The sequence below is a fragment of the Arenibacter palladensis genome (assembly GCF_900129275.1).
In the GTDB taxonomy this organism is placed as follows: Bacteria; Bacteroidota; Bacteroidia; order Flavobacteriales; family Flavobacteriaceae; genus Arenibacter; species Arenibacter palladensis.
In genome coordinates this window covers 115,343-173,013 of the sequence record NZ_FQUX01000001.1, presented here as the reverse complement: position 1 = coordinate 173,013, position 57,671 = coordinate 115,343, and the positions used below count along the sequence as shown (strand labels likewise).

At 41.3% G+C, this 57,671-nt stretch carries 48 protein-coding genes and 1 tRNA gene (2 of these 49 running past the window's edge); 26 read left to right on the top strand and 23 right to left on the bottom strand.

The window, feature by feature from the left end:
* From BUA60_RS00585 to BUA60_RS00570, 4 genes are all read right to left on the bottom strand, one after another.
* Positions 1-651, bottom strand: partial view of a Tex family protein gene (locus BUA60_RS00585; RefSeq protein WP_072860783.1) — the start only. It extends 1,473 nt beyond the left edge of the window; the window shows 651 of its 2,124 coding nt (coding positions 1-651); it begins with the start codon at positions 649-651; the stop codon falls past the left edge of the window.
* A 51-nt stretch (positions 652-702) separates the two neighbouring features.
* Positions 703-2,787 (bottom strand): methionine--tRNA ligase, encoded by a 2,085-nt coding sequence (metG, locus tag BUA60_RS00580; RefSeq protein WP_072859823.1) that lies wholly within the window; start codon positions 2,785-2,787, stop codon positions 703-705.
* A gap of 135 nt (positions 2,788-2,922) precedes the next feature.
* Entirely contained in the window at positions 2,923-4,638 is a 1,716-nt protein-coding gene (locus BUA60_RS00575; protein ID WP_072859822.1) for a DUF1501 domain-containing protein, read from the bottom strand.
* 11 nt (positions 4,639-4,649) lie between these two features.
* Positions 4,650-6,158: a DUF1800 domain-containing protein gene (locus BUA60_RS00570; RefSeq protein ID WP_072859821.1), complete on the bottom strand. Its 1,509-nt coding sequence runs from the start codon at positions 6,156-6,158 to the stop codon at positions 4,650-4,652.
* 191 nt (positions 6,159-6,349) lie between these two features.
* Here BUA60_RS00570 and BUA60_RS00565 point away from each other — a divergent pair, with 191 nt between their 5' ends.
* Positions 6,350-6,709, top strand: a complete 360-nt coding sequence (locus tag BUA60_RS00565) for a YraN family protein (RefSeq protein WP_072859820.1) — start codon at positions 6,350-6,352, stop codon at positions 6,707-6,709.
* 51 nt (positions 6,710-6,760) lie between these two features.
* Complete coding sequence (locus BUA60_RS00560) at positions 6,761-7,420, top strand: aspartate kinase (protein WP_031442049.1); 660 nt, start codon at positions 6,761-6,763, stop codon at positions 7,418-7,420.
* A gap of 88 nt (positions 7,421-7,508) precedes the next feature.
* On the opposite strand, the gene BUA60_RS00555 is transcribed toward BUA60_RS00560, so the two are convergent.
* From BUA60_RS00555 to nirK, 5 genes are all read right to left on the bottom strand, one after another.
* Positions 7,509-8,840 (bottom strand): TlpA family protein disulfide reductase, encoded by a 1,332-nt coding sequence (locus BUA60_RS00555; RefSeq protein ID WP_072859819.1) that lies wholly within the window; start codon positions 8,838-8,840, stop codon positions 7,509-7,511.
* A 15-nt stretch (positions 8,841-8,855) separates the two neighbouring features.
* Positions 8,856-12,239: a transcription-repair coupling factor gene (mfd, locus tag BUA60_RS00550; RefSeq protein WP_394333310.1), complete on the bottom strand. Its 3,384-nt coding sequence runs from the start codon at positions 12,237-12,239 to the stop codon at positions 8,856-8,858.
* Between the two features lie 93 nt (positions 12,240-12,332).
* Positions 12,333-13,037, bottom strand: coding sequence for an SCO family protein (locus tag BUA60_RS00545; protein ID WP_084532437.1), 705 nt, complete (start codon positions 13,035-13,037; stop codon positions 12,333-12,335).
* Positions 13,038-13,041: 4 nt separating this feature from the next.
* Positions 13,042-13,839 carry a formylglycine-generating enzyme family protein gene (locus BUA60_RS00540; RefSeq protein WP_072859817.1) on the bottom strand — a complete coding sequence of 266 codons (798 nt, stop codon included), beginning with the start codon at positions 13,837-13,839 and terminating at the stop codon, positions 13,042-13,044.
* 23 nt (positions 13,840-13,862) lie between these two features.
* Positions 13,863-15,284 carry a copper-containing nitrite reductase gene (gene nirK / locus BUA60_RS00535; protein ID WP_394333314.1) on the bottom strand — a complete coding sequence of 474 codons (1,422 nt, stop codon included), beginning with the start codon at positions 15,282-15,284 and terminating at the stop codon, positions 13,863-13,865.
* 724 nt (positions 15,285-16,008) lie between these two features.
* Here nirK and BUA60_RS00530 point away from each other — a divergent pair.
* The 3 genes from BUA60_RS00530 (at position 16,009) to BUA60_RS00520 (ending at position 19,414) form a co-directional block, all read left to right on the top strand.
* Positions 16,009-16,773 carry an SDR family NAD(P)-dependent oxidoreductase gene (locus tag BUA60_RS00530; RefSeq protein ID WP_072859816.1) on the top strand — a complete coding sequence of 255 codons (765 nt, stop codon included), beginning with the start codon at positions 16,009-16,011 and terminating at the stop codon, positions 16,771-16,773.
* A gap of 63 nt (positions 16,774-16,836) precedes the next feature.
* Positions 16,837-17,718 (top strand): SMP-30/gluconolactonase/LRE family protein, encoded by an 882-nt coding sequence (locus tag BUA60_RS00525; RefSeq protein ID WP_072859815.1) that lies wholly within the window; start codon positions 16,837-16,839, stop codon positions 17,716-17,718.
* 70 nt (positions 17,719-17,788) lie between these two features.
* Entirely contained in the window at positions 17,789-19,414 is a 1,626-nt protein-coding gene (locus tag BUA60_RS00520; protein WP_072859814.1) for a sodium:solute symporter, read from the top strand.
* Between the two features lie 30 nt (positions 19,415-19,444).
* On the opposite strand, the gene BUA60_RS00515 is transcribed toward BUA60_RS00520, so the two are convergent.
* Positions 19,445-20,329 (bottom strand): dienelactone hydrolase family protein, encoded by an 885-nt coding sequence (locus tag BUA60_RS00515; protein ID WP_072859813.1) that lies wholly within the window; start codon positions 20,327-20,329, stop codon positions 19,445-19,447.
* 618 nt (positions 20,330-20,947) lie between these two features.
* On the opposite strand from BUA60_RS00515, the gene BUA60_RS00510 reads away from it, so the two are divergent.
* Both BUA60_RS00510 and BUA60_RS00505 read left to right on the top strand, forming a co-directional pair.
* Positions 20,948-22,669, top strand: a complete 1,722-nt coding sequence (locus BUA60_RS00510; protein WP_072859812.1) for a sensor histidine kinase — start codon at positions 20,948-20,950, stop codon at positions 22,667-22,669.
* Positions 22,662-23,087 (top strand): response regulator, encoded by a 426-nt coding sequence (locus tag BUA60_RS00505; RefSeq protein ID WP_072859811.1) that lies wholly within the window; start codon positions 22,662-22,664, stop codon positions 23,085-23,087. Before BUA60_RS00510 ends, BUA60_RS00505 begins: the two co-directional genes overlap by 8 nt.
* 123 nt (positions 23,088-23,210) lie before the next feature.
* On the opposite strand, the gene BUA60_RS00500 is transcribed toward BUA60_RS00505, so the two are convergent.
* From BUA60_RS00500 to BUA60_RS00490, 3 genes are read right to left on the bottom strand one after another with little or no spacing between them, the layout of a single operon-like run.
* Positions 23,211-24,101, bottom strand: coding sequence for a transglutaminase family protein (locus tag BUA60_RS00500; RefSeq protein ID WP_072859810.1), 891 nt, complete (start codon positions 24,099-24,101; stop codon positions 23,211-23,213).
* A gap of 1 nt (position 24,102) precedes the next feature.
* Positions 24,103-26,664: a circularly permuted type 2 ATP-grasp protein gene (locus tag BUA60_RS00495; protein WP_072859809.1), complete on the bottom strand. Its 2,562-nt coding sequence runs from the start codon at positions 26,662-26,664 to the stop codon at positions 24,103-24,105.
* 13 nt (positions 26,665-26,677) lie between these two features.
* Entirely contained in the window at positions 26,678-30,004 is a 3,327-nt protein-coding gene (locus BUA60_RS00490; protein ID WP_072859808.1) for a transglutaminase family protein, read from the bottom strand.
* Positions 30,005-30,307: 303 nt separating this feature from the next.
* Between BUA60_RS00490 and BUA60_RS00485 the strand changes: the two genes are divergently transcribed.
* Together BUA60_RS00485 and bla are read left to right on the top strand one after the other, a co-directional pair.
* Positions 30,308-30,553, top strand: coding sequence for a helix-turn-helix domain-containing protein (locus tag BUA60_RS00485; protein ID WP_072859807.1), 246 nt, complete (start codon positions 30,308-30,310; stop codon positions 30,551-30,553).
* A 193-nt stretch (positions 30,554-30,746) separates the two neighbouring features.
* The gene (bla, locus tag BUA60_RS00480; RefSeq protein WP_072859806.1) at positions 30,747-31,550 is read left to right on the top strand and encodes a subclass B1 metallo-beta-lactamase; all 804 of its coding nucleotides are present in this window, start codon (positions 30,747-30,749) and stop codon (positions 31,548-31,550) included.
* A 7-nt stretch (positions 31,551-31,557) separates the two neighbouring features.
* On the opposite strand, the gene BUA60_RS00475 is transcribed toward bla, so the two are convergent.
* Complete coding sequence (locus BUA60_RS00475; RefSeq protein WP_072859805.1) at positions 31,558-31,866, bottom strand: winged helix-turn-helix transcriptional regulator; 309 nt, start codon at positions 31,864-31,866, stop codon at positions 31,558-31,560.
* 120 nt (positions 31,867-31,986) lie between these two features.
* Here BUA60_RS00475 and BUA60_RS00470 point away from each other — a divergent pair, with 120 nt between their 5' ends.
* Positions 31,987-32,499, top strand: coding sequence for a VOC family protein (locus BUA60_RS00470; RefSeq protein ID WP_072859804.1), 513 nt, complete (start codon positions 31,987-31,989; stop codon positions 32,497-32,499).
* Positions 32,500-32,589: 90 nt separating this feature from the next.
* On the opposite strand, the gene BUA60_RS00465 is transcribed toward BUA60_RS00470, so the two are convergent.
* A tRNA-Leu gene (locus tag BUA60_RS00465) sits at positions 32,590-32,669 on the bottom strand.
* Between the two features lie 7 nt (positions 32,670-32,676).
* The gene (locus tag BUA60_RS00460) at positions 32,677-32,868 is read right to left on the bottom strand and encodes a GIY-YIG nuclease family protein (RefSeq protein ID WP_245802482.1); all 192 of its coding nucleotides are present in this window, start codon (positions 32,866-32,868) and stop codon (positions 32,677-32,679) included.
* Positions 32,869-33,209: 341 nt separating this feature from the next.
* On the opposite strand from BUA60_RS00460, the gene BUA60_RS00455 reads away from it, so the two are divergent.
* The 3 genes from BUA60_RS00455 to pth all read left to right on the top strand — a co-directional run bounded on the left by BUA60_RS00455 (position 33,210) and on the right by pth (position 35,538).
* Positions 33,210-34,151, top strand: coding sequence for a ribose-phosphate pyrophosphokinase (locus BUA60_RS00455; RefSeq protein WP_072859802.1), 942 nt, complete (start codon positions 33,210-33,212; stop codon positions 34,149-34,151).
* Between the two features lie 45 nt (positions 34,152-34,196).
* A complete protein-coding gene (locus BUA60_RS00450) occupies positions 34,197-34,829 on the top strand; it encodes a 50S ribosomal protein L25/general stress protein Ctc (protein WP_072859801.1) in 633 nt (210 codons plus the stop codon).
* A 79-nt stretch (positions 34,830-34,908) separates the two neighbouring features.
* Positions 34,909-35,538 carry an aminoacyl-tRNA hydrolase gene (gene pth, locus BUA60_RS00445; protein ID WP_072859800.1) on the top strand — a complete coding sequence of 210 codons (630 nt, stop codon included), beginning with the start codon at positions 34,909-34,911 and terminating at the stop codon, positions 35,536-35,538.
* A gap of 5 nt (positions 35,539-35,543) precedes the next feature.
* Here pth and BUA60_RS00440 read toward each other — a convergent pair whose 3' ends face one another.
* A complete protein-coding gene (locus BUA60_RS00440) occupies positions 35,544-36,227 on the bottom strand; it encodes a hypothetical protein (protein WP_072859799.1) in 684 nt (227 codons plus the stop codon).
* A gap of 4 nt (positions 36,228-36,231) precedes the next feature.
* Positions 36,232-40,005, bottom strand: a complete 3,774-nt coding sequence (locus BUA60_RS00435; RefSeq protein WP_072859798.1) for a zinc-dependent metalloprotease — start codon at positions 40,003-40,005, stop codon at positions 36,232-36,234.
* A gap of 53 nt (positions 40,006-40,058) precedes the next feature.
* Here BUA60_RS00435 and BUA60_RS00430 point away from each other — a divergent pair, with 53 nt between their 5' ends.
* Together BUA60_RS00430 and BUA60_RS00425 are read left to right on the top strand one after the other, a co-directional pair.
* Positions 40,059-40,985 (top strand): bifunctional riboflavin kinase/FAD synthetase, encoded by a 927-nt coding sequence (locus BUA60_RS00430; protein WP_072859797.1) that lies wholly within the window; start codon positions 40,059-40,061, stop codon positions 40,983-40,985.
* Positions 40,986-42,305, top strand: a complete 1,320-nt coding sequence (locus BUA60_RS00425) for an HTTM domain-containing protein (RefSeq protein ID WP_072859796.1) — start codon at positions 40,986-40,988, stop codon at positions 42,303-42,305.
* 25 nt (positions 42,306-42,330) lie between these two features.
* Here BUA60_RS00425 and BUA60_RS00420 read toward each other — a convergent pair whose 3' ends face one another.
* A complete protein-coding gene (locus BUA60_RS00420) occupies positions 42,331-42,711 on the bottom strand; it encodes a VOC family protein (protein WP_072859795.1) in 381 nt (126 codons plus the stop codon).
* Between the two features lie 89 nt (positions 42,712-42,800).
* On the opposite strand from BUA60_RS00420, the gene serS reads away from it, so the two are divergent.
* From serS to BUA60_RS00370, 10 genes are all read left to right on the top strand, one after another.
* The gene (serS, locus tag BUA60_RS00415) at positions 42,801-44,072 is read left to right on the top strand and encodes a serine--tRNA ligase (RefSeq protein ID WP_072859794.1); all 1,272 of its coding nucleotides are present in this window, start codon (positions 42,801-42,803) and stop codon (positions 44,070-44,072) included.
* Positions 44,073-44,472: 400 nt separating this feature from the next.
* A complete protein-coding gene (locus tag BUA60_RS00410; RefSeq protein ID WP_072859793.1) occupies positions 44,473-46,257 on the top strand; it encodes a tetratricopeptide repeat protein in 1,785 nt (594 codons plus the stop codon).
* 67 nt (positions 46,258-46,324) lie between these two features.
* Positions 46,325-46,636, top strand: coding sequence for a DUF4286 family protein (locus tag BUA60_RS00405; protein ID WP_072859792.1), 312 nt, complete (start codon positions 46,325-46,327; stop codon positions 46,634-46,636).
* A gap of 16 nt (positions 46,637-46,652) precedes the next feature.
* Positions 46,653-47,525: a 16S rRNA (adenine(1518)-N(6)/adenine(1519)-N(6))-dimethyltransferase RsmA gene (rsmA, locus tag BUA60_RS00400; RefSeq protein ID WP_072859791.1), complete on the top strand. Its 873-nt coding sequence runs from the start codon at positions 46,653-46,655 to the stop codon at positions 47,523-47,525.
* On the top strand, positions 47,512-48,864 hold the full coding sequence (gene mgtE / locus BUA60_RS00395; RefSeq protein ID WP_072859790.1) for a magnesium transporter: 1,353 nt from the start codon (positions 47,512-47,514) through the stop codon (positions 48,862-48,864). Before rsmA ends, mgtE begins: the two co-directional genes overlap by 14 nt.
* A gap of 205 nt (positions 48,865-49,069) precedes the next feature.
* Entirely contained in the window at positions 49,070-49,675 is a 606-nt protein-coding gene (locus BUA60_RS00390; protein WP_072859789.1) for a helix-turn-helix domain-containing protein, read from the top strand.
* A 204-nt stretch (positions 49,676-49,879) separates the two neighbouring features.
* The gene (locus BUA60_RS00385) at positions 49,880-50,818 is read left to right on the top strand and encodes a 2-hydroxyacid dehydrogenase (RefSeq protein ID WP_072859788.1); all 939 of its coding nucleotides are present in this window, start codon (positions 49,880-49,882) and stop codon (positions 50,816-50,818) included.
* A 104-nt stretch (positions 50,819-50,922) separates the two neighbouring features.
* Positions 50,923-51,309 carry a VOC family protein gene (locus BUA60_RS00380; protein ID WP_072859787.1) on the top strand — a complete coding sequence of 129 codons (387 nt, stop codon included), beginning with the start codon at positions 50,923-50,925 and terminating at the stop codon, positions 51,307-51,309.
* A gap of 53 nt (positions 51,310-51,362) precedes the next feature.
* Positions 51,363-51,863, top strand: a complete 501-nt coding sequence (locus BUA60_RS00375) for a TM2 domain-containing protein (RefSeq protein WP_072859786.1) — start codon at positions 51,363-51,365, stop codon at positions 51,861-51,863.
* Between the two features lie 128 nt (positions 51,864-51,991).
* Positions 51,992-52,483, top strand: coding sequence for a GNAT family N-acetyltransferase (locus BUA60_RS00370; protein WP_072859785.1), 492 nt, complete (start codon positions 51,992-51,994; stop codon positions 52,481-52,483).
* A 39-nt stretch (positions 52,484-52,522) separates the two neighbouring features.
* On the opposite strand, the gene BUA60_RS00365 is transcribed toward BUA60_RS00370, so the two are convergent.
* The 3 genes from BUA60_RS00365 to BUA60_RS00355 form a co-directional block, all read right to left on the bottom strand.
* Entirely contained in the window at positions 52,523-54,346 is a 1,824-nt protein-coding gene (locus BUA60_RS00365) for a GNAT family N-acyltransferase (RefSeq protein WP_072859784.1), read from the bottom strand.
* A gap of 86 nt (positions 54,347-54,432) precedes the next feature.
* Positions 54,433-55,683, bottom strand: a complete 1,251-nt coding sequence (locus BUA60_RS00360) for an aspartate kinase (protein ID WP_072859783.1) — start codon at positions 55,681-55,683, stop codon at positions 54,433-54,435.
* Complete coding sequence (locus BUA60_RS00355) at positions 55,680-56,159, bottom strand: GNAT family N-acetyltransferase (RefSeq protein ID WP_072859782.1); 480 nt, start codon at positions 56,157-56,159, stop codon at positions 55,680-55,682. The genes BUA60_RS00360 and BUA60_RS00355 overlap by 4 nt, the downstream gene beginning before the upstream one ends.
* 113 nt (positions 56,160-56,272) lie before the next feature.
* Between BUA60_RS00355 and fbp the strand changes: the two genes are divergently transcribed.
* A complete protein-coding gene (fbp, locus tag BUA60_RS00350; protein ID WP_072859781.1) occupies positions 56,273-57,280 on the top strand; it encodes a class 1 fructose-bisphosphatase in 1,008 nt (335 codons plus the stop codon).
* A gap of 46 nt (positions 57,281-57,326) precedes the next feature.
* On the opposite strand, the gene BUA60_RS00345 is transcribed toward fbp, so the two are convergent.
* Positions 57,327-57,671, bottom strand: partial view of a tellurite resistance TerB family protein gene (locus tag BUA60_RS00345; RefSeq protein ID WP_072860780.1) — the 3' portion only. The gene runs 78 nt beyond the window's last position; 345 of the gene's 423 nt are visible here — the last part of the coding sequence; its start codon lies beyond the right edge, outside the window — the gene reads right to left on this strand; the stop codon is at positions 57,327-57,329.

Genomic DNA, 57,671 nt, shown 5'->3' with positions numbered 1-57,671 from the left:
CGATGGACATCTATTTAGGGGTTCGCTCCATTCAAAATAGTCCCTAAATTTTTGGGCTTTCTCATCGTCCTTTTTGTTGGCAACGACCTTGGTGGAAATAAGGGCGAATTTTTCCAATTGGGTCCTGATCTGATTTCGGATATCACTGCGCTCATTGATCCATTCCGCAATTATATGTCGGGCTCCTTCCAAGGCATCATCTTCATTGGGAACCGCATCATTGATGTATTTTGATGCCTCAAAATCGATTTCATCGATCCGCTGGGCCAAAATAATTTTAGCCAAGGGCTCCAAGCCATTTTTCTTAGCTGTTTCCGCCTTGGTTTTACGCTTTTTTTTGAAGGGTAGATAAAGGTCCTCCAAGGTGGTGAGGTCCTCGGCATCATTTATTTTTTTGGCCAACTCAGGGCTTAGTTCCTCCTGCTCCTCTATTGCCTTAAGGATGGCCAATTTGCGTTTTTCCAAAGCTTCAAACTGCGATTTGTACTGTACTATGGCACCAATTTGTACTTCGTCCAAATTTCCTGTCCGTTCTTTTCGGTAACGGGAAATAAAGGGTACCGTGCAATCCTCATTTAATAGGGCAACCGTATTTTCAATGCCTTTTAATGGGAGTTGGGTGTTTTTGGAGATGTAGGATATAAGATTCATGGGGTATTTTGTTTTCATCTTGGAATGCCAATTTAAAGGCGGAGCCAAGACCTAATTTATAGTCTCACCATTGTCAACACCATCTTCATCGGGATTGATGAAAACCAATTTGCCATCTGCATTTTCCGTCATCAGGATCATGCCCTCACTGTCCACGCCACGTAAGGCCCTAGGGGCCAAATTGACCAACACGGTTACCTTTTTTCCAATGATGTCCTGCGGAGAAAAGCTTTCAGCGATTCCCGATACTATGGTTCTTATGTCCAGACCGGTATCCACCTTTAAAACCAGAAGTTTTTTAGCTTTCGGCATTTTCTCGGCTTCGATGATGGTACCTACGCGCATATCCAATTTAGTGAAATCGTCAAAGGTAATGGTGTCTTTTTGTGGGTCCACTTCTTTGTTCATGTTTTCATTTTCTTTTTTGGTAGCTTCCAGTTTGTCCAATTGCGCCTGAATAGTTTCGTCCTCTACTTTGCTGAAAAGTAACTCGGCTTGGTTTATCTGATGTTCTGCTGGGAGTAATGTTTCTTTTTCCGAAATGTCTTTCCATTCAAGGGAACCCTCCGTTGAACTTTGGGAGATATTGAGGATTTTTTTAAGCTTAGCGGCGGTAAAAGGCAGGAAAGGCTCGCTTAATACTGCCAAAGCCGAAGCTATTTGAAGGGCAACAAACATAATGGTCTTTACCCTTTCCTCATCCTGTTTAATTACTTTCCATGGCTCCTCATCCGCCAAATATTTATTTCCAAGTCGCGCCAAATTCATAACTTCCTGTCCGGCTTCACGGAAACGGTATCTTTCTATGGAGCTGGAAATGATCTCGGGATACTTTTTAAGCTCGGCCAGAGTTTCCTTATCTACCTGGCTATAGGCACCCGGAGAGGGCACATTACCATTGTAATACTTGTTGGTAAGCACTACGACACGGTTGATGAAGTTCCCATAAATGGCTACCAATTCATTGTTGTTCCTGGCCTGAAAGTCCTTCCAGGTAAAATCGTTGTCCTTGGTTTCGGGGGCATTCGCGGTCAGGGTATATCTAAGTACATCCTGCATATTGGGAAATTCCTCCAAATACTCATGCAGCCACACCGCCCAATTCTTGGAAGTGGACAGTTTGTTGCCTTCCAAGTTTAAGAATTCGTTCGCAGGCACATTTTCCGGTAATATAAAATCGCCATGTGCTTTAAGCATGCTTGGGAATATAATACAGTGGAATACAATATTATCCTTGCCGATAAAATGTACCATTTTAGTGTCCTTGGACTTCCAATAGGGTTCCCAGTCCTTACCTTCCCTTGCTGCCCATTCTTTGGTAGAGGAAATATAACCTATTGGGGCATCGAACCAAACATACAATACCTTGCCTTCCCCTCCTTCAACAGGGACCGGGATTCCCCAGTCTAGATCGCGGGTTACCGCCCTAGGCTTTAGTCCGTCATCGATCCAAGATTTACATTGTCCGTAAACATTGGGCTTCCAGTCATTTTTATGGCCTTCCAGTATCCAAGTTTTTAAGAAATCCTCGTAGCGGTCCAAGGGAAGAAACCAGTGCTTGGTTTCTTTTAGTGATGGTACTGCTCCGGAAATGGTAGATTTTGGGTTGATCAGGTCCGTGGCATTTAAAGTGGAGCCACAATTTTCACACTGATCCCCATAAGCTTCCTCATGGCCACATTTTGGGCAGGTACCGATTACAAAACGATCGGCCAAAAATTGCTTTGCCTCTTCGTCATATAATTGTTCTGTAGTTTCCTCAATAAAATCTCCTTGTTCATATAGTTTTACAAAGAAATCGGAGGCTGTTTTATGATGGACTTCTGCAGATGTCCTTGAATAGTTGTTGAAGGTAATTCCAAAATCCTGAAAGGATTGCTTAATAATACCGTGGTATTTATCTATTATGTTTTGGGGGCTTACACCTTCTTTTTTGGCTTTCATGGAAATGGCAACCCCGTGTTCGTCACTTCCGCATACGAAGGCCACATCATTTCCATTTAATCTCAAGTATCTGGCATAGATATCCGCGGGCACATAAACGCCTGCCAAATGGCCAATATGTATAGGGCCGTTGGTATATGGTAGGGCTGCTGTTATGGTATATCTTGCTGGCTGCTTAAGGTTCTGCGACATTATTTTTGGATTAGGGTGCAAAAATAAAGATTTTTACTTGCAGCTGGCGTATTCCTTCAAAAAATAAGCCTTCGTTACCCTGAAAAGAATTCAGAATTTACGAAGGCCTTCTCGCATAGTAAGTAGGGGGTGACTTTAAGCTACCATTATGGATTTACTCAGTTTTTTATCCTGAACCTGTATTCTATAAATATATTTTCCTGTCGCTAAATAAGTAGATAGTCTCTCCCTAACATTGATTTCAATGGAGCCCTCCAACATTATTTCATTATATACCGTTCCTAAATGCTGGCCCATGATGTTGAACAATTGGATGTCCACATGACCGCTAAAAGGCATTTCAAGGTAAATATGGGGTGTTGAATCTGTTGGATAAAAAGGTTTATGAACGATGGCATCCAGCAATTCGGGATTTGGATTTTCCCCAGTTGGATCTGTCGGCGTTGGAGGAGTGGGCTGCCCATCACTATAAACAATATCCGGGAAATCTACTCCGCTACAGTTAAAGCCAAGGTTTACAGGGGTGTATTTATATCCGTCCATGATATGTTGTTCCACTAGTGGGATATCTACACATAACCATTCGGCCAGTACAGTGGCATACAGGTTTCTAAAATCCATTGTATACTCTAGGTTACCTCTGCTATTGGGCTCATCCAATGAGGGATGGTCGCCTACAAAAGCACTGCCGTTTAATCCGGAACCAAAAAATAAGGTTGGGGCAGCTTTTCCGTGGTCGGTTCCATTGGATCCGTTTTCATAAATCCTTCTACCGAATTCGGAAAAAGTCATACTCAATACCTTGTCGTCCTGCTGGGTAAAGGCCAAATCATCATAAAAATTGTCAACGGCAATAGACAGCTGGGTCATTAGGCGTTCGTGTACCAGAGGTTGATTTCCATGGGTGTCAAAACCTCCCATACTTATCATATAGACCTTGGTGCCCAGGTTTCCTTTGATCAATCTGGCCAATAAAGCCAATTGTCTGGCAAAACCATTGTCTTGGTACTCCACCTGGTTTGCCCCACGCATATAGGCTTCATGTATAGTGCCTGCATATTCGTTGGTTACGTTGGATACACCTCTAAGAAATTTAATCTGATCGCTGTACATACAATTATCAAAAAGCGAATCTTCCACAGAATATTGTAGTCCCGTTTCCGCAATTTGTTCCAACTGATCTATATTGTTCGTTACAAAGGCGTAGTTGGTCTCCTCGCCTTCAAAAACCAAACTTCCGTAGTTTCCTACTTGGATAGCGGCAGGGCCCTCTGGTCGGCTACCTGGAAAATCCGATAAATAATCAGGATATAGATATTCAAAATGTCTACCCATCCATCCTGTTTTCCTTCCGCTGAAGCCTGTAGTACTTAGGTCGGTATTGGCAAAAATATCCGAACCGGTAAAATGGGACAGACTTTGGCCTTCGTAACCTACGCCATGAACGGCTTTAAACTGTCCTTCGCCCCACATGGGTTCCAAAGATTTCATATAGGTGGGTACCCCAAATTCATCCGTTAACCTTAATATTTTACTTTCTGGAAGATAAATATTGGGACGTGCATTGGCATAGATATCGTATTGCTCAATGGGGATAATGGTACTAAGACCGTCATTACCACCTGACAAGCGAATTAAAATTAAAATATTATCGGTTTCTGCCATGGCTATAGCCGAGGTCAGTGGGGATGGGGCCGATGCAGTTAGAAAGTTACTGCCCAGCATCATGGATCCGGAACCGGCAATACCTAAGGCTTGAAGAAAGGAACGTCGACTCCATGTCTTATGTTCCAAATCGTGACCATCATGGTCTTTGCCTTTATGGGGTGAATTATGATGAGTATCGCACATAACGGTCAGTTTTATTTAAGTTGATATTCGGGTTGTCTGGTAAGGTGTCTTAAGAGTAGATGAACCTGTGATGGAACTTCTTGGCTTACGCTTAAAATCCATAAGGATTGTCCGCCAGGAATATAATCAGGGCCATAATAATCTTCCGGAACATCTTCTATTTTAAATGCGGACATGGCATTGTCAAAATCCTGTTGGGTAAACAATCCCTTGGGTGTAATTTTGTCTACAATGGCCCGTACAACAATCTCGGGGTTACTGGTATTGCTGTTGGCCGGTCCAACGGCATCCATGGCAAAAGTCCTGAATTGTTCGGGGTTGTCTTGGTAAAAACCATCAACAATAGTTTCCATGGTAAGCCAACGTCCAATCATGAAATTGGTATTGATCCAATCCCTGTTTCGTTGCCATCCTGCAACATCAAAAGGGTCGAATAGATCCTGACCCAGCAGTCCACTATAATTTATGGCACTTCCAATGGTAGTATCGTTATAGGCAAAACCGGTTTCGTTAATGGTATTCAAGTATAAATCGAATGGACTCTTAATGATTACGCCTATAGCTTCATCATCAAAAAAGTGTTGACTTTTAAAAAGTTGGCTTAACACCGGTGCCAATTCAAAGTTATTGCTGATAAAGGTTGCGGTTAAGCCATCAATAATGGTCTTGGCATTGTTGGCCTCATCTGTAGCATCTGGGTGTACAAAAAATTCGTATAATTTTTTACAGATGAAATAGCCTATTTCATTGGCTCTTTCTTCAAAAAGAATGTCGATAACGTCATCATAGTCCCAATTTCCAGTTCTTCCAAATATTGTTTTATTCTCAGTGTTAAATTTGGTAGGATCAAAAACTACTTGCTCACAGCCGAGTTCTCCCCTTTCAACATATCCGGAAATGGCCTTGGCGGTTTCAATGATATCCTGTTCGGTATATCCATTTCCTTCGCCTAAGGTAAATAGCTCGTAAAGTTCACGGGCATAATTCTCATTGGGATTGTTACCATTGTTATAAACGCCGTCCAAATAGTAGAGCATGGCACTGGTAAGGCCAATTTCGCTAACAAAGGTCTTGAAATTGCCAATAGCGTTGCGCTGCAGGCAATTGATATAATGATATAGGAATGAATTACAATTATAAACGTCCAGCTCTGTTACAAAATGATTGCTCCAAAAAAAACTAAGACGGTCCCGGAGGTTATTTTCAAGTAAGGCGTTGGTGTAGGCCAACTTGAATTCTTCCTGTTGCGAACGCATCAAAGCTCCTCGTTGGTCGTCATCTTCAGGATAATTGCTATTGTTCCAATCTGCCCAGAGTGGAGCAGCTAAGAGGGGTTTATTTTGCGCTTCGGAAATAAGTGAATCAACCAAATTGCCGGCAGATTGGCCAGTTGCCTGATTAATTGTTTGGACGGAGGCGCTAAAACCCAATCTCCTATATAGATGTTGAGCCCTTTGTCCATCCAATGGGGTGGTGTGGGGGGCCAAACTAGAAGTATTACAGTTTATGAAAAATTCCATAATTTATTCCGCATTTGATAGGTTATAAGTAAGGGGTCATTGCATAACGCATATTCCAATAAGAAATTATAGCTCTTACGAAATTTTCGTTATAATGCATAACAAATTACGTGGTTTATAGAAATTTGGACGACAGTATGTTAGGTTTTTCGACAAAATGCACGTTTTTTGGTAAATAGAATCGAAACGGGATGGCAAAGCATAACGAATTTGGGAAAAAGGGAGAGCAATTGGCGGTGGACCATTTAACCGAAAATGGCTATAGGGTAGTTCATAGAAATTATAGGTATTTGAAAGCAGAGATCGATATAATTGCAAGAAAAGGAGATATTTTGGCCATTGTAGAAGTAAAATCGCGAAGTTCCGACTATATGCAACCTATTGCCGACACGGTTACCGATAAGAAAATAAAGCTCTTGGTCATGGCGGCCGATCATTATATTATAAGCAAGGATCTTGATGTGGAGACCAGGTTCGATATCATTACCATACGTAAAAATGGGACGAACTTTAGCATAGAACATTTGGAAAATGCATTCTATCACTTTTAATTATTTGTTTTATTTGTAACAATTTGTTATTTTTACCAAAAGTTTAAGAAAATGAAGACTATTTCATCGGTCGTGGAAGACTACATTAAAAAGAAACCTTTTTTGCAAAGTGCTTTAGCTCAGGGTATTATTAACTTAACATCGCTTTCTAGGATAGTAAAACCGGAAATAGAAAGTGAGTTGGGAAAGGATATTCGAAATGGTGCTATTGTCATGGCCTTAAAGCGTCTTTCCGATGATTTGGAGTTCCGTGCTACCCATAAAATTATTAAAGTATTAAAAAATATTGGGGAGATTACGGTAAGGTCATCATTGACCGATTTTACCTTTTTGGTATCCGAATCCATTTTGGAAAATCAGACTGTTTTGTTAAATGAGGTAAACAGGAACAAGGATGTTTTCTATACCTCGTCAAGAGGGGTCAACGAACTTAATATCGTTGTCAGTAATATATTGGACGAGGCAGTGGAGGAGCTGTTCAAGAACGAGAAGTGTACACAAAAGGCCGAAAACCTTTCCTCCATTACCGTAAAGTTACCCGCGGAAAATGTGTCCGTACCTGGTATCTATTATTTTATTTTTCAACGCTTGGCTTGGGAGGGTATCGTGCTGTACGAAGTAATATCTACCACCAATGAATTTACCATCATCGTAAATGATGAGCAGGTAGATGTAGCCTTTAAAACCATTAAGGACCTTAAAACATTGTAATTTACTAAGGTAGCAATTGGTTAATGGAACAATGTTTCAATGTGTAAATGTGATAATAGAAAAACGTATTGTCTCCAATTGCAGAGTGTTAATTATTCCCATTTAAAAATTTTATAACCTCTTGGTAATCATCCGGTCTGGCAACGATGCGCTTTTCGTTGTCCAAAATATAATAGGTGGGGGTTTGATGGATATCGTAAATATCTGCGTACGGACTTTCCCATTTCCCAAGTGCAATGCCGTGAATAAAGTCTGGTAGTTTGGCCGATTCCGTTTTCCAGGTTTTATCGTCATCTTCCAAGCCAATAGCCAAAACCTTGGTGTTGGAAATACTCTTTAGGTTTTTGTGAAATTCCGGAAGTTGCTGTAGGCAGTGGGAACAGGTACTGCTCCAAAATACGATTACATAATTCTTTGCCCCCGTTAGGGCACTAAGTTTTTTGGTGCTACTGCCTTCATTCCAAGTGATTTCCGGGGCTACGGCTCCCAATCGAAGTCTATTTTGGGTTTCGATCTTTTTTAAGAGTTCGGATTTATTGGTTTCTGTGGCCAGGGATCTTAGGTAATTACTATAAATAAAATCGGCCACTTTATGTAGATTATCGTCGGAGGCCTTTGTCCATAGGCTATTGAATAACTGCACCTTGTTGATGGCACTTACATTTTCCAATACGCGGGCCAATTCCTTGACATTTTCTATAATTACGGGCTCTTTGTCTTTATTGGGAATTTGATGTTGGGGCAGGGCCGTAAATACGTAATTAACTACTTTGTCCGTTAAAAAGTCAGTTCCCAGTAATACCTCATCGTTAAAGTCCAAGGCGTCAAAATAATGTTCCCTTTTATGCTTTACGTAGGTTTCAACATCCTCATAGCCCGAAGAAATATAGGGTCTGTTTGCCGAAATGAAATGTCCGCTGAGCATTCCTTGTGATTGGGTTTCGAATGATTTTTGCACCGCGGCCAACTTCTTGTTAAGGTTTAAAAGCAGGTTGCGGTCCTTCTTTTTTTCCGAATAAAATTGGGCAATTTGTTTCTCCAGCCCATGGATTTCATTAAAGTACCTTGCATACAGAAGATTTTCATTGGAGGATATAAAGGACAGGCCTTTTTGGGAATCGAAGGAAAGAACAATGTCTTCCTTTCCATTATAGATAAAATCAAAATAGAATTCCTCTTGGGGTACAGCATAAACCAATCTGTACATTCCCGTCTTGGCATTGGCAGGAATAATAAGGGAGAAAGTCCCGTTCTTAACAGCGGTGTCGGCTATATAATTCTGATGGTCCGGATTTAGTTTATAGGCAATCAACCATTTGTAATCATCGGCCGGGGATAAATTTCCTGAAACGCTGTGCTGGGCCTTCAAAAATAGGGAGAAACATAGGATTGATAGGAAAAATACATTTTTTAAATTCATCTATTTAAGGACGTTTTATTGGACTGTTATTCCAGTTTTAGGGATAAGTGAATTAAATGGTTGAATGGATTTATAGGCTTTATCAATAGAATTTATATGCTCAAATACCAACAGAAGTCGCAGTCCGTTACGGGTCTGCTTTTCCTTTAGTTTGGCAAGGTTGGGATGGGCTTGTACAAATTGCAACACGGCGGTAAAGGAACTGCTTTGGTAAAAATCAGATTGCTGGTCCGCTATAAAATAGCCGATCATCTTGCCCTTCTTCATCACTATTTTCTCCAGGCCAATACTATTTGCTATCCATTTGATGCGGACCGAGTTTAGTAAATCCTCGGCCTGGGTGGGGAGCTCCCCAAATCTGTCGACCAATTCCGTTTCAAATTTTTGTAATCCCTCTTCCTCGGAGACCTGGTTCAGTTCGGTATAGAGGTTTAAGCGTTCGGTTATATTGTTGATATAATCATCAGGGAACAACAATTCAAAATCGGAATCTATTTGCGTTTCCTTGACAAAGACTTTTGGTTTGCCGCCAACTTCTTCGTAAAGCTCCTTAAATTCGTTTTCCTTAAGTTCGTCTATGGCCTCTGCCAATATTTTCTGATAGGCATCAAAGCCAATTTCATTGATAAATCCACTCTGTTCGCCCCCTAGCAAATCGCCTGCACCCCTAATTTCCAGATCCTTCATGGCAATATTGAAACCGCTGCCCAGATCCGTAAATTGTTCCAAGGCCTGAATTCTTTTCCTGGCATCATTGGTCATAACATCATAGGGAGGGGTAATAAAGTAACAGAAAGCCTTTTTATTGCTTCGGCCTACACGTCCTCTCATTTGATGGAGGTCGCTTAGGCCAAAATTATTAGCATTGTTAATAAAAATGGTGTTGGCATTGGTAACGTCCAGACCGCTTTCTACAATGGTGGTGGAAATAAGTACATCGAACTCACCATTCATAAAGGCCAACATAAGGGTTTCCAATTTTTTGCCATCCATTTGCCCGTGGCCGATACCAATTTTGGCATCGGGCACCAGTCTTTGGATCATTCCAGCGACTTCTTTAATATTTTCAATTCTGTTATGGATAAAGAAGACCTGTCCGCCCCGTTGGATTTCGTAGGTGATGGCATCGCGAATGGTTTCTTCGCTGAAACGGATTACCTCGCTTTCTATGGGGTACCTATTGGGCGGAGCCGTGTTGATGACCGATAGGTCCCTAGCCGCCATTAAACTGAATTGAAGCGTTCTTGGGATGGGCGTAGCGGTAAGCGTTAGGACATCTACATTTTCTTTTATAGATTTTAATTTGTCCTTGACCGATACCCCAAATTTTTGTTCCTCATCAACGACCAATAAGCCCAGATCCTTGAACTTCACGTTCTTGTTTACCAACTGATGGGTGCCAATAATGATATCTACCTTACCCGCTGCCAGATTTTCCAAGGTCTCTTTTTTCTCCTTGGCGGTCCTAAAGCGGTTTACATAATCTACGGTTACTGGCATTTCCTTTAAACGCTCCGAAAAGGTCCGGTGGTGTTGAAAGGCCAAAATGGTAGTGGGTACCAATACGGCCACTTGTTTACCATTGTCCACGGCCTTAAAGGCAGCCCTAATGGCCACTTCCGTTTTACCAAAACCAACATCCCCACAAACGAGTCGGTCCATGGGCCTTTCACTTTCCATGTCTTTCTTGATGTCTTCTGTAGACTTGCTTTGGTCAGGAGTATCTTCATAGATAAAGGAAGCCTCCAATTCGTGTTGTAAATAGCTATCCGGTCCGTATTGAAACCCCTTTTCCAATCTTCGCTTGGCATAAAGTTGGATAAGGTCGAAGGCAATTTTTTTAACACGTGACTTGGCCTTGTCCTTGATTTTTTTCCATGCCCCGGAACCTAGTTTGTATATTTTTGGGGGAGCGCCGTCCTTTCCATTGAATTTCGAAATTTTGTGCAGGGAATGTATGCTGACATAAAGAATGTCCCTTTCCCCGTACATTAGCTTTATAGCTTCTTGTTTCTTGCCTTCAACGTCTATCTTTTGTAAGCCCCCAAATTTCCCGATTCCATGGTCTATGTGGGTAACATAGTCCCCAATTTCCAATTTGTTCAGATCCTTTAGGGTAATGGCCTGTTTTTTGGCGTAGCCATTTTTTAAGTGGAATTTTAAATAGCGCTCAAAGATTTGATGGTCCGTATAACAGGCAATCTTTAGATCATTGTCCAAAAAGCCTTGATATAGGGGAAGTACAACAGTTTTATAATGGACTTCCTTTCCCACTTCATCAAAAATATCGTGAAACCTTTTGGCCTGTTGGTCTGTGGCGCAAAAGAGATAATTGGTAAACCCGTTTTTGTAGTTATCGTTAAGGTTTTCTATTAATAAATCGAATTTTTTATTGAAGGATGGTTGTGGTTTTGTATTGAAAACTATGGTTTCCGGATCACTCGAAGTTTTAGTACTTCCATCGATCTCTACAAGGCCAAAATCGGCCAGTTGATGTTTTAATAATTCGGAATTGGTAAACAATTCCTGTGGTTTCGCATGCTTTATTTCCTTGGATAGTTTGGTAAATGCCTCTTCTGCTTTTTCAAAAAATGAATCCAACCTAGCGTAGAGCAAACTAAGGTTCTTGCTAAAGATCAGGGTATTTGGGGATATGTACTTTAGAAAGCTTTCCCGGTTTTCGTCCAGGAACTTGTTTTCCACGTTAGGGATGATGGTAATCTTTTTGACCTTTTGTGTAGACAATTGCGTTTCTACATCAAAGGTTCTGATGCTGTCTACCTCGTCCCCAAAGAATTCAATTCTATAAGGTTCATCGTGGGAAAAGGAAAATACGTCCATAATACCACCACGAACCGAGAATTCTCCTGGCTCCGTTACAAAATCGACCCTTTTAAATTTATATTCGAACAATACCTCATTTAAAAAGTCTAGGGAAAGGGTATCTTCCAGTTTAATTTTTAAGGTATTTTTCTCCAGTTCTTTTCTGGTCACCACCTTTTCAAAAAGCGCATCGGCATAGGTTACGATGATCGCCGGTTTTTTTCTGGAGTTGATACGGTTTAGTACTTCTGCACGCAAAAGCACATTGGCATTGTCCGTTTCCTCAATCTGGTAAGGCCTTCTGTAACTACCGGGGTAAAATAACACATCGTTGTCCCCTAACAGCTGCTCCAGGTCGTTTAAATAATAGGCGGCTTCCTCCTTATCGTTTAAAATAAACAAAAATGGAGCCTCGGATTTATGAAATATTTCTGCAATTACGAAGGACAGGGCAGACCCTGTTAGTCCTTTGATATTCGTTTTAGGTTTTGAGGTCGCAGAGGCGTTATCTTGGAAATCGGCAATAGTAGCCCTCAGTTTTCCCAGTTGGGGAGACTGTGCGAACAGTTGTAACATTGAAGATTTTGTCAACCGTAAATTTTTATGCAAATATAACCCTTGATTATCCTTTTTACAAAAGATGGTAGGGAATTAAAAAATGAATATGTTCTAATTCACCAATTCTATGATTTTGGATACGGTTTCCTTATTGTTAACTCCCAAGCCTTCTTGTTGATAGGCCAATTCCCCTTCTTGGTCAAAAACGCTTATAATGTTGGAATGGGAAAAATCCATAGGGGATATTTTTTTGTAGTTGACCGCCAGTACTGCTGAAAATTCGCGGGTGTCCGCTTCCGAACCTCTTAGAAATACCCATTTTTCCGAGTCCATCTGATTTTCCTTTGCAAATTCTTTTAAGCGCTGTGGCGTATCTGTTTCAGGGTCTATGCTAACAAAAACAAGGGTAACCTTTTCCTTTTTGTCCGCTGGGATTTGCTCTTCTATACCGCGCATGTCCGCAACCAATCTGGGGCATGCCGTTTGACAGGAGGTGTAGATCATGACCATGACCAATACATCTCCTTTTAGTGCCTTCAACTGTATTTCCTCATTGTTCTGATTGGTCCATTTGGATGGTAGGTTATAAATGGATAGCTCAGAAATTTCACCCTCCTCTTTGGTGTTCATTGCCAGAAGCTGCAGGTCCATTTTACAAACGCCACATTTACCAGATTGATCATAGGTCTTGTCGCCCTCGCAATGCATGGGACATTGGTATTTTTCTGCTGTTGTTTTGGTGGAATTGTTTGTATTGCACCCTATAAGATTTATGACCAAAAGGCATAACAATCCGGCGTTGAGAATTTTTTTCATTTCTTTAATAAGTTAGGTTATTATTGTTCGGCCCTTTGGTCTGCACACATCGGAATCCCAAATTTCTTATAGCATAATTAGCTTTTAGACTACCTCTGAAGGCATAGCGCATAAAGGCTGCGTAGTTCATTAAGTCCGATGCCCCAACAGCCGCACTTCCGCAAAATAGATTACTGTCCTTGTCTACATCCTTTCTGGATTCACCAGAAATTAAAACGGAATTAAAGTCCATCGTCCACTCCCATACCAGGCCGTGAAGGTCATAAATTCCCCAATAATTTTTAAAGGTGGAGCCTATGGAATTGTTAAATGTTTTTGGAGCTTCGTACCAATCCAGAATGAGCTGATTGTAGGATTCTTTTTTACGGGCGTCCGGACTATTTTTATCGGCCATAGCCGCGTATTCCCATTCATCTACGGTTGGCAACCTTTTTCCTTGGCATTCGCAATATTTCTTGGCGGCAAACCAAGAAATGTTGGTAACCGCGGCATCCTCGGCTAATTGCGTTCCAAAGGATTCATCACTTTCCCAATTCACCAAATAATTTCCATCTGCAAATAGTCGCTTGACCTTACTTTTTTTCCATTCAGGATATTCCTGAACGAATTCTAAATACTCCTTGTTGGTTACTGGATATACGTCCATAGTAAATTCATCAACGGTGACCGCCGTTGAATCAACGCCGTAAAGCGGAATATAAGTCCCTCCTTTTACGGTAACCATTTGCTCAGCTTGTGCAAAAATGCTACTGGCGGTAATAATACCAAAAAGAGTAAATGCTACTTTTAAGAAGGGACCCATAATTGTCTTTTTATTATTTAATTTTATTTGTTTCTTACGCTTTTGACCATAGACGGCGTTACATCTTTTTTGGTATTGCCCCAACTATTATAAACATAGGTAAGTACATTGGCCACCTCTTCATCTGACAAGGTCTGCGCCGTCATAACACTATTGTATTTTTGTCCGTTTACGGTTATTTCACCTGTTTTTCCATGTAAAACAATGTCTATAGCTCTATTAACATCGGCATTTAAGTAATCCGATTTGGCCAAAGGAGGAAATGCATTGGCAATTCCTTGCCCCTCTCCCTGGTGACAGGCAAAACAGGTCTGCATATAGGTTGCTTTTCCAAATTCCATCTTTTCTTCCAAGGATTTGGCGGGGATTTCAGATTCCACAACGCCATTTGTGGAGGGCATTTTTTGAATTCCACTACCTTCTGGCTGGTAAATACCATCTTCCAGTTCACCAGAATAAATGGTCTTGTTTTTCTCACCTTCCACTTTAAGCATTCCAAGAGCTCCCTTGTTAAAGGCCCTGAATATGGAATGGTCTACCAATATAAAAGTTCCTGGTACATCTACCTTAAATTCAACGATCGCTGCTCCTCCTGCCGGTATTAGGGTAGTTTGGACATTTTCATTGATCATATCCCCACCTTCTACATGTACTTTATCGAATATTTCACCAATAACATGAAAGGATGATACGAGGTTGGGTCCACCATTGCCCACGAACAAACGAATAGTTTCACCTACCTTGGCGGTAAGGGCATTGTCTCCGGTCAAGGCGCCCATTTTTCCATTAAAAACTACATAATCTGCCTTTTCGTCAACTGCTTTTTGCATGTCAAAAGGCTGTAGACCACGGTCACCATTGGCACCTTTGGTGTAAAAATCGCCTTGCATTATATAGTATTCCTTATCCACCAAGGGCAGGCCACCTTCGGGCTCAACCAATATCAATCCATACATTCCGTTGGCTATGTGCATACCTACTGGCGCAGTGGCACAGTGGTACACATAAAGTCCTGGATTTAGGGTTTTAAAGGAAAAAACCTTCTCATGGCCGGGAGCTACAAAGGAGGATTCTGCACCTCCCCCTGGACCGGTAACGGCATGCAGGTCAATATTATGTGGTAATTTATTGTCCGGGTGATTCTTTAGGTGAAATTCAACCTCATCCCCAACCCTTGTTCTAATAAAACTACCTGGCACAGAACCACCAAAGGTCCAGTACACGTATCGCACCCCATTGGTCATTTCTCCTTCCTGTTCCAGGATTTCCATATCCACCTTTAGTAATTTGGCCTTTCTATCCCCAACTGGGGTAGGTACATGGGGCGGAGCGGTTAGTTCTGCGATCATTTCACGATTTGCAGGGATATCTGCTGTGCTTTCGTAAACGATCTTTTCTTTTTTAGCACATGAGAGGATAAGGCTACCCATTCCTGCTACCAGCATTAGGAGAAGGAATACTTTTTTTGTCGATTTTGGATTCATAATATTTTGTTTTGGTTGCATATTGAAAAAATAAAGGACTTTTTTGTCTTTTATAGGGGCAAAAATAATTGCGATTGTCAAATAAAAACATGACAGTTATCATGTTTAAAATTAAGTGTTGAATTAGAGGGTTTTAGAAGCGTCAATTGCAAAAACTAAATCATAACGGGTGTAAAAATGCCTGTCCCAATTAGCATTGGGACATTGTTTTTGTTAGAACTTTTCCTATGAAATTTTTTAGGTCGATTGGTGGAGATACTTCAATGGCCAGTGAAAGCCAAGAGTACAAAATATTTTGCATATCAGAATGCGCATGACAGCGGACTGGGTTTAAAAAGCGGTTAACCTCTATAATCCATTTAAATGCAGACTTCCGATGTCCTAATTACAAATTCCTTAAAAAACGACCTATCTATTTCGGAAAAGTTCACGATATTGAAGCCTGCAAATTGAAATTCAGCGCATAGATCATAAAAAAATATCAATACGAAAATCTATGCTATGCCTTATAGGCCAAGCAGATTTCAATATTGGCGGATTCATAAAAACCAAAATAACCAATGGAAAAAGATGACAAGAAAAAGCTGTGTAGCAGCAATTGGTACGGTCGCACAGGTAAGGACGGTTTTCTTTATATGACCTGGATGAGGAACCAAGGGATTCCCATTAATACTATTGATTGATTATGGATTTTAAGGATAAAGTAGCCATTGTTACAGGAGCGGGGCAGGGTATCGGCCTGGAGATCTGTAAACAGTTGGTGGCCCGAGGGGGCCATGTAATTTTGAATGATTTGGATGCCGCATTAACGAAGGAAGCAGTGGCCGGCATGGATGGTGAAATTGGAAAATGTATTGGTCTTTCTGGGGATTCCAGTGATATGTCCGTAATACAACAAATGGTAGATACGGCAGTTGTAGAATTCGGAAAACTGGATGTGGTGGTAGCCAACGCCGGGATTACCCTCTTCGGGGAATTCCTAAGCTATCCGCCGGAATCATTCTTTGAGGTTATGAAAGTAAATTTGGGGGGGAGCTTCTTTTTGGCACAGGCAGCGGCCAAACAAATGAAAAAACAGGGTTTGGGCGGCTCCATACTTTTTATGTCGTCCGTAACCGGGCATCAGGCACATGAAAACTTAGCGGCCTACGGGATGAGCAAGGCCGCATTGGAAATGTTGGCCAAGAACTTGGTCATAGAGCTATCGCCCTATAAAATAAATGTCAATACCGTGGCTCCTGGGGCTACCTTGACTGAAAGGACCTTGAAGGATAAAGACTATTTCGGGACCTGGGAAAATATAACGCCTATGGGCAGACCTGCATCTGTCAATGATATTGCCCAAGCAGTTTTGTTCATGATCTCCGATAACGCCAAACACATAACGGGACAAAGTTTGGTGATCGATGGGGGTTGGACATCGGTGAGTCCGTCTCCTTATAAAAATTAATGGTCACTTTAAATATTCTTAATACTATAACAATCAATAAATTATTAATAGAATTTAGTAAATATGGGTCCAGAAGTAGTTAGTGGAATTAATTGCGAATTAGGGGAAGGTCCGTTATGGGACAACTCCAGAAAACAGATATGTTGGGTAGATATTTTAAATGGAAATATCCATGAATGGTCTCCCGGGAACGATATTTCCAATACCATTTCGGTAGGGCAAATGATAGGTGCTATGGCTTTTTCAGACAATGGGAATTACATTGCTGCCATGAAGGACGGATTTGGATACGTAAACCGTGAAACGGGGAAAGTCGATATGATAACGAATCCAGAATCGCATTTACCGGAAAACAGGTTTAATGATGGGAAATGTGATCCGGAAGGTCGGTTTTGGGCAGGGACCATGCCCATTGCAGAAGACAAATCCTCTGGTAGCCTTTATGTGCTGGATGCGTCATTAAATGTTGGGAAAAAGGAATCCAACATTAGTGTTTCCAATGGTTTGGCATGGAGTCTGGATCACAAAACAATGTACTTTATAGATTCCCCCACACGCAAAGTAGTGGGCTATGATTATAACAAGGAAAACGGGGGATTGTCCAATAAGAGAACGGTTGTCACTATTGCCGAGAAAGACGGCTTTCCGGATGGCATGACCATAGACAATGAGGGAATGTTATGGGTAGCGCATTGGGGAGGGTGGCAGGTAGCCCGTTATGATCCTGGAACGGGAAAAAAATTATCGGCCATTGCCATGCCTGTATCCCAAGTTACCTCCTGCGCCTTTGGGGGTGAAGCCATGCAAGATCTTTATATTACTTCGGCCAAGAAGGGTCTAAGTAAAGCTGAGCTCGAGAAACAACCCTTGGCAGGGTCCTTATTTGTAGTAAGGAATTGTGGTCATAAGGCACTTCCTTCCAATAAGTTTAAGACTATAAATTAATTCAGGTAACTACCACAATCTATTTTCAAAAATTGCGAATTAAAAAACCAACGAAACCAAATAAATTAGAATGAAAGGATTGGACGTACTGGATTGGGTGGTAATCAGCGCCTATTTTGTGATATTGCTGGGAGTTGCCTGGTGGGTAATAAAGCAAAAACAAAAGAATACCGAGGATTATTTCTTGGCCGGACGAAACATTGGATGGTTTATGGTAGGGGCGTCCATTTTTGCCTCCAACATTGGGTCCGAACATGTAGTGGGATTGGCCGGTAATGGTGCCGGGGATAAAATGCCATTGTTGATATATGAGCTCCATGCCTGGATAGTATTGATGTTGGGGTGGGTATTTCTGCCTTTTTATGCCAGAAGTGGGGTATTCACCATGCCTGAATTTTTGGAAAAGCGTTTCGATGCCCGTTCCAGATGGGTGCTCTCCATAGTTTCATTAATAGCATATATACTTACCAAGGTTTCTGTAACCATCTATGCGGGAGGGGTGGTGGTATCTGCCTTGTTGGGAATTCCTTTTTGGATCGGTGCAGTTGCAACCGTTGCGCTTACCGGACTGTACACTATTTTGGGTGGAATGCGGGCAGTGGTCTATACGGAGACCATACAGGCCATAGTCTTGGTACTTGGGGCCGGAATTTTAAGTTTTATGGGGCTTGAAGCCGTTGGTGGTTGGGGAGAGCTAAAGGTAACCATAGGAGTGGATTATTTTAATATGTGGCGACCCAATTCTGATCCAGATTATCCTTGGCTTCCATTATTTTTGACCAGTACCATTGTTGGAATCTGGTATTGGTGTACAGATCAGGTCATCGTACAACGGGTGCTTACTGCCAAAAGTATCAAGGCCGGTAGGCGCGGAAGTATCTTTGGGGCACTTCTTAAATTGATGCCCGTCTTTCTTTTTCTAATTCCAGGTGTAGTAGCCTTGGGGCTTAAAATGCAAGGGAAATTGGATTGGAACAGTCCGGATGAGGCCTTTCCGGTACTTATGAGCAACCTTCTGCCTTCTGGCCTACGCGGATTGGTAGCTGCAGGATTGCTGGCTGCCTTGATGAGCTCCCTGGCGTCCGTATTTAATTCCTGCTCCACCTTGTTTACCTTGGATATCTATAAAAAACTGAAACCCAATAAACCTGAAGAGGAATTGGTGAAAACTGGGAGGACCGCTACTTTTTTTGTAGTAGGTCTGGGCTTGCTGTGGATTCCCGTGATAACTAGGCTTTCTGATGGATTATATGAATACCTGCAGAACGTGCAGGCCTATATTTCCCCACCGATTACGGCGGTATTCCTGTTGGGGATTTTTTACAAGCGAATAAATGCCAACGGTGCCATTGCTACTTTGGTTGGCGGATTGATCATAGGGTTTTCCAAGCTTACCTTGGAAATTATGAAATCCAGTTTTTCCGAAGGAAGTTTTCTATTCAACCTTGCCGATGTAAACTGGTTGGTATTTGCAGCCTATTTCTTTGCCCTTTGTGTGGCCATAGCGGTTATTGTGAGCATGTTTTATCCTGCTCCTTCGGCAGCACAATTGTCCGGACTAACTTTTGGTACGGTTACGGCCAAACAGAAAGCGGACAACAAGTTGAGCTATACTATTTGGGATATAGTGGCTTCGGTCTTGGTGGTGCTCATTGTGCTGTATATCATGATATCATTTAGTACGCTTTCCTTGTAGCGATGATTGATACCTGTTTATAGCCCTAATTTAACCTAGTTTTTCCCTAAAAAAATCGATGGTACGTCCCCAGGCCAATTCGGCCGCTTCCCGGTCGTACCTCGGTGTGGTATCATTATGAAAACCGTGGTTTGCCTTAGGGTATATATAGGCCTTGAACTCCTTGCCATACTTTTTTAAGGCTTCTTCGTAGGCTGGCCACCCTTCATTGACTCTTGTATCCAGTTCCCCAAAATGGAGCATTAAGGGAGCATTTATTTTATCGATATCTTCTGTTGGCTGCCCCCCGTAAAAAGGAACGGAAGCCCCTAAATTGGGAATCTTTACCGCCATCATATTGGAAATCCAGCCGCCAAAACAAAATCCTACCACTCCAACTTTGCCGGAGCATTCCGGGTGGGCTTTCAAATATTCAAAGGCAGCAATAAAATCTTCCAACATCTCATCGCGGTTTCGTTTGCTTTGCAATTCACGGCCATCATCGTCATTGCCGGGATAACCCCCAAGAGGTGTCAAGGCATCTGGGGCCAAAGAGATGAATCCTGCAAGGCCTGCCCTGCGCCCAACATCTTCGATATGGGGATTTAATCCCCGGTTTTCGTGCACTACGATTATTCCTGGAAGCTTTGTCTTGGCGTCTGCCGGTCTAGACAACAAACCCTTTATGGAACCTCCGCCCTTTGGTGAATCATAATGAATATATTCCGATTTTAATTTTGGATCATTAGGTTTTATCTGGATTTTTTTTACGTAATCAGGAGAAATAAAGCTAAGGAGGGAAGCTACGGTAAGCCCCCCAACGGCATAGGTGGATAATTTATCCATAAACAACCTTCTACTTACCCTGTTGTGGGCATAGTCATCATAGAGGTCAAAAACCTCCTGTTTAATGTCTTCTTTTTTCAATGGTTTCATGGGCGTTGATTTATGGTTGAACTCGCTTTGTATTTATTAGATTTCATCAGGTCCGATTCAAAATAGTCGCACGTCACATATGGGGCGTATGCAAGGAGATTCTTTTGAAAAGGTTTTCCTGTTCTTCAAGGGCATTATTCAATGTTAATAATAGTAAAATGATGCTCTAGAATAGCAGTACTTACTAAAAGTATGAAATTAGTTTTAACTTTTATAGGGATTTATGAAGGTAGGCCAATTTTCCTATTTTCATAATGCAAAAAATTATTGGACTTAGGGGGGCAATTAATTAATATTAGCTTTTTGGTTTTAAAAAAATGAACTTGGGCATGTCAAGTTTAATCGAAGCTTAGAAGGCGATTTTTTTTATAAGAATAAAATTAAAAATGATTGGTGAGGTCTAATTTTACTTATATTTGATTTTCAGTTTATTGCCAAACTGGATCATTAAAACTTTCCCCCAAATAGCTTGATTGTGCATAGACCGGTGATTGTATCCCAACACTGGATTTAACTTTAATAGCCTTAAATTTGCTTAAACGATTACTATTAAAATTTGTCAAATACTACCTCCCAATTCTAATATTGAGTGTTTTGGCGGTTTTGTGGCTATATAAAATGGAGCACGAAAAGCTGATTTCCTTACAGCAAGAAGAACTCTCCAATAAAAAGCAACTCATCGTTGAACTTTTAAAACCCATGATAGCCAATCTCTATTATTGGGAACAATATGGTTTTAGCGAAAGCGATTTTGACCCTGACAAGAATGCCCATTTAGATGAGAAAATAGGGGATTTTGTGATTGGGATGGATAGTTATAATCAGTTCAGACTTATTGATTTGTCTGGAAAGGAGGTATATAGAATTAATAGACAGGATAATGGTAAAATAGTAAAGAGTCTAGCTCTCCAGGATAAGTCTAATAGGAATTATTATCAGGAGACTACAGACCTCAATAAAAGTCAGATTTATTTGTCCCCATTAAATCTAAATCAAGAAAACGGGATATTGGAATTCCCTTATAAGCCAATGATTCGTGGGGTTGCCCCTATATTTGATGCACAAGGAACCAAGTTGGGAACAGTAGTTATTAATTTTAGTGCAGAAAGGTTTCTGGAACTACTTAAAAAAGACAATCATTATTCCTTTATGCTATTGGACCGTTTTGGCAATTACCTTGTAAGTAAGGACAGTATAAAGGAGTTTTCACATTTAATCCCCAGCAGTCGAGATATAACGTTCCAAGAGGAATACCCTGAGTTGGTGGATACGCTGGGAAGGGCAGAAACTACATCGTTGTTGCATAAAGGGGATCTGTGGATTAAAACCGAATTGGATTTTAAAACCGAACTTGCCCAAACTCCCTTATTTCAACACAAATTTGCGGACATTAAGACCAACAATAAATGGGTGCTTATAAAACATCTGGATTCCGCTACTTTAAATGCCAGGCTCAAAAGTGAGATCTTTTCAATATTCCTTATCAATCTATTGGCAATAGCTGTTATTTTATGCCTGTCTTATCTGGAAGCAAAAAGTGATACCTCCAAAAGGAAGTATATGCTGGCGCTTGAAAAAATGAACAAGGAGTTGGAGAGCAAAAGCAACGAGCTGGAAAATAAGAACAACACCTTGGCGACCATACAGAATAAGTTAGAGCTGCGCAATGCCCAACTTTTGGAGTATAATAATATTGTTGCCCACAATTTAAGAGCTCCCACTACAAGTATTTCTGCTTTGGTGTCCATGTTAAAGGAAGCCAAGGATTATGAAGAGGCCAAAAGTTATTTTCCTAAATTGCAAAAAGTTACCCAAGCTATTAACACCCTGGTGGATGATCTTTTGATCTATGTTAGGATTCTCAACGATGATGACCAGGTTAAAATGGAAGACATAGCATTGGAACCTTTAATAGCGGCCACCTTGGATCTGTATGTTGAGACTTTGGACAAAGAGACCATAGAGGTGAAGACAGATTTTAGCGCATGGGAAGAAATAAAGTTTTCAAAGATCTATCTACAGAGTGTAATTCAGAATTTAATTTCCAATGCCATAAAGTACCGGGATCCCAATAGAAAGTCGGTGATAGCTGTCCGAACTTCATGGGAGAACGACAAGAAAGTTTTGGTAGTGGAAGACAATGGAGTGGGGGTGGATCTGAGTCGCTATGGCAGTGATATATTTAAATTATATAAAAGATTTCATCGTGGACTATCCGGAAAAGGTATGGGTTTGTTTCTGGTTAAAACGCAATTGGAATCGTTGAACGCCAATATTGAAGTAAGTAGTGAATTGGGAAAGGGAACCGCATTTAAAATAATATTTAGCAACTATGAATAACCTAAGTTTTCTTCTAATCGATGACGATGAGATTTTTCAGTTTATAATGAAGAATACCATTGCTGAAATAAGTCCGGATATTAAGATAAAGTTTTTTTCCGATGGTGAAAAGGGAATTGATTTCCTTAAACAGAATCTGGGTGCAGCCACCAATCTTCCGGATATTATCCTATTGGACGTGAACATGCCATTTATGGACGGATGGGAGTTTTTAAATGAATATAAGTCACTCCAGACCGAAATAAAAAAGGATATCAATATATACCTGCTAACATCATCCAATAATCCAAGTGATATAGCTATGGCAAAAGAAATTAGTGAGCTTTCGGGTTATTTGGTAAAACCAATATCGAAGGAGGGAATCAAAAACCTGATTGGTCATTTACCTACAAGTGAGTGGTATCATAATCAATATTAGATGGTAAAACCTGCTAGGAGTCTGTTCCAATATCGGTACATTTCCCGGAGAAAAAACTCCAAGATCATTGAGCACATTGGATAACTTAATGATATTGTTTAAACAGACGGCCCGCTTTGGGTATTACATAGCGGCTTGTATATCTACCGCTACTTTAAGCTTGCTCTTGCCGCTTCCGTACACTACACCTTTTAAAGGGGGTACGTCATAGTAGTCCCTGCCCCAACCTACCACAATATGTTGGTCCATGGGGATTAGATTATTGGTGGGGTCAAAATCTACCCATCCAAAACCGGGTATAAATATAGAGAACCAGGCATGGGAAGCATCTGCTCCTACCAATTTCTCTTTGCCCTTAGGGGGTACCGTTTCTATATAGCCGCTAACATACCTGGCGGGCAGTCCTACAGACCGGATGCAGGCAATGGCTATTTGGGCAAAGTCTTGGCAAACCCCTTTTTTTTCCTTCATTACTTCTGCAACTGGTGTGGAAATGCTGGTAAACCCTGATACAAACTGAAAATCGGTATAAATACGTTGCATCAATTCAAAGGCGGCATCAAAAACTGACCGATTTCTTTTAAAGGAGACCTCGGCATAATCCCGTATATTATTATCCGCACGTCCAATAAATATAGATTCCAGGATGTATTGTCTAGCATCCAATATGTCAGGGTCCGTACTTCTTAACGCCAAAAGGGTTTGGTCCAAGGTAATTCCCCTACATACCTCGGAAAAAAAAGAATCCTGGAACTGGGCATAATCCCGTACTATTTTACTTTTTGTTGTTACTTTTAATTCTATATGTTCTGTCTGTATCGAAAACCGCGTAATATAATTTCCAAAATAATCTATGCGTTCCGAAATTTCTGCCGGCTGTGGTGTTATCTGTATTTTATAATCCAATAATTGCTGGCCTTTGGATTCCCTTGGCCTCAGCGTAGCAATATTGTGACAATAAATTACCGGAGCATTGTATTCGTACTTGGTAGTATGTTTAACGTTAAAAATCATTTCAAAAAGGAAAGGATTGGGTGACCAATTGATTTTGTTTGTCCGTATGGTTAAAATAGGTGCTGCTTATGGATTGCGATGTTCTGTATAATAGTTCTGAGAGATTTTCCAACAACTCATCCAGGTCCTCCCTGAAATAATCGGTTTCGGATTTAGTTTTTACCAAATTGGAAGACTCTGCCAATCGCAATTTGGAGAAAGCGTCGAAAACATATTTTTGATAATTGCTTAAGTTGTTATCCTTTCGGGAATGCGGTAAACGTGCAATGTCTTTTTGGATCCTGTTCAACATAAATGTCAAGGACCTTGGGTATTCCAAGTCCAATACTACAAGGTCCAATAAGTGCTCCAATTGAATGTGGGACCTGTAGCTGTATCTGTAAATATTAAGGCTTTCGTGACTGGTCAACAAATATTCCAAGAGATCGTACTCTACCTGTTCCTCGTATTTAATGGTAAGCAGGGATCGACATTTGGTTATGGTCAACATGCTTTGTTCCAATTGGAGGCCAATAAAATATAGTAGTAATCCCTGTTGTACTAAAATACTCTCCTCTATAAGGCCCATAAACGCTATTAAACGGGTGATAAGTTGGTTGAGTACTTTTAAGATTTTGTTTATGGAACGATCCTGACCTTCTTCAAAGGATTGCCAAATTTTTTGAATATTTTCGAAAACCCGCCACATATCCGAAGACCACAAATTCCGTATGGAATAATAGGAATTGCCGAACATGGCAAGGTTATGCGCTAGACTTCCGGGTCTGTCCTTATCCAATATTACGGATAACATTTCCTGCATTGGGTCTTCCATAGCCATTTTTCCGTCTGGGCTTTTTTCGGCGAAGCCAGGATAGGTGCCCGTTAAGTGGGTAACTGCTTTAAAGAGGACCTGAAGTTTAACAGAATCTGGTTTTTCATTTTTGTTCTGCACCAAGGCCATTTGCCGCATAACCATGCGTAAAAAACGGGCGTTGACCAAAGTTCGGCCTACATAACGCCCTGCCCAATACAAGTTCTCGGCGGTAAGACTTGGCAGATCGTTTAAACCGGATGCGGCCAAGGAACTCCTTTTTTGCCAGTGCCTGGTTATGTCTTCCTTTACCGGGCCGTCTTCCAAAACCCAAAAATCCTTACTTGTGCCACCCCTTTGGTTGGATACCCTAATGGTTTCCCTGTCCGGAGCTACACGTACCAGCCCACCGGGCATCACACTGTAGTCGTTGTTCGATGCTATGCAAAAGGTACGGGTTACCAGGTTTCGGGATTCAATAGTTCCATCAACTAGATTTGGAGCCGTAGAAAAGCTTATTTTCTCCTGTGCCACAAATCGATAAGGCGTTAGTTCAATTTCCCTTTTTAGGTCATTTAACTGCTGCGTGGTCATAAACTCAGCAAAATGGATACTTTCCCTGTTGGTCCTGTCTATTCTTTTGATCACCAATTGGGATAAGTTATTCAATACAAATTTTCTTTCCTGCTCCTGTCCGCACCACCAGGATGCTATTTGTGGTAGGATCAAATCCTCGTTTAGAAGGTATCTGGCTATAGCCGGCATAAAAGGAATTAGGCCTGGGTTTTCTATTACCCCGCTACCCACTGGGTTTATAATGGAAACATTTTTTCTGCGCACTACATCCAATAATCCTGCAACGCCCAATTGGGAATCCTCCCTTAGTTCCAGGGGATCTGTAAATGCGTCGTCTACCCTACGTAAAATAACGTCTATCTGTTTAAGTCCTTTTAAGGATTTCATCCATACAAAACCGTCCCTTACCACCAGGTCGTTCCCTTGTACCAATGGGTAGCCCAGGAAGGAGGAGAGATAGGCATGCTCAAAATAGGTTTCATTGTGCGATCCCGGGGTCAATATGGCAATATTGGGATTATCTTTTTTTATAGGGGACGCATCAACGAGCATCTGGTTAAATTCCTTAAAGAAACCGGAAAGTCGCTTTACGTTCATTTTGGCATAGATTTCTGGGAGAATTCTATTGGTAGTAGACCGATTCTCCAAAGCGTACCCCATTCCGGAAGGTGCTTCTGCACGGTCGTTCACTACCCATAGTCTACCGTCCGTTCCACGCGAAAGATCTGCCGCATAAATGGAAAGAAATTTTTCCGTGCTGTATTCAATGCCGCTACATTGTCTTAAAAATCCACGATGCCCGTGAATTACTTCGTGTGGCACAATGCCGTTTTTTATGAGATTGCCTTCGCCGTAAATATCCTTTAAGACCAAATTTAAAAGCTGTGCACGTTGTTTTAAACCGTTCTCTACCGTTTTCCATTCGGCCTGGCGGAGTAAAAAGGGTACAACGTTCAGGTTCCATGGGCGGTGCATTCCCTGCGGGTCATTGTAGACATTGTAGGTAACGCCGTTTTCTGAAAGTAGCCAATCTATATCCCTTTGGCGGGCCATTAATCCGTCGTAACCCAATTTATCAAATTCCGTGAGAAGTTTGTTCCAATAAGGTTTTACACCATTTTGTGGTGTAAACATTTCATCATTCTTATATTCGGTAATATAATTACTTAACCAGCTGGTACTTGTTATTGGCATAATAATTTATGAATTACTTCTTCCGCAAATCCAGCACATGTGGATATTCGGGATTTATAGGTATTTCTTTGTATACAAATGTATTGGAAGCAGGCTTAGGTTCTACCATCCTACCACTAAAATTTGTTGTAGGGCCCATTTCCATCGGTGTTGCTTCACCCTGTGAGTGCCCAAAATCCCAAAATCGGTTAATTCTCCTTGATTCTGCCTCATAACTATTTACTGGGTAGGTATCATAAGAACGTCCGCCTGGATGAGCTACGAAATAGGTGCATCCACCAATGGATTTTTTGTTCCACATATCTACAATATCAAAGACCAGAGGCACATCTACCCCAATGGTGGGGTGAAGCGCAGACCAAGGTTCCCATGCTTTATAGCGGACCCCCGCTACATATTCGCCTTTAATACCAGTAGGGCTCAATATTATTTTTACACCGTTACAGGTTAGGCTGTAACGCTCTTCCGTAAAGTTTTTCACTTTTATCTGTACCCTTTCCAAGGAGGAATCTACGTATCGTGCCGTTCCCCTGCCTGACATTTCTTCGCCCAATACGTTCCAGGGTTCTATGGCCATGCGGAGTTCTATCTGCATGGAATTGATCTCTATCATACCGTATAAGGGAAACCTGAATTCAAAAAATGGGTCGAACCAATCCAATTTAAAGGGGTAACCGGCATCATTTAATTGTGAAACGATATCCCTAAGATCTTCTTTTACATAATGTTCCAACAAGAATTTATCATGTAATTCCGTACCCCAACGCACCAGATTATGTTTGTAAGGCTTTTTCCAAAACCAAGAGACCAAAGTACGTACCAGTAGCATTTGCATGAGGCTCATCTGTGCGTGTGGTGGCATGTCAAAAGCTCTCAACTCCAAGATTCCCAATCTACCCGAGGAGGAATCAGGGGAATATAATTTATCTATACAGAACTCGGCACGGTGGGTATTTCCTGTAATATCGGTCAATAAATGGCGGAATAATCGGTCCGTTAACCAAAAAGGCACCTCTTTATCTTCTGGAATTTGGGAAAAGGCAATTTCCAATTCGTAGAGATTTTCCAATCGCGCCTCATCTACACGTGGTGCCTGACTGGTAGGGCCTATGAACGCTCCAGAGAACAAATAGGAAAGCCCTGGGTGGTGCTGCCAAAATGTAAGTAGGCTACGCAAGAGTTGCGGATTTCGAAGTAAGGGACTATCCGCGGGAGTGATTCCTCCCAAAGTAACATGGTTGCCTCCTCCTGTGCCCGTATGCTTGCCATCGAGCATAAATTTTTCTGTCCCTAAACGAGATTTTTTTGCTTCTTCATATAACTTCAAGGTATTGTCTGTAAGCTCTTGCCAATTTTTGGCGGGATGAACATTTACCTCAATAACGCCTGGATCCGGAGTAATTTTCAGAACTTCCAAACGGTTGTCCCTAGGAGGCTCATATCCCTCCAATATTACCGGAATTTCCAGTTCCTTGGCAGTTGCCTCAATACTTGCAATTAAATCCAAAAAGTCCTCCGCACTATTCAGAGGGGGTAGGAAAAGGAATAATTTATCGTCCCGTACCTCGGCGCAGAGGGCTGTACGGACAAAAGGTTGTTTTTTGGTGGATGATCTTGACGTTTTGGAATTGATACGCTCCTGAAGGTCTTTTCCATAAGCTTTTAATCCTGGCCTATCTTCGAACAGTTCGGGTTCCGCAGTAGGTTCTGATGGTACTTCCGGTTCTTTGGGCAAGGATTCCAGGGGAAGTCGTAGTCCAATCGGGGAATTTCCAGGGGTTAGAAATAGATGTTTGCCCCTAAACTCCCAGGTATTTGTAATCCAGTGGTCATTACTTTTAGCCAAAGGCAATATATGGCCTACGGTTTTGCCAATACCCTGTTCCAACACTTCCCCCAACTTTCGCCTTAATGCGGTGTCCTCTTTTTTGTAATCTTTTGGCTCCACATCTACCGGCAATTTGCCTTCTTCCCACAAAAAGTAGAAAGCATCTTCAAATGCCGGAATTATACTTTCATCGGGACAGTCCAAATACTTGGTCAATGTCTTTAGGAAAGTGTCCGTAATATCTTTTGGGATGGTATAGGTCTTTGTAAAGGAGGCCAGCCATTTGGGTTCTTTCCATATGGATTCCCCATCTTTTCGCCAATGAATACCAATAAGCCAACGTGGCAATGGTTCCCCCGGATACCATTTGCCCTGGGCATGGTGCAACATTCCACCTTTGCCAAAGGCATCCAATAGCCTGAGTGAAAGGGAACTCGCCAATTCCCGTTTGTGTTCCCCATCTGCTGCGGTATTCCATTCTTCCGCTTCCATATCATCTATGGAAACAAAGGTAGGTTCCCCACCCATAGTTAATCTTACATCATTTAGCTGAAGTTCCTCTTCTACGGCAAAGCCTAAATTATAAATGGCTTTCCATTGATCTTCGGTATAAGGTTTGGTTACTCGGGGCGACTCAAAAATCCGGGTTACGGAGTTGTCGAACTCAAATTCCGTTTCACAGGGGTCCGTTAATCCGTATACCGGTGCGGCACTTTCAAAGGAAGGTGTACAGGCCAAGGGGATATGGCCTTCCCCTGCCAAAAGCCCTGAGGTGGCATCCAACCCTATCCAGCCCGCGCCGGGCAAATATACTTCTGCCCAAGCATGGAGGTCGGTAAAGTCCTCTTCTGGGCCGGAAGGACCGTCCAAGGATTTTTCATCCGACTTTAACTGTACCAAATATCCCGATACAAAACGGGCCGCCAATCCCAAATGTCGTAACGTCTGAACCAAAAGCCAAGCAAAATCCCTACAAGAACCCAACTTCCTGTCCAGGGTTTCTTCACAGGTCTGTACACCCGGCTCCATACGGATGGTGTAGTTGAGGTAGGTGTACAATTTTTGATTGAGGCCAATTAGAAAATCAATGCTCCGCATCGGAGTTAAGTCCAGCTTTTCCAACCATTCCTGTAGCAACGGACCCTTTTCCGTTACTTCCAAATAGGGGAGAAGCTCTTTCTTTAAATCTTCAGAATAGGTGAACGGAAAATTCTCAACGGCTTCCTCTACAAAAAAATCAAAGGGGTTAATGGTCTTTAAATCCGCAATAATTTCTACCTCTACCGAGAGTTCTGCTGTTTTTTCCGGAAAAACAATGCGGGCCAAGTAATTGCCAAAAGGGTCTTGCTGCCAATTGAAAAAATGATTTTCAGGCTTAATTTTTATGGAATATGCCTCTATGGGCGTTCGGCTATGTGGTGCGGGCCTTAACCTAAAAATATGTGGTGAAAGGTTTACCCTTCTGTCATACTTGTAAACGGTTTTATGGGAAATTGCTACTTTTAATGCCATGGACAATCAAATTTTCAATATGCCCTAAGATAAGCACTAAAATCAGGAATCCCTCTTGTTAAATGCATATAGGTCAAAATTTTATCCATAAAAAATTAATCGACATTCCTTTTTGCTAGATTGATAATCTAGAAAGGATTTTTGAACGATTTGTTCTCTGGGATTGTTGTTGGTCTCCTTGGTGTTAAAAGGAACCTATGGGGAAAGAAAAGGTATTTGGGATAAAGGCTATGGCCAATGGCCTATAAGGCTTTAAATTTAATGGCGTAAATCCATTTATGATCCTGCTGCTGATTTTAAAGTATGTCCAAACTTTGTGAATATCGTGAAAAACTAAATCTTATTCAAGATGAACTGGCTGAGAAAGCGGGCTTATCAATGAGAACCATTCTGGGTATTTTGTCAGGAGTAAAACCAAGAGGGTACACATTAAGGGTACTATCTTATGCTTTAGGGATAACTCAAAACGGTATGGAGTTGTGGCAAAAAATTATCCCTGAATATTTTGGGGAAACAGGCAACGAAATTGTGCGAAGGAATTTAGAATAACCTAAAGTTGTACCCTAAAAACAGTGTGCTTTCTAACAACGGTCTGGATATAACACCTGCCATTGGGTTGGCCTATTCGGGGAAATCATTTATTCCGATTTGTAAAATATCATATAATTTAAAAACTTCCATTTAGAATAATAACACTGTATCCTATATTTGCGCTATTCCATTATTCCAATATATCTCCGTTATGTCCAAATTCATAATAATTCTCTTTTTCTTTTTAGGCTTAATGCTTGTTTCATGTAATGGCGCTCCAAACAAGCAAAAACAAACCGATCAGAAACTTATCGATCAAACCGAAGAAGCTTCCAAAACGGAGAGCGTAATAGTTTATAAATCAGACAATTTAATAGTTCATCAGCTATCGGACCACATATACCAACATGTTTCATTCTTAAATACCAATGATTTTGGCAGGGTGGCCTGCAATGGGATGCTGGTTGTAAACGAAAATGAAGCGATAGTTTTTGACACCCCAACGGATGATGAAAGTTCTCAAGAATTGATAAACTATGTGTCCAAAAAGCTTAATAGTGAAATAAAAGCGGTGGTGCCAACACATTTTCACGGAGATTGTGTTGGAGGGTTGGAAACCTTCCTTAAATACAACATTTCAACATATGCATCCAATAAAACCATGGAATTGTTGGGGGCCAATGACAAAGAATTCTCAAAGCCCTTGAACGGTTTTGCCGATAGCCTTACTTTAAATGTTGGGAGCAAAAAGGCATATGTAGAATATTTTGGGGAGGGCCATACCAAGGATAATGTAATAGCTTACTTCCCCCAGGACAATACCGTTTTTGGAGGATGCCTTATTAAGGAAGTAGGTGCTGCCAAAGGCAATTTGGAGGATGCCAATGTAATGGTCTGGTCCAATACGGTGAGAAAAATAAAACAAAAATATCCTACCGCCAAGACGGTAATACCTGGGCACGGAATAGCGGGGGGTACCGAACTATTGGATTATACCGTAAGACTATTCGAATAAAAAGGTCTTAGTCCTTATAAAAAGTAGCGCCCCATTCGTCCATATTCCTTAAAATGTTCTCTAGGGATTTCCCCTTATTGGTCAAGCTGTACTCCACTTTTGGGGGTACCACGGGAAAAACTTCCCGTGTAATTAGTCCGTCCAGCTCCAATTCCCTGACGGTCTGAGTAAACATTTTATTGGAAATACCGGAGATCTTCTTTTGTAAAACTCCTGACCTCAAAGGTCCCTCAAGGAGATGGAACAGTATTAAAGGCTTCCACTTGGTGCCAATTAGGTTCAGGGTATAGTGCAAGGGGCAATTATTTTTGATCATTCTGGTAATGTAAACTATTTATAATCAGTAAAATACTCTTTTTGGTAACTATATAACTTTTTGGTAAGTTATTGCCATTTGGGCAAATATAGATTATTTTTGCGGTCTAAAATAGAATAGATGAAAACTAATAAAACTTATCCAAAATCATTTTCCCACATAGGAATTACTGTTCCCAATATTGTGGAAGCCGTAAAATTTTATTCCGAGGTTATGGGCTGGTATATTATTATGGAACCCTCCACAGTAAAGAAGGAGAGGGAAACGGCCATTGGGCAAATGTGTATCGATGTTTTTGGCGAGGATTGGGAGGAGTTTGAAATTGCCCATATGGCTACCTCTGATGGCATTGGGATAGAATTGTTTACTTTTCCGCATGGGGTAAAGGAAGCGCCGGAGTTTAATCCGTTCAATACCGGCCTATTCCACTTTTGTATACAGGATCCCAATATAGAGGAGCTTGTGGCCAAGATAGTGACCCATGGTGGTAAGCAAAGAATGCCCATAAGGGAATATTATCCCGAGGACAAGCCTTATAAAATGTGTTATGTAGAGGATCCTTTCGGGATTGTATTTGAAGTCTATACGCATAGCTATGAACTCACCTATTCTTCAGGGGCTTATGCCAAATAGGGGAAAATAATTGATCCCTGGTCTCTTGGTAAAGATGTTGTGTAAAATGAAAAAACCCTGTAAATCTTATGATTTACAGGGTTTTTGTTGTACTCGAGGTGGGAATCGAACCCACACTCCGAAGAACTGGATTTTGAATCCAGCGCGTCTACCAGTTCCGCCACTCGAGCAAGGTAATTATTTCTTAGTTTTCAATTTTCTCAGTTGTTCTTTTCCAACACCTGATTTCCAATACTTCTCTCTTTTTCTGCCTTCTATCCAATTTTCCCGAGATTCCGTGAAAATCAATTCAAAAGGTAAATACGGTTTGGTAGTCTTTTCTCTGCCGTTATTATGCCTTGCTATCCTTTCCTCTAAATCCGTGGTCATCCCCACGTAAATATAGTTAGAAGTCAAACTAGATATGGCATAAATCCAAACCATCTTCAATATTTCATTTCCAGCGCGCCTGCCTGTCGGCAGACAGGTCTACCAGTTCCGCCCTGCCTACCGCAGGCAGGCACTCGAGCAAGGTAATTATTTCTTAGGTTTCAATTTTCTCAGTTGTTCTTTTAACCCCTGATACATTTGAGACTGCAAAACTAAAAAATATTTTCTTTATATCACCAAAAAAATAACAACATTTATACTTTAGCAACCCAAATTAATTTCTAAATTTGCACCTCCTTATAAAAAGGAGTTCCAATAAACTAATAAACAATACATTAACAATGCCATATCAAGTACCGGAGCCTAAAATTTTTACCTGTACACAAAGTACCAAGCTATCCGAAAAAATAGCGGAACACTTTGGTTCCAATTTAGGCAATGTTATTTTTTCTAGATATAGTGATGGGGAGTTTCAGCCATCCTTTGAGGAATCTATACGTGGAATGCGTGTGTTTATTATTGGTTCTACAAATCCTGGTCCTGAAAACCTGATGGAAATGTTGTTGATGTTGGATGCTGCCAAAAGGGCATCTGCAAGGCATATAACCGCAGTAATGCCTTATTTTGGTTGGGCCAGACAGGATAGAAAAGACAAGCCTAGGGTTCCCATAGCGGCCAAATTGGTAGCCAAAATGTTGGAGGCGGCAGGTGCTACCCGTATCATTACCATGGACCTGCATGCCGATCAAATACAGGGCTTTTTTGAAAAGCCGGTAGACCATTTATTTGCGTCCACTTTGTTCTTGCCTTATTTGAACAGCCTCAACCTTAGTGACCTTACCATAGCCTCACCGGATATGGGCGGATCCAAAAGGGCCTATGCCTATTCCAAGGCGCTTGGCTGTGATGTTGTTATTTGTTACAAGCAAAGGGCACAGGCCAATGTAATTTCGCATATGGAACTTATTGGAGATGTAGAGGGAAAAAATGTGGTTTTGGTGGATGATATGGTCGATACGGCCGGAACCTTGACCAAAGCGGCAGATTTAATGATGGCCAGGGGAGCAGTAAGTGTAAGGGCAATTACCACACATGCACTTCTTTCAGGGGATGCGTACGAGAAAATTGAAAAATCGAAATTGTCAGAACTTATTGTAACCGATTCCATACCGTTAAAAAGGGAAAGTGAAAAAATAAGGGTAATAAGTTGTGCCGAGTTGTTTGCCGATGTAATGCACAGGGTACATCACAATACTTCCATTAGTTCCAAGTTTCTGATGTAGAAGTATATTATGAGTAAGTAATTTAATTAATATTTAATAAATATAATGAAGTCAATTACAATTAAAGGATCAGAAAGAGAAAGCGTAGGCAAAAAAGCAACAAAGGCCTTACGTAATGCTGGAAAGGTTCCTTGCGTTATTTACGGAGGGGATAAACCATTACACTTTGCAGCAGACGAACTATCGTTCAAGGATTTAGTGTACACTCCAAACGCACACACTGTTGTGGTTGATTTGGAAGGTGGTAAAAAGTACGATGCGGTAATGCAGGATATTCAATTTCACCCTGTAACCGATAACATTTTACATGTAGACTTTTATCAGTTGTTCAAGGATAAGGAAGTTACTATGGACATTCCTGTAAGATTGTTGGGTAACTCTCCAGGGGTTAGAAATGGTGGTAGATTATTGTTCAGAAAAAGAAAACTTGCCATTAAGGCGTTACCAGACAATTTGCCGGATTTCTTTGATGTTGATATCTCTAAATTGAGAATCGGAGGAAATATTTCCGTAGCTACATTGTTGAAAGACGAATTTACCATTCTTCACCCAGAAAACACCGTGGTTGTTCAGGTTAAAGCTGCACGTAATGCGGTCTTGACAGATGAAGAGGATGAAGAAGGAGAAGAAGGAGCAGAAGCTGCTGCAGAAGCACCAGCTGAAGGTGGTGAAGCATAGTTTTTAACTAAAATAAATGTAAAAGCATCCCGTATCTGCGGGATGCTTTTGTATTTTTACGAACTTCAAAAATAGTGATATGTTCCAGTTTTTAGAATCATTTTTTAAATTGAACGGGACGTTATTGGATGAAAAAGACGCCATGAAGAAATTTTTAGTTGTTGGACTTGGAAATATAGGGGAGGAATATGCGGAGACCCGTCATAACATTGGGTTTAAAATTTTGGACTCCTTGGCCAGGGAGGAAGATTTTATCTTTGAAACAGCAAAGCTGGGCGATGTGGGTACCTTTAAGGTTAAAGGAAGGAGCATAATTTGTCTTAAACCATCTACCTATATGAACAGAAGTGGAAAAGCTGTAAAATATTGGATGGACAAGGAAAATATTCCCCTTGAAAATGTGCTTATTATTACAGATGATATTAATCTTTCCTTCGGAACCATTCGTTTAAAGACCAAAGGCAGTGATGGGGGCCATAATGGATTGAAGGATATTCAGCAGTACCTCCTTACTACCAATTACAATAGGTTGAGGTTTGGTGTTGGATCGGATTTTGGAAAAGGAAAACAGATAGATTATGTCTTGGGCGAATGGAACCAAGAGGAAAAGGATGCCTTGGTGGAACGATATGAAAGAATCAATGCACTCATCCGTTCATTTGTGCTTTCAGGCGTAAACAGGACAATGAACGAATACAACGGAACCTAGAACTCTTATCGTACTTTAAACTCTGAAATGCTATTTGTAGCGGTATTTCCTTCCCTGTCCATTGTAACTATTCTCCAGTAATAAATTGTGTTGGCTTCTACACTTACCTTTAGATCGGATTTTCCCGATGTTAGTGTGCTTATCAGGGTAGTTGGTGGGGTTTCTGTTGAAAAATAGACCTCGTATCCTTCCAGATCATTATCCACATCTGCACCTTCCCATTCCAATAGAACCTCATTATTAATATCCCTGGCTATGTTCGATCCTGTTTTGGGAGCTATAACCTCCGCAGGAAAAGGTGCATGGGTGGTTTCCACACCAGCATTAAAAAATCGCCATGTTTCGCTACGTGCCGTTTCCGAAACTTCAGTGTTTTTGGAAACTACCAGCCATGAATAAGGGGCTCCCCTTTCAATATTCAAATTTGCCGAGGGGCCACTTACCACAATGGTTTGGGTGGTGTTGGTATTCAAGTTGGTAGCCCTTAATTCATAGGATTCCGTATGGTCCGATGCTTGCCATCTAAATTGCACCGTAGAATTATTGGTTCCAGTTACATTTATGCCGGTCGTACATTCCGAGTTTTTTTCCGGAAAGACAAGCTGTGCGGACAAGGGTGGTTTGGGAGAGTCTTTCCCTCCGCATCCCACTAGGGCCAAAAAACATAAAATTATGGTGATTGGTTTCATCCGTTTATTTTTTTACAAGCTTAACATTACTATTTACACCTTCTCCCTTAAGCTTAAGGATATAGATACCCGAAGGCAAGCCAGTAAAATTAATATTAATTTCATTGCTATCTAGGGTATAGTCCTTTTTGCGGATCAATTGGCCTGCATAATTAAAAATCTGTGCATTTACGGTTTCCGGTCCATTATTAAGGAAAATATTGACCTCCTCCTCAAATGGGTTGGGGAATACCAGGGGTTCGTCCATAAGGAACAATTGATCTTCATAAATGCCTTGACATTGCAAATTGGTTGTTACCTTGATTTGGTTGATACCTTGTTTAAGTTCCAGAGTAATGCTGGAAGATTTGGTTTGCGTAACAATGCCATTTAGTTCAACATTGTACCAATCGCTCCCTTCAAGGTTCAATATGGCCTGACTCCCCGAGGCGGTTAGCTTGGAAGTAACGGTTAAGGGCGGAGGTTCTGTAATGATGGCTTGAAAACAATAGGGTTCGTATGCCTTGTCATCTTCTGTTCCAATAATGCATATTTCATAAGTCCCGGCCGCAAGGCCTTCTTTAAAAAAGAAATTGGTGAAATTATTGCTCTCATTTATTCCATTGCCGATAAGCGTAAGGTCGTAGTCCATATTGATATCGGCAACAATACGTATAGAACCATTATTTTGATTGCTACAGGATTCACTATTGATTTCCACTTCAAAATTATCTGCAGGTAAAATATAAACGGCACATCCGTTTAAATCCACCGTGGCCCCCATAGGGGTGTTTAGGCATAGATCATCGCCATCATCAAAAACACCATCTTTATCCTCGTCTGCCCTAAAGGTGCCTTCTACACAAATGTCCATAGAAAAAGCATTTAAGGACCCTCCATCCGAGGCCGCAATGTCCTTGACCTCCAGTATCCAGTCCCCATAGGTAGATTCTCCATTAAAAGCAGCCAAAGAGCCCAAGGGCCTTACAGTGCCCTGAATGGCCGGAGTTGTTCCACAAATAAATGCTTCCGCACTATCATCAAATGTAGCCAGTATATCCTGATTTCCTCCACAGGAATTGGATACGAGAATTACCCGAGTGCCGGCGGGGGATATAAGGGTTACTTCCAAATCGGCAAGAAAGGAATGGGTAAGGTCCAAATTAACATTTATATCTGCTACGGGCAGGTCGTTCAAAAGGGTAATGGTAGATGTTATTGTGGGTGCCCCTGTTGTTGATATTGTAATGGGCAAATCCTTGGCCGATTCCAAAGCACAGTTTAGTTCCAAGGTGGTAAAGCTAAAGGCCGGACCAAAGGTTCCCTCTCCACAGCTATTCTTGGGTTTAACATGCCAATAATAAGTGGTTTCCTCTGCCAGGTCGGTGGCCAAATAGTAGTTGAAAATAACAGTGGCCGAATCAATAATATTGGTGAAGGCCGCGTCATCGGCAATCTCAACATCATAGGAGGTGTAGGAGGAATTGGATTCCCATTCCAATTGTGATGCTATACGAGCACTTGTAGAGCCATTGGTGGGCAATTGTAGGACTACATCCGCAAAGGTAGTTTCTAATATTTTCACATCTATTACAACTTCCTTAGTTACGTTTTCTGAAGTCGCCACTATACTTATGGGGTAATTGCCGGGAGTTACCAAATCCGTATTGGAAAAGGTAATATTTACTAGGGTATCGTTCACCATAGTGGAGGTAGGGGAAAAATCGACTGTCAATCCCGGGGGCATACCGGTGGCGGAAAAGGTGGCCTCCCCGGAAAAACCATTATATGTTTGGTAGTTGAAGGGCACAATTAAATCATTTCCTTGGCAAACTTCGTGTTGCAATTGGGCAAAGTTCAACACTATATCGGATGATGTTATGGTAAAATCGGCAGCGTTTACCGCCAAAAAGATGTTGTCGTGGGCACTGACCATTATTCGGCCTGTAGGAGTTGCAAATCCAGGGATCAATATGTCCTGTTGCCCGTCATTGGGCACGCTGTCAGCTAATTTTATGGGAAAGGAAGCGCCTCCATTGGCGGAAAAATAGATGTCAACTTTTTGTGCGTTTACCGGACCCTGATTTGTTTTCGCTACATCCCAGGTAACCTCTTGTCGCGTGCCTGCAGTATAAATCTCATTGATGGCCTGGGAAGTTATTACGAAGGGTCCGGCATTGTCTATGACCATAACCTTCACCAGGTCCGAGGCAACTTGTCCGCCCCCAAGGGAATTGTCCCTGACGGTAAGTGCAAAGTCCAGTTCCCGTTCTACAGAGGAAACGGTTTCCCAAGTGGTATTTACGTTGGGGTTGGTTTGGGTAAGGTTGCCCGATACAATACTGCTCAACCTTGGAAAATATCTTGTTGGAGTTACCGTTGGTTTTAAGGATCTAAAATTGGCGCCACTGAGATTTGTGGGCCCAAAGGTGTTATGGGTAACTATGCCGTCATTTATTTGTTCCCAATTGTAGGTAAGTATATCATCTATGTCCGCATCGGTCGCATTGCCCCTTAACCTAAAGGCGGTAGATTTTGGGATGGTAAAGTTGCCGGTGGGCACTATTTCGGGTGGAGTGTTCAGCAAGGAGATTTCCTGGGCACAACTTGTTGTTTTTATATATTCCGATATCTGAAATATACTGTAGTAATGAAAATAGTCATCCCCGTTTAGGGCAACATTGTTATTTCCGGAAATACCTGCATATCCCATGATTGTGCTTCCGCTTCCTGGTTCGGCCTGTACCAGAGTGCCTTCCGATTCAAAGGACCAGGTGTGGTTGGCGCCAAACTGATGCCCCATTTCATGCGCCACAAAATCCAGGTCGAAAATGTCCCCTTGAGGTATCAGGGCAGAGGAATAGGCACTCCCTTTTCTGGAATCTATACATACCGAGGCAATAAATCCGGCATTGCCCCCATTTTGGTCCTTTTGAAACAAATGGCCTACATCGTAGTTTTCAGCGCCAATAACCGTAGTTAAGGTATTTTGTACTTCAGAATTAAGATTTGTTCCATAGGGATCGGTATCCTTGTCCGTGTAGATGACCTCATCGGTATTGGCAACAATTTCCAGACTGATTCCCAAATCGGTTTCGAAAATTTCATTTACCCGTGTAATGGTAGCATTAATGGCCGCTAGGGCATCCGGTACTGTTCCGCCGTGGAACTCGGTATATTCCCCTGTAGCTGAGATGGCTACACGGAATTTTCTTAACACCTGGCCATCTACCAACTTTAAGGCAGTAGGCCCTTTGTCCTTTTCTATAAGGGAGGTGGTCTCGCAAATGAAATTAGTGTTCATCATATAGGCATCTTTCCTATTGTACACTATATATTCATTTTCGGAATCCGAAACCTTTTGCATGTAGGTAGCGTTTTTGCTTTCGCCATATACAATCATGCTTTGTACCCCGTTTTGGGAAACACTAAATCTTACCCTATCCTTTACGTTATTTAAACCTCTACCGACATATGACTTTATTTGGGGGTATTTCTTGGAAAGTTCCGGGGAAAGGACGGAGGCTTCTTGGACGACGAATGGAATCAGGTCCCCGTTTTCGTCCGGAAAACTCACTATTTTTGAGGCCTTATTGCGCTGTGCAGCCTTAAGCTCGTTGTTAAAAATGTCCTTCTTTAGGGAAAAAGTAACGCCGTTCCTTATTTCCAACTTTGCTGTCTGCCTCTGTAATTGGCGGCTCCCGGAATCGGTTTTATCCCAATATTTGGTTTGACCAAAACCGCAATAGCAAAGAAAAAATATGGATATTGAAAAAACAAGACGTAATTTTACAACCATCAAGCGGGGTTTAGTACAAACTCAAAGATAAGTTTTTTTATTATTCCATTTTTGTGATAACAGTTCAAAGCATCTCCAATTACGATAAAGCGCACCCTACTGCCATTACCATTGGCACTTTTGATGGTGTGCATATTGGTCACCGTAAAATATTGGAACGTCTCATAAACAATGCCAAAGTATTGGAGTTGAAATCTACGGTGCTTACTTTTTTCCCCCATCCTAGAATGGTACTTCAAAAAGATGTTTCTATAAAGCTTTTGAATACCATTGACGAAAAAATTAAAATCATGGAGGAATTGGGTATCGATTATCTAATCGTACATCCATTTACCAAAGAATTTTCACGCTTATCCGCAACACAGTTCGTTAGGGATATTTTGGTAAACGATTTAAAGACCAAAAAAATCATTATTGGTTACGATCATAGGTTTGGGAGAAATAGGAATGCCAATATTAATGATTTGATGGCTTTTGGGAATGCCTTGGATTTTGAGGTGGAGGAAATATCGGCCCAGGAAGTGGATGATGTTTCCGTTAGTTCAACAAAAATCAGGAAGGCCTTGGAAGACGGGGATATGAAAACGGCCAATATGTATTTGGGGTATAATTATATGCTAACAGGGAGCATTGTTAAAGGAAAAGGATTGGGAAGGAAATTAAACTTTCCAACTGCTAATTTGTCCATTCCCGAAGAGTACAAGCTAATACCCAAGAACGGGGTCTATGTAGTGAGCAGTGTATTAAACGGCAAAACTGTTTTTGGAATGATGAACATAGGCTTTAATCCTACCGTGGAGGGCAAGACCAAAAGTATAGAAATTAATTTCTTCGATTTTGAACAGGACCTTTACGGGAAAGAAATTCAGGTCGATATTATTGATCGGATACGGGATGAAAAAAAGTTCAATTCCCTGGAAGCTTTACAGGCACAACTGAAAAAAGATCGGGAGACTTCCCTTTCCATAATCTCTAAATAAATGCTGGATCGGTTTCTTTTTAAGCAAATCGATAATAGTCCGCTCCTAATTTTCAGGGTATTTTTTGGCATTCTTGTTAGCCTTGAATGCTATGGCGCCATTGCCACGGGTTGGGTCAAAAAAAATCTGATAGACCCGGAGTTTACGTTTAATTTTATTGGTTTCGACTGGCTGCAACCATTGCCGGGTATAGGCATGTATTTGTATTTTATTGCCATGGGATCCTTAGGGGTTTTTATTGCCCTGGGTTATAGATACCGATTGAGCGCTGCGGCCTTTGCCCTGCTCTGGACGGGTGTTTACCTTATGCAAAAAACAGCCTACAACAATCACTATTACCTGCTTATTCTGATTGCATTGATTATGGCCTTTATGCCGGCAAACAGGGATTATTCGCTGGATGCCAAAAGAAACCCGTCGATAAGGACCAATCACATGTCCGCCTATTTGAGATGGGTAATTATCTTACAATTATTTATAGTTTATACCTATGCCTCCGTGGCCAAGATGTACGGGGACTGGTTGGATTTTAGTATTATAGAAATTCTTTTTAAGAATAAAAAATCCTATCCCATCATTGGTGGGCTGCTTCAGGTACCTATGGTTCATAGTATAGTAGGTGTTTCGGGTATTCTGTTCGATTTGTTTATCGTGCCCGCCCTCTTGTGGAAACCTACAAGAAAATGGGCTTTTTTTGCTTCCATATTCTTTCATTTGTTCAATTCCATAGTCTTTCAAATCGGAATTTTTCCTTATTTGGCATTAGCGTTTACGGTATTCTTTTTTGAGCCTGAATCTATTCGAAAATTGTTTTTTAAAAAGAAGGAACCTTACCAAGGGGATGCCGTTGTTGTGCCGCCCAAAAGAGAATTGGTTTTGGGAATTTTGTCGCTTTATTTTTTGATCCAACTGGCCCTGCCTGTCCGCCATTATTTTATAAAGGACGATGTATTATGGACAGAAGAGGGACATAGGTTGAGTTGGAGAATGATGTTGAGGAGTAGGACCGGAATTACTACTTTTAGAATAGTGAACCATACCAACGGGAATTCGTATCTGGTAAATTTGGACGATTATTTAACAAGGGGACAGAAAAGTAAAATTAAATCCTATCCGGATTTTATGTGGCAGTTTGCCCAACGCCTTAAACGGGAATACGATGAAAAGGGGGAGGACATCTCGGTTTATGTAAATTCTAGGGTGAGCGTCAACGGAAAACCGTACCAAGAATTTATTGATCCAAAAATAGACCTTGGCAGCGCGTCCTGGAATTATTTTGGGCACAACGATTGGATCTTGCCCTCACCATCAAAAAATTAGTATAATAGTATTGCCTTCTGGTTTGTTAAAACGGTTTGGTCCTATGGCACAGTTGCAGGGGCATTCCCCATGGATCACGGAGCATTACCAAATGGCTGCCGTCTTCCTTTGTTATTTCCTCTACAAAACTGGCTCCTTTACCCAGTAACCTAATCTTGTCTTTTTCAGCGTTTTGGGAAACAAATGCCATATGAAAGCTAAGTGGGTGCTTTGTCTTGAAATTGGTGATTTCCTCTTCAGGTCTATGGTAAAGTTCTAGGATTACCCGTCCCGTTGAATCTTCCAAAAAGGTCATGAAAGGAGCTTGCGATTGTTCAGAAACTACTTTTAACCCCACATTGGCAACATACCAATCCTTAATGTCCTCTACGTTTTTTACGTTCAAGGCGATGTGTTCAAAAACCATGAAATTTAATTTTGCTAACTATATCCGGGCTAAATTTATACCGAAAATCCGAAGATTAGGTTAAATTTGCACGATAAAAATCAAAAAAAATGTTGCAGTTACAGGCTATCCGTGAGGATAAGGAACAAATTGTTGAAGCTTTAAAAAAGCGTAATATTGAAGCCCTTCCAATTATTGAAAGTGTCCTTCAATTGGATGAAAAACGACGGTCCCTGCAGGCACGCCTGGATAATACACTTGCCGAATCCAACAGTATTTCAAAGGAAATAGGCCAGCTTTATAAAAGTGGTAAGGCTGCGGAAGCCAACTTTTTAAAAGAAAGAACCGGTAGTTTGAAAGAGGAGTCCAAGGAATTGAACGAGGCCTTGACGGCAACTGCAACCGAACTACAAAATTTACTGTACCAAATTCCAAATGTTCCACATACATCAGTACCTGCTGGTAGCACTGAGGAGGATAATGAAGAGGTGTTCAGGGAAGGGGATATCCCAACCCTAAAAGAGGGGGCGCTTCCACATTGGGAATTGGCAAGGAAATATGACATTATAGATTTTGAATTGGGAGTAAAGATAGCTGGCGCCGGATTTCCGGTGTACAAGGGAAAAGGTGCTCGATTGCAAAGAGCCCTTATTTCTTACTTTTTGGATAGGAATGCAGCTGCTGGATATAATGAAATTCAAGTGCCCCATTTGGTAAATGAGGCATCAGGTTATGGTACGGGCCAGTTGCCCGATAAAGAAGGACAAATGTATCACATAGGTGAGGACGATCTTTATTTGATCCCTACGGCCGAGGTACCGGTAACCAATATTTTTAGGGATGTTATTATAAGCGAATCCGATTTTCCCATTACGCATACCGCTTATACTCCTTGTTTTAGGAGGGAAGCCGGGAGTTACGGTGCGCATGTGCGCGGACTTAACCGCTTGCATCAATTTGACAAGGTAGAAATAGTGCGGGTGGAGCATCCCACTAAATCATATGAAGCTTTGGACGGTATGGTAGAGCATGTGAAAAATATACTTAGGGAACTTAAATTGCCCTACAGGATTTTACGACTTTGTGGAGGGGATTTGGGCTTTACTTCTGCCCTTACCTATGATTTTGAGGTCTTTTCAACGGCCCAGGATCGTTGGTTGGAAATTAGTTCGGTCTCCAATTTTGAAACCTTTCAGGCAAACCGATTAAAACTGCGCTATAAGGACGAAAATGGTAAAAGTCAATTGGCACATACCTTAAATGGCAGCTCATTGGCCTTGCCCAGGGTATTGGCCGGAATATTGGAAAATTATCAGACAGAGGATGGAATCCAAATTCCTGAAGTCCTTATCCCTTATACCGGGTTTGATAAGATCAGCTAAAACTAGCCGGGCTAAAATTTGTATTTAAAGCCTAGGAGATAGTGGTCATCACTGCTGTTAAAGGTGAGTTTCATATGTTCTTTTTGATGGGGGGGTAGTGAAAATATAGCAGCTGCCAACCCTTATTATGGCCCCTGCCAAAACATCCCAACCATCTTGTTTATCGGCTTGTGTTTTGGAATAACCGGTGAGACCGGCAGGAGCATTTTTTTAAATTAGGAGACAATGGATTGTTGTAGGGAAATTTCGTCCCCTGCATTTAATGGTTTCATTCCAAAAAGAATAAACAAGGTTACAGCTTAAACCTAAGCTGAAATTAAAGTTTGGCCTACTTATAATTCTTTATATTGGCCTTAACATCCACTTTGTACATTCTACGTATCTTTGAAAAAAAGAATCTTTGCGACTACTTATTTCCATACTTATATTCTCTTGTTCCCAACTACTGGTTTCCCAGGAAGACTTTTTGGCGAAACAATATTTTGAGGATGGTGCTTTTGATAAGGCCGTGGTATTCTATGAAAAGTTGGTCGCCAAAAATCCAATGCGGACAGATTATGGCGAAGGCTTAGTGGCCTGCTACCAACAATTGGAACAGTATGATAAGGCCGAGGAATTTTTGCTGAACGCGGTGAACGAACAAAATATTTATCCTACCATGCTCATTGAGCTGGGGTACAATTATACCTTGCAGGACCAACCGGAAAAGGCGACCGATTATTACAATGCAGCCCTTCAAAAAATTAATGAGAATCCCAATTATGGCTATGGCCTTGGTTACAGGTTTCAGAAATATGCTTTATTGGATTATGCCTTAAAGGCGTATTCCATAGCTATGGAGCGTAATCCCCAATTGGATTATAATTTTCAAAAAGCCAGAATCTACGGGGAGCAGGGGAATATAGAGCAGATGTACGAATCCTATTTAAAATTAATAAGTGAAGGCAAGGCTTCACAGGCAAATGTACTGCGCAATATCAACGATTTTATAAGTGCGGAGGCCGAAAATCCAAATAACATAAAATTCAAAAAGGTGTTGCTTCAGAATGCACAAAGAAGCCCGGATATCCTATGGAACGAATTGCTGAGTTGGCTTTTTGTTCAACAAAAACAATTTAGGAGCGCCTTTAACCAAGAAAAGGCCATTTACAAAAGGGGCGGGGAGACTTCGTTGCAGCGTTTACAGGGATTGGGAAAACTGGCCATGGAGGAGCAGGATTTAGATACCGCAAAGGACGTATTTCTATATATATCCGAAAATAGTGCAGACGCTATTGTGGCCTTGGATGCAGAGCTAAATCTTATTGAATTGGATTTATTGGAAACCGATGATAAGGTGCTGGACAAGGTCCAAAAGAAATTCGATGACCTGCTAGCAGTACACGGTTACCAAATGGAAACCCTTCAACTGCAGATAGCCTATGCCAAATTCTTAACCTTCAATAAGAATAACCCCGAACCTGCTATTGGGATATTACGCCAATGTTTGGAGCTGCCCATGAATAATTATAGCAAATCCTATATTAAAAGTACTTTGGGCGATATTTTGGTCTTTGATAGGCAGTTTAATCAGGCCTTGATCTATTTTTCCCAGATTCAGAAAGATTTGAAGAATGATGTCCTTGGTCAGGATGCCCGTTTTAAGGTAGCGCAAACTAGTTTTTATAAAGGGGATTTTGATTGGGCTTTAACGCAATTAAAGATACTTAGGGGATCTACCTCGCAATTGATTGCCAATGACGCCATGCAGCTAAGCTTATTGATTTCCGATAATTCATTGGAAGATTCCACACAAACGGCCTTAAAGAAGTATGCCCGGGCCGATTTTCTGGCCTATCAAAATAAAAAGAAGGATGCGGTGGACCTGTTGGAAGATATTCTCCAAAATCATAAAGGGGAAAAAATAGAGGATGAAGCACTTCTGAAACAGGCCGAAATTTTAATTGAATTAAAGGATTATGAAAAGGCGGAATTTAACTACCTTAAAATAGTGGAATTCTATGCCAACGATATTTTGGCCGATGATGCCAATTTTGCCCTGGCGGAATTGTATCGCAATATCTTGGATCAGCCCGAAAAGGCCAAGGTGCATTACGAGAAAATTATCTATAACTATCAGGATAGTTACTTTTTTCCGCTGGCAAGAAGGAATTTCAGGATGTTGCGGGGAGACAGTATTAATTAGTGTCCAACGTCTTGGCCCGTCCATAAATGAATATTAATATTCCCTTTCGGGAAAGTAAAGAAATAGCATGTATATTTACAATGTTACCATGAATATTGAAGAATCTATCCAAGGACAGTGGTTGTCCTGGATGAAGGAGGTCCATATCCCGGAGATGTTGGAAACCGGAAAGTTTACCAAGGCTATTATGTCCCAGGTTTTGGTGGAGGAGGAGATGGGAGGGGTTACGTACTCCATTCAATATACCACAGATTCTAAAGAAACCCTTCAAAAATATTATGCCGAAGATGCAGAAAGACTGCGTAAAAAAGTGATGGAACTCTTTGCCGGTAAGTTTGTTGCCTTTAGGACAGAGTTGGCGATCATTAGCGAACATTAATTAAATACGCAGCGCCATGAGCAAAAAGGGGAAAAAGGCCTTCCGTGCCAAGAAGGAAAAGTTCAATAGACCTTGGCAGGAGGAAAGTCCGGTAAAAGCAAAAAAACATTTAGGACAACATTTTTTGAAAGATGAGACCGTTGCCCAAAAAATTGGGGAAACCTTGAAATTGGACGGATATCGAAATGTTTTGGAAATAGGGCCGGGTACCGGGGTGCTCACAAAATATTTGTTGGAAAAGGATATAGATTTGGTGGCTATGGACCTGGATGAGGAATCCATCATTTACCTTAACCACAGTTTTCCTTTGGAACACAATAAATTAATGCAGCGCAAGGGAGAATTCAAGGTTTTGGAGGCCGACTTTTTGCAGTATGACCTATGGACCCTTTTTGGGGAAGAGCAGTTTGCCATTACCGGGAATTTTCCTTATAATATTTCCACCCAGATCGTCTTTAAGATGTTGGAATTTAAGGATCAGATTCCGGAATTCACCGGAATGTTCCAAAAGGAGGTCGCCGAAAGGATTTGTGAAAAGGAAGGGAGCAAGGCCTATGGAATTCTATCCGTTTTGGTACAAGCATTTTACGATGCTGAATATTTATTTACGGTTTCGCCACAAGTATTTGATCCGCCTCCCAAAGTGCAGTCAGGAGTATTGCGACTTACCAGAAAGGAAAATTTCCGTTTGGATGTGGATGAAAGACTGTTCAAACAGGTGGTCAAGGCAGCGTTTAACCAGCGTAGAAAGACCATTCGTAACAGTTTAAAAACATTCAATCTTTCAGATGTTCTAAAAGAAGATGCTATATTTGGCCTGCGTCCGGAACAATTGAGCGTTGCGGACTTTATTTCGTTGACACAGAAGATTGCAAATGATACCATTTAAACTCACCGAGGAATATTTAGCTGAAATAGAACAGCTAATAGACGACCAGCAGGACGGGCAATTGTCCGCGCTCTTGGCTGAGGTGCATTATGCGGATGTGGCAGAGATCATCAACGAATTGGATGAGGACCATGCCACCTATCTTATAAAACTTCTGGACAGCGAAAAAACGTCCGAAACCCTTACGGAGTTGGATGTAGATGTCCGGGAGGCCATCCTTGCCAATCTGTCTGCCAAGGAAATTGCCGGAGAGTTGGACGAGTTGGATACCGATGATGCCGCTGATATCATAGGGGAACTCCCCAAAAATATGGTCCAAGAGGTTATTTCCGAATTGGAGGATAGGGAACATGCCAAGCATATTGTGGACCTGTTGCGCTATGACGAAAATTCGGCGGGTGGACTTATGGCCAAGGAGCTTGTAAAGGTCAATGAGAATTGGAACGTACTTACCTGTGTAAAGGAAATGAGGGCACAGGCTGAAAATGTTACCAGGGTGCATTCTATTTATGTAGTGGATGATGAAGGTAAACTTAAGGGGCGACTTTCCCTCAAGGATTTGTTGACTACCTCCACCAAGACCCATATCAGTGAAGTTTATATTCCCAAGGTAGATGCGGTTAACGTAAATGAAAAACCAGAGGAAGTTGCCAAAATCATGTCCAAATACGATTTGGAAGCCATTCCTGTGGTCGATGAAATTGGAAGACTGGTTGGCCGTATTACCATAGACGATATTGTGGACGTTATAAGGGAAGAGGCGGAAAAGGATTATCAATTGGCGGCCGGTATTTCCCAAGATGTGGAGGCGGACGACAGTATTTGGGATTTGACCCGTGCAAGACTGCCCTGGTTGTTTCTGGGCCTTTTGGGAGGTGTAGGGGCCGCGGCCATAATGGGTGGCTTTGAGACGCTAATGAGCGATTATGGAGTGCTATTCTTCTTTACCCCTCTAATAGCTGCGATGGCCGGTAACGTTGGGGTGCAATCCAGCGCTATAATGGTGCAGGGATTGGCCAATGATGATCTAAAAGGGAGTATCACCGGAAGGCTTGTAAAGGAAATGCTGTTGGCCTTACTTAACGGAACCGTTTTGGCGTCCATACTATTATTTTTTACCTGGCTTTGGAAAGGTAGTTTTCTTACCTCCCTGGCCATTTCCATCTCCTTGATCACCGTAACCGTGGTGGCAGGGATTATTGGGACCTTTATACCGCTCTTTCTACACAAAAGGGGCATAGACCCCGCCATAGCCACGGGTCCATTTATTACCACAAGCAACGATATTTTCGGGATTTTGATCTATTTTTCCATCGCCAAGGTTATTTTGGGCATTTAGGGCACTCCGCCTTGTTGGGCGGCGGGCTTTCCGCGCTACACGGTAGCCAGCTGCAATCCCTAGTGCAAGATCTTAGTTTAATTTATAAAGCCTGTTTCCCGGTTACCAACCAATTGACACAGATGACGTAAAGTTGGCACAAAGATGGCGTTACCACAAAACCTGATCCGATTTAGTTTTGTTTTATATTATTAAAACACCAAGAATGAAAAATGGAAATTTAGCAAAAAGGGTAAAGGGATTAAGAAAGAGAAATGGCTTGTCCCAAGAGGCATTGGCTGAAAATTCAGGATTGAGTTTAAGAACAATTCAGCGCATTGAGAATGGAGAAACCCAACCGACCGGTGACACCCTCAAAAGGATTGCCAAGGCACTAAATGTTACGCCCAATGAACTGGTGGATTGGACCATTATGGAAGACAAGGGATTTTTGAAAGCCCTTAATTTGTCCGCACTTACATTCCTGTTCTTTCCCATACTTGGAATATTGGTGCCTTTAATAATGTGGATCTCTAAAAAGGACAAATTAAAGGATCTTAACAAGTTAGGCAGGGATGTTATCAATTTTGAAATTACTTGGACAGTATTGCTTTTTCTTGGGTTTCTGTTAAATGCTGTTTACATGGCCTATTATTGGGAAACAAATGGAGTTGTTTCTGCAAGTAGCATACTTTCCAGTGTGAGGTTCAATATGTTCTTTCTAATTTTTATGTATTTGTTTAATCTCGTATTTGTAATTTTTAACACCGTCTTAATTGCCAGGGATAAAGAGGTCAGGTATTTTCCCAAGATTAATTTCATAAGAAAATGATGAAGTTATTGTGAGCATGGCCTATGGCCTAGTACCTTTTCTCGTAAACTTCGCTTTGTCTGAATAACTACATTAGAATTAAGGTTTTTGTGAACAAACAGATGGCATTTATAGTTTGTCCTTATATTTAAACCTGAAAATAGTCCATTTTCTTGTTTCCAGTAGCAACGCGGTCTTGTATCTTTGCCACATAATATTTAGTTTATGAAAGTTCTCCATTTAGATGTAAATCACCCACTGATCATTGAGCAATTCAATGCCTTGGGGTTTCAAAATGATGAAGATTACACCTCCTCCAAGGGGGAGATTGAAAAGAAAATAGCCAATTATGATGGTGTTATCATCAGAAGTAGGTTCACTATAGACGAGGCCTTTTTGGATAAGGCGGTCAACCTTAAGTTTATAGGGCGCTTGGGTGCCGGTCTGGAAAACATAGATACCGATCATGCCAAGCGACTGGGAATCTTTTTGGCTGCCGCCCCGGAAGGGAATCGGAATGCTGTTGGGGAACACGCCTTGGGAATGTTATTGTCTCTCTTCAATAAATTGAACAAGGCGGACCAAGAGGTAAGAAACGGGAAATGGGACCGGGAAGGTAACCGTGGAATAGAATTGGATGGCAGAACCGTGGGGATTGTTGGTTATGGCAATATGGGCAAGGCCTTTGCCAAAAAGCTAAGGGGCTTTGATGTAGAAGTTATTTGTTACGATATTGTTGGGGGTGTAGGCGATGAAAACGCAAGGCAAGTAGGGATAATGGAATTAAAGCAAAAGGCAGAGGTACTTAGTCTTCATGTACCGCAGACAGACCTTACCAAAAATATGATCAATGCCGATTTTCTAAAGGATTTCAAGAATCCCATTTGGTTGATCAATACAGCTAGGGGGAAATGTGTGGTAACAGAGGATCTTGTAGCCGCAATGAAAGAGGGCAAGGTGCTGGGAGCCGGATTGGATGTACTGGAATATGAGAAAAAATCTTTTGAAGATATGTTCAGCGGGTCAGAATTGCCAGAGGCCTTTACTTATTTGATCAATGCCGATAATGTACTCCTAACACCGCATGTGGCCGGATGGACAGTGGAGAGTAAAATAAAATTGGCACAGACAGTGGTGGACAAGATTAAGGAAAAATTCTGCTAAACAAGGCCTGCAGCCTCTTATTCAGATCTTTTAAGCCATAGGGTCATTTTGTTATTGTACTGGGCCCTCGCCCTTTTTAGTGGAGATAATATAAATAGAAGATCATGAAAAATAGAGTAACAGGATTGGGCGGTTTTTTCTTTAAGACCAAAGACCCAAATGCAATTAAACAATGGTATAACAAACATCTTGGACTCAATACGGATCAGTACGGCTGTACTTTTTGGTGGAAGGACAAGGAGGGGCAGGACTGTTCTACCCAATGGAGCCCTATGAAAGACGATACCAATTACTTTAAACCTAGCAAATCCACTTTTATGATGAACTTTCGGGTAGAGAATTTGGAGGAATTGCTGAAAGTTTTAAGGCAGGAAGGTGTTACTGTTGTAGGCGAAATAGAGGAGTACAATTACGGCAAATTTGGTTGGATTTTGGATCCTGATGGTAACAAGCTGGAATTGTGGGAACCCAATGATAAAGCGTTTCTTTGATTAGAAAATAATTATTACATTTAGTACTATTATTAATCAACTAAAACACTACCATGTCAGAAGAAAATAAAGATTTAGGGGATAAGGCCAAAGACGCTGCAAAAGGGGCCAAGAAATCTGCCAAAGAATTTGCCAAGGATGCCAAGGAATCTGCGAAGGAATTTGCGGAAGAGACCAAAGAGGCCGCCAAGGAATTTAAGGAAGACACTAAGGAAGCTGCCAAGGATTTTAGTCAGGAGGCCAAAAAAACCGCCAATGAATTTAAGGAAGGCCTGGCCAGTGCCGGAGGGGATAATAAAAAGATTCTGGCTGGGGTTCTTGCCATTGTCTTTGGGCAATTAGGTGTCCATAAGTTTATACTTGGATATCAAAAGGAAGGAATAATTATGTTGGTAGCAACCGTAATAGGCTATGCAACTATGTGTTTTATTATAGGGAGTTTTATTGTAATGGCCACCGCTATAGTGGGTTTGATAGAAGGCATTATATATTTGACCAAAAGCGATGAGGATTTTTACAATACCTATCAAGTGGGTAAGAAACCTTGGTTCTAATAAAATTATAAAGTCGGGTTCTTTTGATCCGACTTTCTTTTTATCAATATTAATCGTAATATTGCGATAAATAGAAAGGCTAATTCAAGTGCCTGTGTACAACTGAGGTTTGTTCTAAAAGTTTATTCATGGAGATACGAATAATGAAAAATAGCGATTGGCCAGCAGTTGCCCAAATATACCAGCAGGGCATGGATACTGGTTTTGCTACCTTTGAAAAAGAGGTCCCCTCCTTTGAGGTGTGGGACGCAGGTCATCTTCAGCTAGGAAGATTGGTGGCCGTTAATGGGGAAACCATTTTGGGTTGGGCAGCACTTTCCCCTGTATCCAGCAGATGTGTTTATGGTGGTGTGGCCGAGGTGAGTGTTTATATAGGCCAGGGCAGTAGGGGCCAAGGTGTGGGTAAAATGCTAATGCAGCAGTTGATAGTTGAAAGTGAAAAAGCGGGTTTATGGACCCTGCAATCGGGTATATTTCCGGAAAATAAAGGGAGTGTGGAATTACATCTTAAAATGGGATTCCGTTTTATAGGTAAAAGGGAGCGCGTAGGCAAGCGGGACAATGTCTGGAAGGACAATCTTCTCTTTGAAAGAAGAAGTACTGTTGTAGGGGTGGATTAGGGCCTTGTGGTCCCTATTGGATGGTCGCAAGATGAAATCCTAAGCGGGATTGCCTTCATCCTGTTGCCCCTCGGCCAATTTTCTTTCCAATTCTGCCTGAAACTCTTCCATAACGGGCTTTACCGTACTTTCTGGGAGGTCGGCTATTTTAATGTACATTAAACCATCCACCGAGTTATTGAACAAGGGATCCACGTTAAAGGCCACCACTTTGGCATTCTGTTTAATATATTTTTTGATCAATACGGGTAGTCGTAAACTTCCTGGCTCCACTTCTTCAATGAGCCTGTCAAATTTGTTAAGATCGGCTTCTGTTTCATCAAAAATAAAGTCCTTGTCGGCATCGTTGAGCTTTACCTTAAATTCCTTTTTGGGCCTAATGTATTGCGCCACATAAGGATCCCAATAATTACTTTTCATAAATTCTATCATCAAGGACTTGGAAAAGTTGGAAAACTGGTTGCTGATACTTACCCCTCCTATTAAAAATTTATGGTCCGGGAATCGCAGGGTAGTATGTACAATACCTTTCCATAAAAGGAATAATGGCATTGGTTTCTGTTGGTACTCTTTAATAATGTAGGCCCTGCCCATTTCTATGGATTTGGACATCATGCCGTAGAGCTCAGGTTCAAATCTAAACAGGTCCTGTAAGTAAAACCCGTCTATTCCGTATTCTTCAAATATTTCCGAGCCCATACCCATGCGGTAGGCACCAACGATTACCTTTTCCTCGTCGTCCCAAAGAAAGAGGTGACGGTAATAATTGTCAAACTTATCCAGATCAATGGCATTATTGGTGCCTTCCCCTATGGCCCTAAAAGTAACTTCGCGTTGTCTGCCTATTTCCTTAAGAATAAAGGGCATATCTGCGGCCTTGGCCAAAAAGACCTCATAATTTTTGCTTTGCAATAGCCTGCAGTCTTTTTCCCTTAAACGTACAATTTCTTCCTGTATCACTTCCGTACGTACCGCTGTAGCTATTTTTCTTGGGGCCTTCGGTATTTTTAAACTTGTTGGAATCTGGTCCAAAAGTCTTTCCTTCTCATAGGCATTGGAAAGCATATAGGTTTTGCGCCTTAAAAGATCGGCAAATTCTGCTAAATTTTCCTGTTCGTTCTGTGTTTGCACGGAAATAGGTTGCCCAATACGCACTTTGATAATCCTGTTCTTTTGGGTGGTTACCTCAGAGGGTAGTTTGGCCGTCCGGAATACATCGCTAATCTTGGATAGACGATAGAACAACCTACTGTTCTTAGCGTGAAAATAAATGGGGACCACGGGTACCTCCGCACGTCGTATTAGCTTAAGGGCGGCTTCCTCCCAAGGTTTGTCCACAATTAATTTTCCATCCCTGTACGTAGATACTTCCCCTGCGGGAAAAATTCCCAAAGGATGGCCGTCCTGCAAATGCTTCATGGCACTCTTAAATCCGGAAATACTGCTCTTGGAGTCCTTGTGGTTCTCAAAAGGATTTACTGGCAGTATGTAGGGGGATATAGGCTCTATCCTGTTCAACAAGAAGTTGGCGATTATCTTGAAATCCGATCTATGGCTTAAAAGTAATTTTAGTAGGAGCACTCCGTCTATCCCACCAAGGGGATGATTGGATATGGTAATGTAGCAACCTTGTTTGGGCAAGCGCTTAAAATCTTCCTCTGGAATTTCGAATTTTATTTCATAATGGTTTAAAATAGCATCCAAAAAGTCCAGTCCATCCAAATGCTTGTGTTCGTCGTAAAATTGGTTAATACTGGATATTTTGGTTACTCTCATAAGCACCCATCCAATAAACGTTCCGAGAAAGCCGTATTTATCCAGGTTAATAGCCTTAGCTACTTCCTTTGCGGTTACTAAACCCATGCCTTAGTGTAATTTGGTAACCGCTAAGATAGGAAAATCGCTACAGCTATCCTTATTTATACTTTTCAACAAATTAAATGACCGCTCTATTGAACCACCAATTGCACCGTTTCCTTACCGCGTTGTTCAAGTAGGATCTCTTTTCCATTTTGTAGACTGGTTAAGGCTTCCGTGTTAAAATGCCTAATGGTATATAGGGAAACGCCCTCATGATGAACTACTTTGAACCTACTTTTTAATAGGTTTAAAAGTTCGTCCAATTTGTCAAATTTATTATCGACACATACGGAAAAACTAATGGCTGAATTTTGGATCAGATCTACTTTCATCTGATGATCGTGCAATAATTTAAATAGTTCGCTGATACTATCTTCCACAATGAACGAAAAATCCAGGGAAGAAAGCTTCATGAGCACTAGGTTCTTTTTTACAATAAAACAGGGAACCTTGGGTTCTATCCCAATACCTTTTCCAACTGTTGTGCCTTTGTCCTTGGGGTTAATGAAAGATTTAACATGTAAGGGTATTTCCTTTCTCTGTAAAGGCTGCAAAGTTTTTGGGTGAATTACGGAAGCTCCATAAAAGGCCAATTCAATGGCTTCGCGATAGGAGATTTTGTTCAACAATTCTGTTTTTTCAAAATATCTGGGATCTGCGTTCAAAACCCCGGGAACATCCTTCCAAATCGTAACTTCCTCTGCGTTTAGGCAATAGGCCAAAATAGCAGCGGTGTAGTCGGAACCCTCACGGCCCAAGGTAGTGGTAAAGTTGTTGTCGTCACTGCCCAAAAAGCCTTGTGTAATATTTAGCTTGCGCTTGTCCACTTTTTCCGTGACATTTTGTTGGGTCTTCTCCCAATTTACAATGGCATCGCGATAATCATCGTTGGTCTTGATCAAGGTTCGTACGTCCAACCATTGATTGGCTATTCCAATTTCATTTAAATAGGCGCTGAGAATGGTGGTGGAAACCAATTCGCCATATCCTACCACTTGATCATATACAAAACCATATTTAGGAGATTTGTTCCAGACCAAAAACCCCTGTATTTCATCAAAAAGCGTTTTTACCTTGTCATAAACAGGATGCTTGTCATTCGGAAACAAGTCGTGCAGAATATTGTCGTGATATTGGATAACTTCATGCACTGCTGACGGCAATAAGGATTTATCCTTAAAATAGGCATTTACAACATCTTCCATGGCGTTGGTCGTTTTTCCCATGGCCGATACAACCAAGAGCGTATTGTCGTGACCTACTTCCTCTAAAACCTTAACAACGTTTTTTACACCGTTCGCATCTTTTACCGATGCTCCTCCAAATTTAAAAACCCTCATAACTTATTTAAAAATGTTTTTATTCCTTTTTCGTCCAAATGGACAACATTCCAATCGCGCAAAACATTGGCCCCTTTACTTTCGTAAAACGAAATGGCAGGTTCGTTCCAGTCCAAAACTTCCCAGCTAATGCGCTTAACGCCAAGTTGGTACCCGTACTCCACTACTTTTCCCAGCAAGGCGGCACCAAGACCACTGCCCCTCATGGCTTCCGTAACTATCAGATCTTCCAGGTGTATAATTGGACCTTTCCAAGTAGAGTATCTATTGTACAAAAGCGCCATTCCTACCACAGCCCCATCGGCTTCCGCAACGTAGCAATGAAATAATTTGTCGGATCCAAAGCCATCCCTTTTTAAATCCTCTACCGTAACCTCTACGGCATTTTCCTCCTTTTCAAAAACGGCCAACTCCTTAATCAATTTATGTACCTGTACCATGTCCTTGGCTTCGGCATCTCGAATACTGTACTCCATAATTGTTACAAATAAAACACAAAGTTATAAATTTAAAAAATCAATATTTTACGAAAACGTTGTAGTTTCACAAATTAACCGATATTTGTGCTCAAATAAACAAAGCTTTTGTAATGCATAGAAAAAATACCACCCTAGGGGAATTCATTATCGAAAACCAATCGTCTTTCCAATATTCCTCAGGGGAACTTTCCAAACTTATAAACGCCATTAGATTGGCGGCAAAAGTAGTAAACCACGAGGTAAATAAGGCAGGACTGGTAGATATTATTGGGGCGGCCGGGGATACCAATATCCAGGGCGAGGACCAACAAAAACTGGATGTATTGGCCAACGAAAAATTTATTCAGACCTTGATTAATCGCGAAATTGTCTGTGGGATCGCCTCTGAGGAAGAAGATGATTTTATCAGTATTAACAGTAGTGATGAGCAGCATCAAAATAAATACATTGTACTGATAGATCCCTTGGATGGTTCTTCCAATATAGATGTGAATGTTTCGGTTGGAACCATATTCTCTATTTACAGAAGGGTTACCCCTATTGGCACCCCTGTATCACTGGAGGATTTTTTGCAACCTGGTAGGGCACAAATAGCGGCCGGTTATATTGTTTATGGAACTTCAACCATGTTGGTCTATACCACTGGCGATGGTGTAAACGGATTTACATTAAACCCGGCCCTGGGAACTTTCTATCTTTCCCATCCCAATATGGAGTTTCCCGAAACCGGCAAAATTTACTCGGTAAACGAAGGTAATTATGTGCATTTTCCTCAAGGTGTCAAGGACTATATCAAATATTGCCAAAAGGAGGAAGGGGATAGGCCTTATACTTCAAGATACATTGGCTCCTTGGTTTCCGATTTTCATAGAAATATGATCAAGGGCGGAATTTATTTATATCCAAAGAGCAGTATTGCGGCCGAGGGTAAATTGCGATTGCTCTACGAATGCAATCCAATGGCGTTTATTGCCGAACAGGCCAAAGGTAAGGCAAGTAATGGCTTTGGTCCTATAATGGACATTAAACCTACAGAACTGCATCAAAGGGTGCCCTTCTTTTGTGGAAGCAAAAAAATGGTGGAAAAGGCCGAGGAGTTTATGCAGGCCACAAAATAGGAAAAGGAGCCAAAAGCTCCTTTTCTAAATTATATCAATCAAAATACTAGTTTTTTAGTAAGTACAAATACTCCTCAAAACCTATTCTTCCGGAAAAAATATCTATAGATCTTTTAATAATAAGATTGGCACTTTCGGACCTGTACCCCAAACCTATGGCATATTTGGTAATAAGGGCTCTTTCCTCTTCATCAATAACATTGTCAACGAAAATAATTCTGAACAGATCATATAACCTTTCCAACCGCTCTTCAGAACTGGCAGGTGGGTTAATAGGATATTTGTTTTCAGATTTCATAACTTCTTTATACTCGTCCTCGGTAATATCAAGCTTATTGGCAAAACGGTCCAACAACTCCCTTTCTTTAGCGTTTATTTCGCCATCAACGGC

Coding starts and splice junctions, on each gene's coding strand:
- metG (WP_072859823.1), bottom strand. CDS start 2,787: ATGTCGCAGAACCTTAAGCAGCCAGCAAGATATACCATAACAGCAGCC.
- BUA60_RS00575 (WP_072859822.1), bottom strand. CDS start 4,638: ATGTGCGATACTCATCATAATTCACCCCATAAAGGCAAAGACCATGAT.
- BUA60_RS00570 (WP_072859821.1), bottom strand. CDS start 6,158: ATGGAATTTTTCATAAACTGTAATACTTCTAGTTTGGCCCCCCACACC.
- BUA60_RS00565 (WP_072859820.1), top strand. CDS start 6,350: ATGGCAAAGCATAACGAATTTGGGAAAAAGGGAGAGCAATTGGCGGTG.
- BUA60_RS00560 (WP_031442049.1), top strand. CDS start 6,761: ATGAAGACTATTTCATCGGTCGTGGAAGACTACATTAAAAAGAAACCT.
- BUA60_RS00555 (WP_072859819.1), bottom strand. CDS start 8,840: ATGAATTTAAAAAATGTATTTTTCCTATCAATCCTATGTTTCTCCCTA.
- mfd (WP_394333310.1), bottom strand. CDS start 12,239: ATGTTACAACTGTTCGCACAGTCTCCCCAACTGGGAAAACTGAGGGCT.
- BUA60_RS00545 (WP_084532437.1), bottom strand. CDS start 13,037: ATGAAAAAAATTCTCAACGCCGGATTGTTATGCCTTTTGGTCATAAAT.
- BUA60_RS00540 (WP_072859817.1), bottom strand. CDS start 13,839: ATGGGTCCCTTCTTAAAAGTAGCATTTACTCTTTTTGGTATTATTACC.
- nirK (WP_394333314.1), bottom strand. CDS start 15,284: ATGCTGGTAGCAGGAATGGGTAGCCTTATCCTCTCATGTGCTAAAAAA.
- BUA60_RS00530 (WP_072859816.1), top strand. CDS start 16,009: ATGGATTTTAAGGATAAAGTAGCCATTGTTACAGGAGCGGGGCAGGGT.
- BUA60_RS00525 (WP_072859815.1), top strand. CDS start 16,837: ATGGGTCCAGAAGTAGTTAGTGGAATTAATTGCGAATTAGGGGAAGGT.
- BUA60_RS00520 (WP_072859814.1), top strand. CDS start 17,789: ATGAAAGGATTGGACGTACTGGATTGGGTGGTAATCAGCGCCTATTTT.
- BUA60_RS00515 (WP_072859813.1), bottom strand. CDS start 20,329: ATGAAACCATTGAAAAAAGAAGACATTAAACAGGAGGTTTTTGACCTC.
- BUA60_RS00510 (WP_072859812.1), top strand. CDS start 20,948: ATGGAGCACGAAAAGCTGATTTCCTTACAGCAAGAAGAACTCTCCAAT.
- BUA60_RS00505 (WP_072859811.1), top strand. CDS start 22,662: ATGAATAACCTAAGTTTTCTTCTAATCGATGACGATGAGATTTTTCAG.
- BUA60_RS00500 (WP_072859810.1), bottom strand. CDS start 24,101: ATGATTTTTAACGTTAAACATACTACCAAGTACGAATACAATGCTCCG.
- BUA60_RS00495 (WP_072859809.1), bottom strand. CDS start 26,664: ATGCCAATAACAAGTACCAGCTGGTTAAGTAATTATATTACCGAATAT.
- BUA60_RS00490 (WP_072859808.1), bottom strand. CDS start 30,004: ATGGCATTAAAAGTAGCAATTTCCCATAAAACCGTTTACAAGTATGAC.
- BUA60_RS00485 (WP_072859807.1), top strand. CDS start 30,308: ATGTCCAAACTTTGTGAATATCGTGAAAAACTAAATCTTATTCAAGAT.
- bla (WP_072859806.1), top strand. CDS start 30,747: ATGTCCAAATTCATAATAATTCTCTTTTTCTTTTTAGGCTTAATGCTT.
- BUA60_RS00475 (WP_072859805.1), bottom strand. CDS start 31,866: ATGATCAAAAATAATTGCCCCTTGCACTATACCCTGAACCTAATTGGC.
- BUA60_RS00470 (WP_072859804.1), top strand. CDS start 31,987: ATGAAAACTAATAAAACTTATCCAAAATCATTTTCCCACATAGGAATT.
- BUA60_RS00460 (WP_245802482.1), bottom strand. CDS start 32,868: ATGACCACGGATTTAGAGGAAAGGATAGCAAGGCATAATAACGGCAGA.
- BUA60_RS00455 (WP_072859802.1), top strand. CDS start 33,210: ATGCCATATCAAGTACCGGAGCCTAAAATTTTTACCTGTACACAAAGT.
- BUA60_RS00450 (WP_072859801.1), top strand. CDS start 34,197: ATGAAGTCAATTACAATTAAAGGATCAGAAAGAGAAAGCGTAGGCAAA.
- pth (WP_072859800.1), top strand. CDS start 34,909: ATGTTCCAGTTTTTAGAATCATTTTTTAAATTGAACGGGACGTTATTG.
- BUA60_RS00440 (WP_072859799.1), bottom strand. CDS start 36,227: ATGAAACCAATCACCATAATTTTATGTTTTTTGGCCCTAGTGGGATGC.
- BUA60_RS00435 (WP_072859798.1), bottom strand. CDS start 40,005: ATGGTTGTAAAATTACGTCTTGTTTTTTCAATATCCATATTTTTTCTT.
- BUA60_RS00425 (WP_072859796.1), top strand. CDS start 40,986: ATGCTGGATCGGTTTCTTTTTAAGCAAATCGATAATAGTCCGCTCCTA.
- BUA60_RS00420 (WP_072859795.1), bottom strand. CDS start 42,711: ATGGTTTTTGAACACATCGCCTTGAACGTAAAAAACGTAGAGGACATT.
- serS (WP_072859794.1), top strand. CDS start 42,801: ATGTTGCAGTTACAGGCTATCCGTGAGGATAAGGAACAAATTGTTGAA.
- BUA60_RS00405 (WP_072859792.1), top strand. CDS start 46,325: ATGTATATTTACAATGTTACCATGAATATTGAAGAATCTATCCAAGGA.
- rsmA (WP_072859791.1), top strand. CDS start 46,653: ATGAGCAAAAAGGGGAAAAAGGCCTTCCGTGCCAAGAAGGAAAAGTTC.
- mgtE (WP_072859790.1), top strand. CDS start 47,512: ATGATACCATTTAAACTCACCGAGGAATATTTAGCTGAAATAGAACAG.
- BUA60_RS00390 (WP_072859789.1), top strand. CDS start 49,070: ATGAAAAATGGAAATTTAGCAAAAAGGGTAAAGGGATTAAGAAAGAGA.
- BUA60_RS00385 (WP_072859788.1), top strand. CDS start 49,880: ATGAAAGTTCTCCATTTAGATGTAAATCACCCACTGATCATTGAGCAA.
- BUA60_RS00380 (WP_072859787.1), top strand. CDS start 50,923: ATGAAAAATAGAGTAACAGGATTGGGCGGTTTTTTCTTTAAGACCAAA.
- BUA60_RS00375 (WP_072859786.1), top strand. CDS start 51,363: ATGTCAGAAGAAAATAAAGATTTAGGGGATAAGGCCAAAGACGCTGCA.
- BUA60_RS00370 (WP_072859785.1), top strand. CDS start 51,992: ATGGAGATACGAATAATGAAAAATAGCGATTGGCCAGCAGTTGCCCAA.
- BUA60_RS00365 (WP_072859784.1), bottom strand. CDS start 54,346: ATGGGTTTAGTAACCGCAAAGGAAGTAGCTAAGGCTATTAACCTGGAT.
- BUA60_RS00360 (WP_072859783.1), bottom strand. CDS start 55,683: ATGAGGGTTTTTAAATTTGGAGGAGCATCGGTAAAAGATGCGAACGGT.
- BUA60_RS00355 (WP_072859782.1), bottom strand. CDS start 56,159: ATGGAGTACAGTATTCGAGATGCCGAAGCCAAGGACATGGTACAGGTA.
- fbp (WP_072859781.1), top strand. CDS start 56,273: ATGCATAGAAAAAATACCACCCTAGGGGAATTCATTATCGAAAACCAA.